This is a genomic window from Desulforhopalus sp. (assembly GCA_030247675.1).
In the GTDB taxonomy this organism is placed as follows: Bacteria; Desulfobacterota; Desulfobulbia; order Desulfobulbales; family Desulfocapsaceae; genus Desulforhopalus_A.
In genome coordinates this window covers 57,672-115,342 of record JAOTRX010000012.1, presented here as the reverse complement: position 1 = coordinate 115,342, position 57,671 = coordinate 57,672, and the positions used below count along the sequence as shown (strand labels likewise).

Genomic DNA, 57,671 nt, shown 5'->3' with positions numbered 1-57,671 from the left:
AGGATACCCGCTGCATAGTTGCCATTCATCCCCAGATACCCGCCGCTGGCAATATGGAGGCTCGCTACTGTGGATGAAGTGACCTGCTGCTTCACAACCGGGTGGGCATTGGCGACCAACACAGAGGGGATGTCGCTCTGCAGCACATCAAGGTCATTGCCGCTATCCCCTGCAAACAACACCCCCTTGAGTGAAAATCCGTATTGATGCATGACAAACCGTATAGCCGGAAGCTTCCCAGCACATTGCGGAATCAAATCGATAAGTCCGGTTTCCTTTTCTTCATCGATGCTCCATACCAGGGCAGCATTGATCTGTGCGGCACGCAATCGCGTCTCAAGCCAACAAAGCACAGGTTGGGGATCGATAGTAAGAGACAGGCAGAAACTCAGTTTGTATTTCCCTTGTTTTGCCTCTTCCTGCCGACTGAGCCCGGCAATATTCCCTACCAGTCGATCGATGTCTCGCCAGGAAAGTCCGCGCCAGTCGGCGTCAAGGAGATGATCCCAGGATTTCATTCGCCGCCACCCAGCCCTGTTGCTCCGGTAAATGGTTGTGCCCACATCGGCGACAATAATCTCCGGCAGAGGCAAGCTATAATCGGCAATTGCCTTCTTGACAAGGGCCAGATGCCTGCCAGTCACAAAGGCAACGACGACATCGTCGCGATTGGCAAGTTGGGTAAACAATTCGCGTGCCCCTGCCGATTCTGGCGCAGCTCCATTAGGAAGCAGCGTCCGGTCCAGATCGGTACAGAGCAGCAGGCGTCTCATGGAACAACCTCACTGGTATCATCAAAAAACCTGTAGTGGTCGATCGCCTCAAGGATGCCCGCAGCATGTTCCCTCGTGGAAAAATAGATATTGTCGATATTCTCCAAGCTGGACAGTTCGGCCAGATGACGGTTTTCCACCACCGTCGCCAGGGTGTTGCCGCGCAGCATATCGGCGTCGGCCCCGGTAACTCCCGCCACCAGCGTATTCTTCAAGGGAAAGCCCAGCTGCTCGGCACACCATCGAAGGGCCAGTCCCTTCGAGGCCCGCACCGGCAGCACATCGAAAAATTGACCAAACGAGAAAACGGTATTCACGACTTGCTCGTTTCGCAGCAAAGCGGAGCGAATGTCAGCGACACTTGCCATTGCTGGATTGATGAAATAGCTGATCTTAAAGTCACTCTGGTAACTTTTCGGTTGTCTTTTCAAACCCGGTATTTCATCGAGGATTTCCTTAACACGCTGGGGACTCCACAGGTGATCAATATGCCTCGCCCATCCTGACGATGGCGTTAACTCAGGAGCATAGTGGATTTCCGTCCCCTGGCCGGAGATAAGCACATCCGGTAAGGGTATGGAATAGAGCTTTAGGGTTGCCATGGCATCACCCAGCAGCCGACCGGTGGCGATGCCAAAGATGGTCGATTTATGTTGTCCTTGCATGAGCCGCAACAGCTGCGCCAATGATGCTTGATCACCAATGAGATTGAGATCAAGACTGGCGAATATGGCCCGTTGCCGGGAGACGCCTTGCCGCCTTCGCACCTTTTGCGGAAAGACCTGCTCGGTTTTGTCGATCAGGGGACGGATGACCTGCAGATATCTGTCAACGTGGGCCTGCCATGAATAGTGGGTTTTCACCCCGCGAACCCCGTTGTTTGCTAAACGGCGCCATTCCTGCTGATCTGTCAATACCATGAGCAGTGTCTTGGCCATTGTCTCTCTGTCCAGCGGGTTAATTAGATATCCGTTACGACAATTGGCAATGATATCGACTGGCCCACCGTCTTCGGTCGCCACGATGGGCAGACCACTGGCAGCGGCCTCAATCAGAGTCAGGCCAAAGGGTTCTGTCAGCGCCGGGTTGACAAAGACCCCGTGGGAGGAAGCAGCCAGGCGATAAAGAACCGCCACCTCTTCGGGACCATGCTGTTTTGGATAAGCCACCTTACCATAAAGATCATACTTATCGACTGCCAGCAGCAACTCATTGATCACCGTTCGGGTAACATCCTCCATCTCCTGAATATCATTTCGATTACCGACAATGACAAGCAGATTGGCTACCTGCTGTAGGGCGAGAGATTCGCCATAGGCCTCGACCAACGCACAGATATTTTTCCTTGGGTCGGGACGCGACAGGGCGAGAATCAAAGGTTTGTTGGGATGGCGTAGAAATCTCTTTATCTCACCAAAAATGTCGCTGTTTTTCTCATCGCCCCGCGGTGGGAAAAAGTTGTCCAGATCTGTTCCTGGGGGGACCACGCGCATTCGCTCGGGCTGATAAAAATCATAAAGGCCGTACTGCTGCTCAATCTCCTGCTGGGTGCTAGTGATGACCCGGTCGGCAACCGCCAGGGTCGTTTCTTCCGCCTCTATCCGCTGTGATATATGGTAAGTCGACTCAATCTCACTCAACCTAATACCACCGGCGAGCAACCGCATCAGCTTGTTGCGACCAAGAGAATGGCCAGTGTGAACCAATGGAACCCCCAACTGATGGGAAATCCGTGAGCCGACATAACCTGCATCAGCATAATGACTGTGGATGATATCCGGGACCCGGCCATGGCGCTTGAGAAATGCCAGGGCATTATCCGAGAAATTTTCCAGCGAGTCCCAGAGCAGTTCCTTGCGCAGATATTTCGCTTCGCCGCACTCGATCCTGACAATGGCCGCCTTATCGGACAGAGGTTCGAAGGGTACCGCATAATCGGCGCTGACCTGAGTGTCGACTACCCGGCGCGTCATCAGCACCACTTTGTCGACATCTTCACGCTCGGCAAGAGCGCGGGCGAGTTCTACCACGTACTTGGTTTGTCCCCCGGTGTCGGAATCGCGCCCCAACTCAAGGCGATTGCCTCTGATTAATCCGTGCACGCTGATCAACAGGATGAATAATCGCTTATCCATTCGGGAGGGTTTTTTTGTTATATGCACCATGCAATCTTCAGTTTTTCGTAGAGATGAAGGGTGTCGGGGATTGCCCCACGGCATCCGCAGATCGCCCCGGCAAAAGCATTGGCCCGGTTCAAGGTTAGCTCAATTGGCCAGTGGCGCAATTCACCGAGAAGACAGACGGCGCTAAACCCATCACCGGCCCCAACGGTATCAACGAAAGTGGTAATTGCCGGAGGAGGTCCCGTCTTAAACATGCCCCCCTCGTTGTCACACAACCAGGCTCCCTCAGAGCCACGGGTGAGAATAATCCGCACAAGAGAGAATCGAGTGGCAAGCTCTTTGAGTTGACTTTCCTGGTTCATCCCAGCGACATCAAATATCTTCGACAAAACCGCAAGCTCGTCGATATTGAGCTTGAGAATGTCTGCCATCATGAGTGACTGGTAAATAATTGCCTCGTCATACCAAGGGTTGCGCAAATTAATATCGAGAAACTTAACACCCGAAAATTTGTCGCAAAGAGATTGTAGGGCTCGACGGGATGACTCCTCGCGCTGCGCCAGGGTTCCAAAATACAAAACATGGGCATCAAGTGAAGCGGTTGTAGTCTTTGCGACTTCCGGATCGATATAGTCATAGGCCTGTGCCGGCAGAATAACGAAACGATGATCCCCACCAACTAAGGTCACCTCCACCCGGCCGGTTGGATAGTGGACGGTGCGCTGCACTGCCAGAGTCTCCATGCCGCTGTCCGTCATGAACCTGAAAATCTCATTCCCTAGAGCATCATTCCCAAGGCAGGTCAGCAGTACTGGTCTATGCCCAAAGGCTTGCAAGTGGTTCGCCACGTTGAATGGCGCACCCCCGAGAATGGTTTGGTCGGGAAAGACATCGGCCAAAGCCTCGCCAAAAAGCAGTACTGGCTGCATTTCTCCATGCTGCAGATGCGGCGCATGCGGCCTTGAATGTTCGGCTAGGTAAAATTGGCTCATGGAGTTATCTGGTGGCTCCCCTCAAATCATATGGCTATTGCCGGCTTCCGCACATAGTAGATCCATCTCCCCCACCGGCAATCTGGCAACAAAGTATATTGCTATTAATTATATTTATATGAATATAGTTAATGCGCTCTGAGATTGCAAACTTTATAATATGCAATCAACTGAAGCGCCCCGTTACTTTATAAAGGAGAGTCCCTTGACAGACCCGGACACCAACCACCTCGCATTGCAAGTCTTAAAAAAATTTCGTCTCATCTATGGCACGGTTCGCCAACATTTCCGAGAAGTTGAAAGAACATGTGGAATTACCGGCTCCCAACTCTGGTTGATGCAGGAAATCGCCAATGCCGCAGGGATAGGCGTATCCGAACTGGCAGGGCGATTGTCCATTCACCAATCAACCTGCAGTCAGCTTGTTGAAAAACTGGTGAGTAGTGGGTTGATCACAAAAGAACGCAGCAAAGAAGATCAACGCAGGGTAGGCTTATGGTTGACCGAGCAAGGGGCTAAGGTTATTGTCATGGCCCCCGGTCCAGCCGAGGGAGTGCTACCGATAGCTTTAAGGAAGCTTCCGCAGGAAACAATTCTCACCCTTGATGCGACTCTGGAGATAGTCATTGCTCAGCTGCAAACCCGTGATGACCATTTAGCAGGTAGACCGCTTTCTGATTTTTAACCGCCGTTTTTTATCAAGATTGAAATCTTACCCTTTACACGAGGACCTAATCTTGACTTTATGGACAGTTCTGACGCCACAGATGCACTTCTCAGATATCTCCAACAGACCTTCTTATCATCCCCGGCCAATAGCCTGGCGATCAATCGGCAAGATCTGTTCGGTGACATTTAGTTTACTGATGTTTCTGAGAAATTCCTGCTGATAGATGGGAATATTGGCATGCTTGAGATACACCGCATGCCAGGTGAGAGGAAGGCCCCGCGGGCTTATGGGCCGACAGACAAGCGGCCAGGTTTTTAAGGCCTCGGCAATCGCCCACCGCGGAAAAATACTGATGCCGAAACCGGCGGCAACCATCTCGATTATCGCCTGCGGCGCACCTACGTTCATGATCTTTTTCGGCTCTATGCCTTTTGGTTTGAGAATCTGCTGATAAAAACGGTTCCTGCCTTTCTCGGCATGGGAGATAAGATTATTGCCGTGAAAATCGTCGAACTGGATGAAGCCACAGGCAGACAGGGGGTGGTCGGCCTTCATGACGCAAACCAGCTGATCTTGAAAAAGAGGGACTGAGGTATGAAGCTCACCAGGTGAGACCGCCCCGGAAATTATCAGATCGTATTTCTTGTTCAGAAGTTCCGCCGACAAATCGGAGGAATTCCCAACCTCGATCTCCACACCTGGAAATTTCTGCTGAAAGAGGTGCATGACCTGGGGCAGCCACTTGTAACAGAAGATGCACTGCGTCCCTACCTTCAGTTCACCTCTTTCGCCGGAGATTTTCCGTGAGATATCCTGCTCCGCCTGATCGAGCGTTTCAAGAACCTGGGTCGCGGTTTCCAGAAGTTGCCGGCCGACCTCGGTGACAATCATCTTTTTTCGGGTGCGAAAAAAAAGGCCGGTTCCCAGCTTTCCTTCAATATCCTTGAGCTGCTGGCTGAGGGCCGACTGGGTGATACACAGCTTCTCCGCGGCCCTGGTCATATTGCCGCTTTCCGAGATGGCACTGAGCATCCGCAGGTGTTTGATTTCCAAGTGCTGCATAGTCTCTAAATTAACCCTCCTAATCGATTCGATTATATATATTAATTTTACTTATACACAGTCCTCCGCTATTGTGCCATATCAATTTGCCACCCCGGTCGCTACATACCGCCGAGTGGCCGCCTAAAAACCACTTTCAAGAGAGGTATCCAGCATGGCTCGCATTACAACGGTTGCACCTGAAAACGCAGAAGGAATAATCAAGGAAGGATATGAGATGTTTATGAAAAACGTTGGGGCAATTCCCCAGCCGATGCAGCTTCTCAGTGTCAGCCCCGCACTCTTTGAACTGCAGTTGAAGCGGATTCGTTATTTAAGCAAACACCCAAAGCTCAGCTTCGCCTTACTCGCCCATATCCGCTATCTGGCGGCGAAAACCCTTGACTACCCATATTGCATTGATTTCAATAAACAATTCTTAAAGAAACTGGGCAACGACGACGACACCATCCGGGCGATGGAAGCCGACCCGAGCAAATCAATGCTTGAGGAAAATGAAAGTGCCATGCTGTCCTTCGTTATCCGTTCGATGAAAAATCCCGGCTCAATCGAAGCGAGCGACATCGCCCGATTAAAGGAGCTCGGCTGGGAAGACCGGGACATGGTCGACGCCCTCGCCCAAGGTGTCGGTATGATCGATCACGCCATCATGATGCAGGTCTTTCAGCTTGATCAAAGATGCCTGCTGGATTGATTGCGCGATAAGCAGTAAAGACAGCCGCCCCCCCGGGCGGTTGTCTCCCTCACCTTTTCTGTGTCCCTTGCGAATTGGCCATGCCTTGCTCCTTCGCTCATACACGTCCAGCACTATCGATAGTCAGCAACATTGCAAAAGTTGGTGATAACGAGTAGCTTTGCAGCATTTCGTGCCTCCTATACAAGGAGAAGCAGGGCACATCATTTCAGCGGTTCAGGATGAGTTGATACTATCCATACATACCCGAAGGGGGAATCATGGCCAGAATTATTATAAGCGGTACGGGAGTGTATACTCCGCCTTTCAGCATTAGCAACGACGAGCTCGTACATTCCTTCAATACCTATGTGGCCAATTTCAACCGGGAGCACAGTGCGGAAATTGCCGCCGGGACCTGCCAGCCCCTTGCCGAATCAAGCGCCGAATTCATTGAGCGGGCCTCCGGGATAAAAAGCCGCTATGTTATGGACAAGGAGGGAATCCTCGACCCCAAGACCATGTGTCCCCGCCTGCCCTACCGTTCTGCCGATGAACGGTCTATCCAGTGCGAGATGAGCGTCGCCGCCGGCCGGGAGGCGATGGAACAGGCCGGTAAGGAGGCAGGAGATATCGATGCGGTCATCGTCTCCTGCTCCAACATGGAACGCCCCTATCCGGCGATTGCCGTCGAGGTGCAAAACGCCCTGGGCATAAAAGGCTTTGCCTTCGACATGAATATCGCTTGTTCTTCCGCCACCTTTGGCATTCAAACGGCGGTCGATTCGATCTATCGCGGCAACGCCCGGGCGATTCTCATGGTCAACCCGGAGATCTGCTCCGGCCACCTGAACTTCCGCGATCGCGACAGTCACTTTATCTTCGGCGACGTGTGCACGGCGGTGCTTATCGAACGCGAAGACTACTCCACCAAAAAAGAGGCCTTCGAGATCGTCGGGACCAAACTGGCAACCCAGTATTCCACCAATATCTATAATGGTTCCGGCTTTCTCAACCGCACCAGGCCAGACCAGGGAGCGGAAAAGGACCGGCTCTTCGTTCAGGAGGGCCGAAAGGTATTCAAGGAGGTGGTGCCCATCGCCACAGAGGTTATTCGTGAGCACCTTGCTGGCTACGGCATTGCCCCTTCCGACCTGAAAAGGGTCTGGCTCCACCAGGCCAACCTCAACATGAACCAGCTGATCTGCAAGAAGCTCCTTGGTACCGAGATCACTCCAGAGATAACCCCGACCATCCTCGATACCTATGCCAATACCGCCTCAGCCGGTTCAATCATCTGCTTCCACATGCACCATGAAGATATTAAAGATGGCGATCTCGGCGTCATCTGCTCCTTTGGTGCCGGCTATTCGGTAGGCAATATCATCGTCCGCAAGATAGCTCTTTAACGTCTCTATCGCCTGTCGAAACCCATTTCATGCATCATCACCAATGGGTTTCGGCAAAATAATTATTCCCCATCCTTTTTAAAATCCGCCATCCCCTGCCCTACGCCACCCGATCCTTACCAAAACATGCCACGCCGATTGTCTGGCAAAAGTTTAAACGCCTGACCCCGCAGCCAAATGACGGCGACAAGCCCCCCCATCGTTCTAGAAAATTCCCAAAATATTTAGGATGCTCATTGTATTTTTGTCCGATAAAATATATTCTTTTTCCTTAGAAATAACTTTCATTTCCCACTGCTTGAACCTAAATCCCCTAAGGACGTCAAGGCATGAAAGACCTCTTGTTGAGCCTCATGGTTATTCTTCTTCTCGCTCCTGGTTTGGTGCTTGGCGCACAGCCGGCCGGCGGGAAACAAACCGGTGACAAGGCCATAACCGCTGAAGGCTATGGCGCCACCAAACCGGAGGCACTCCTTCAGGCAAAAAGGGCGGCAATAGAGGAAGGGATTGGGGTTGTCCTCAGTTCTCAGACCGAGGTCGAGAACTTCATCCTGAAAAAGGACAAGGTCATCACCCAGAGCTTTGGCGCCGTTCGCAGTTTTGACACCCTCAAGGAGGAGCAAAAAGGCGACACCTGGCACGTCAAGATCTCGGCAGTGGTTTCCCTGGATTCGATTACCGCCGACCTCATGGCCCTGAAAATCCTCCTCGCCTCGATGGACAAGCCTCGCACCATGGTGCTAATCCAGGAACAGGGCGGTCACAACGCCGAAAGTGCCGTCGTCGACTTTCTCCAGGGCAAAGGTTTTGAGCTGGTTGATCCGGCCCAAACGGCAGCCCTCATGGCCAAAGATGATCCCTTTATTCGCAAAGCAATAGATGGCGACCCAGTGGCCGCTGCCAAACTCGGCGCGGAAAACGGTGCGGAATATGTGGTGGTCGGCAGCGTCAAAAAAAGTCTTCTTGAAAATGAGGTCCTCAAAGGTTCGGGGATGAAGTCAGGCCAGGCGAGCCTCACCGTGAAGGTCGTCAACTGCTCGAACGGACGGATCGTCGCCACCAAGTCCTCTACCGGAGCCGCCGCCCATATCGCCGACGACATCGCTCAATCCCAGGCGGCGACTAAAGCGGCCACCAACCTCATGGACAAGAAACTCTTTGAGGCAATCATCACCTCCTTCCAGGATACCGTCAACAACGGCGCCAATTACGAGGTTGTTATCAGCGGCGTTAAAAGCTACGGCACCCAGAAAAGTGCCGCCAAGCTGCTGGAAGACACGCAGGGCGTCGTTTCTGTCACCAAGAGAAACTTTGGAGGAGGCAAGCTCGAGCTCTCCGTACTCTTTAAAGGTACTGCCGACAGTTTTTGTGATCAGGTCGACAACAAGGCCGTTGAAGGCAGCAAACTGGTGGTGACCAATGTCTCAGGCAATCGTATTACCTTGAATTTACAATGATATACAGAAAAAAAGTTTCATCGGCCGAGGAGCTTCAAATGAGAAAGTTTACGAACACGTTGTTATTTTTACTCTTTGTATCGCTTATACCCCTGCAAGCCTTCGCCGATTTCAGCAAGACCAAGATTGCCGTCCTCGATTTCCAACTCCAGGGTGAGAACTTCGATAACAAAGACATGGGAACCATTGTCGCTGAATGGTTCATAACCGCCATGGTCCGGGAAGGCCGTTTCGATGTGGTCGAAAGGAGAATGCTGGAAAAGATTCTCGGCGAACAGAAGCTGGCCATGACCGGAATCGTTGACGCCAACAGTGCCACCCAGATCGGCAAGCTCCTCGGTGTCAAGGTCATCATCACCGGCTCGGTCATGAAACTGCGGGAGGTAACTGAGATTAACGCCCGGATTATCGATGTTGAAAGCGCTTCCATTATCGCCGCCGAAAACATTAAAAGCTCCGCCACCACCAAGCTCCAGGACATGGTCATAGAAATGTCCGACAAGATTATTAAAAATTTCCCGCTTGAAGGCTATGTCGTGAATCGAAGCGGTGATACGGTAACCCTGGATCTCGGGATTCGCACCGGTGTAAAAACCAACATGCGCTTTATCGTCTACAAGGAAGGACAGATCATCAAACATCCGAAGACCGGTGAGGTGCTGGATGTCGAACGTATTGAGACCGGCAAAATTACCATTACCTCTGTCCAGCAAAAAATATGCACCGCCAAGATCGACGAAGAAACCAGCCCCGGATCGGTCAACTACAGCCAGCTGGTGAAGAGCATGATCGATACCAGCCCAAAAAAAGCCAAGCTCACCGTCGAAACGGTGCCTGCTGGTTCCAAGATTCGTCTTCTCAATGTCAGCCAGGTATACGAACGGGGCATGATTCTTGAACCCGGACCGTACCACGTGGAAGTTACCGCGTCCGGCTACAGAATGGCCAAGGAGTGGATTACCGTTGGCGCAAATGAGGAAAAAATCGTCACGATTACGCTTACCGCAAGCAGCCCAGCGGCAGATGAACCACCAGCCAAACCTGCTGTCTCGGTGAAACGAGAGACCTATACCCCACCGCCGCCTCCACCTCAATTTGCACCGCCCCCGCAAGCGCCACAAATGCCCTCGCTTACCTCCGAACAGGCAAAGTACCTGCGCATGCTTGAGTCAAACAACACTCGGGAGCAAAAGAACGCAGCGCAGCTGATGGTCAGGTCGAATCTTCGCGATCCTGTTGTCCTCGACGTCGTGGAAAAAATCCTGCTCAACGGCTATAAGACAAGCGGCACCGATCACGACCGCAATGACACTGTCGACACCTTGTCCTGGCTTTGTAAGGCATTAGGGGCTTCCGGCAACAGCAAGTACCGGGCGACCCTCTCCAAGGTGGCAAGCGAGGCCCCCAACAGAAAGCTGAAGGGCTACGCTGAAAAGAGCCTGAACCAGCGATAAGGATGGGGGGCAACTTGTCTTTTTAAAAAATACTATGCCCATCTGGTATAAGTCGATAAATGCCAGCGGCATACTGAATCCGGGAGAATGAAAAAGTGCCGTAAAAATGTTGTGTTCAGAGAGACGTTACAAACGGACAAGCTGTCCGGAGGTGTATCTGATAGCGGAGAATCACCATGAGAAATTCTGCTTTTAGCTGTTGTCTGGCTCTTCTGCTCTGCCTCTCCTTTCCTCTGACAAGCTCCGCCGAGCAAAGGGCAATAGGCAAAGTCAAAGGCCTGCGGGGCTTAGTGTCCATCCTGAGAGACGGCAAGACCAAACCGGCCTTCCCCAACGACCGCATTTATCAGAGCGACACCATCCTCACCGGTTCGGACGGGGCAATAGGCATCCTCCTCGACGACAATACCCTCATCTCCATGGGCCCGATCAGCCGGGTTTCCATGGAAAAATACACCTTCGCTCCGGCATCCAACGAATACGCCATGCGCCTCAATATGCAACACGGCACCTTCGTCTATCAATCCGGCCTCCTCGGCAAACTAGCGCCCCACGCGGTTGAGCTTGACACCCCGGTGGGCCGGATCAGCATGTTGAAAGAAGAAACCAATTTCAAGGCGAGGTTTGCCGAGTAAGACAAGTCCCAGGGATGCATAGGCAATCTGTGAGCCCCGAACTGCCATTTTTTCAACTCCAAAAATGGAGAACACTATGAACCTCAGATGTTTTTTTCTCCTCTTGGTCGTCGCCCTCCTGACTGGCTGCGGTGGCAAGGAGTCTTTTGTTGTCCTCAGTCCAGCGAAGGACGGTTCGGTGGGCGCACTTCAGGTTGCAACCGATAAGGGCAGCGGGGTACTTCAAGAAGATGGCAAAGCCATTTTTTTGAAGGGCCGCGACAGCGCACCATCTCCTCCGACAGCTATCAAGGCCGAAGAAACCCAACAGGTATTCGAGGCTGCCCTGCAAGTCCAGCCCCTGGCGCCGGAAAGCTTTCTCCTCTATTTTCAGTTTAATTCCAACGAGTTGACCGATGATTCGAAAAAGCTCGTCGGTGACATCCTGGCGGCTATCAAAAAACGCCAATCGAGGGATATCTCCATCATCGGCCATACCGACCGAAAGGGAAGCGACGACTACAATCGCAGGCTTTCTCTGGAACGGGCCCAGCTGGTCCACGACATCCTCCGCAAGGAAAAGGTCAGTGCGGAAGATATGACCATCATCTATCATGGCGAGGGCAACCCACTCATTCCAACAGCCGACAACGTCGCCGAGCCAAAAAACCGCAGAGTTGAAGTCATGGTCCGCTGAGTGGAGACATGATGCGCTTCTTTCACCCTGCATTCCGGATTTTCAGCCTCCTTCTAACCTTCCTCTTCGCCTCTTCGGCGGCGGCGGTCGACGAGATCATCGATCTCTCCGACCCCTACCAGATCCTCCTCCGCCACTACGAGGCGGTGGGCGGCCTTGAGCGGCTCAACAACAGCATCACCAGTACCAGTGAGGGCCGGGTTCACTACGACGGCCTGCAGGGCACCTTCAAACATTGGGAAAAACGCCCCCTGCAGTACCGGACGGAAGAGGATTATTCTATCATTACCCAGATCACCGGCGATAGCGGCGACTATGCCTGGTTCTTCGACACCAACGGCCAGCAACTGGTCCTGAAAGATGAAGACACTCTGAAACGGCGGCAGATCAGCCTGCTCATCGACCGGTACGAACACCTGAATCGCCAGTCACCGTATTTTGCCCTGACCTTCGGCGGAGTCAAGGTGGTAAAGGGCCGGCCCTGCTACGAGCTCATCCTCGACAACACCATCAACACCGACCGCGGCCACTTCTTTTATGACACCCAGACCATGTTCATGACCGCGTCCCTGCACCGCCAGCCGGACATGGAGATAGAGAGCTATTACGACGACTACAAAATCGTCGACGGCCTGGTACTCTCCTTCCACCAGCACAACACCTATCACCCCTGGAACAAGACTGAAGAAACCTGGACGACCGCCTTCGAAAACAACCCGCCGGTCGACGACAAACTCTTTTCCCCGCCACAACGAGAAAAGGGCTATCACTTCAAGGACGGTGCCGACAAGGCGACAATTCCCTTCCAGTTTATTGAAAATCTCATTTACTTACCGGTAACAGTCGGCGGCGACACCCGTTACTGGGTTCTCGACAGCGGCGCCTCGATGTCGATCATCGATAAGGACTATGCCGAACAGCATGGCCTGAAGGTGGAAGGCAGTATTCGCGGCTATGGTTTTGGTGAGCTCTTTGATCTCTACTTCGTCGGGGTACCCGACCATCAGGTTGGCTCCATCCGCTTTGACAGTCAAAAGATGTACGCGGCCAAAGACCTGTCGGCAAGAAGCTACGAGCCGGTGATGGCCGGTATCCTTGGCTATGACTTTCTCTCCCGCTTCGTCGTCGAGGTCGATTACGACCAGCAGCTTGTCACCTTTCACGACCCCGCCACCTTTGTCTACCAGGGTTCCGGAGTGACACTCAGCGCCCCGCTGAAATACCGGACATTCACCCTGCCGACCGTAGTCGACGGTAAGTATGCAAGCCTGTGGAGCCTTGATCTCGGTTCCTACCACAGCTCCATCCACTACCCTTTTGCGGAAAAACACGGGCTTGAGAAAAGGGCCGGGGTGGAGATCGTCAGCCAGGGGATGGCCGGGGTGTCCCTTGAGAAGAACATCCAATTCAACTGCCTGCAAATCGACCGCTTCCGCCTGGATCGGCCCCTGATCTCCATTCCCGTCGAAAAAGGCGTCGGGGCCACCGCCCTGGGCGAGGTCGGCGGCAATCTCGGCAACTCGACACTCCGCCATTTCCACCTCTTTCTCAACTACCCAGAACAGAAAATCACCCTTGAAGAGGGTAAATCCTTCAACAAGGCCTTTCCCCAGGACAAATCCGGGATGATCATCGGCCGGGCGGAAAATAATCAGGCGATGATCTCCTACCTGGCCAGTGACTGCCCGGCAACCAAGGCCGGACTTGCCGTTGGCGATCTCATCCTGGAACTGGCAGGAGAGATTATCGGTCCGGACCACCTCATTGTCCATCTTCGCGAGCTGTTGCGCGGCCCTGCGGGCACGACCATCCCCATCAAGGTGCAAAGAGGCGAGCAGATTATCACCACTACCTTCACCCTTGAAGATCTCTACCCATCAACACCCGGCGGCTGCACCCCGTAGATTGCGGGGAATACTCGTCGATTCAGGGATCGGCCATCAACTGCAAAGATCTAGTTTTACGCCAGAAAACCACGGCGTCGTAACGCGAGCTGATTCGTGCGGTAAGATAATAACTGGGCATTTCCGCCTGGGCATTGTAGGCGACACCAATGCCCCGGTGCAACAAGGGCATCGACCATTTTTCCCTCTGCTCATCATCTTCAAACACCAGCAGCGAATTGTCCCAGCCGCCGCTGTCAAGAATCGCCTCCAGCGACCCCGGAGCGGCCGGTGGTACAACCATTTCCACCGGGTCCTGATACCACTCGATTGCGGCCAGGACGGTACCGCTATACCCGGCACTGCCGAGGATAAACACCTGATCCTTGCCCAAACGCTCCCGCAACAGGGCGCCAAAGCTGGTGAGGCCGGTACCCTGGACATCGGTGGCGGACATGTCACCGACATGGCTGTTGTGGGCCCACACGACAACGCCCTTGGCCCCTTCCGGCTCCTGCAGAATATCCTCAATATATCCGGAAAAATGCCGTGAGCGGATATTCCAGGATTCGTACTGATTGTACGACATGACCCGGTAATACTCCTCGGCAGCGATCAACATGATCAGCCGCTGCCGCCATTCCTTATCCCCCGCGGGCAGGTCGCTGAGAAGCTCGGTCGCCATAAGGTTGCCGGTGTCGCGGCCCTCTGCATAGGCGAAATTATAGCGCATGGGGTAATCCTCATATTGGCGCCACCACCGGCGAAGGTCGTCGTAGATTCGGCCATGCCTGGAGTCTGCCGGCCATACCCCGGCGAGCGATTCAAGGGCTGCGCCTATCGCGAACTGCATATCCATAGCGCGGCAGCGAACCATCTTATCGGGCGGCAGGTGACTGTTAAATTCCTTAAGCCATTCAACAAACTCGACCAGCTCTTCATTGGCCCATACCCAGACCGGCCAGTATTTGAAGGCCTGCGGCAGGAGCTGGCGGGCACAAACAGTCCCAGGTAAAAGGCCCCGGATATACTCGTCAACCATTTTACCACCGTCCCATTCTGCCTCCAGTACTACCACCCGCACCCCCAAGTCGCGGATGAGGTGCCTGGTCACCCGTTTGCGAAAGGCGTAAAATTCTTCAGTTCCGTGGGTGGCATCACCAAGGAGGAAGGCCTTCCTGCCGCGCATCAGCTCAATCATATAAGGCAGACCCTTGCCGGCATCGGTGGCATAAACCGGCAGCTGCCGCCCCGCCTGTTCCTGTCCGGTGGCAGTCTCCCCGGCGTGAGTAAATCCCGGCAAGGCAAGGATCACGATACTCTGCAGGACAAAAATACTCATAAGCCTGCCAATCAAACTTCTCATCCTTTATCCTCCTCTTGTTTTGTCCTGACCGGGAAGAATACCCGGAAACACTGTAATATTGCGTGAAGAAGTTTCATTGTATGCCTTGTCTTGCAAAGGTGTCAAATGCCTTTCTGCCGGCGTATTCATAAAAAAGGTTGAGCATTCGCGGAAATTTTCCAAGCACCTTCCTTGACAACAACAATATCAAACGTTACTTATTTTTGTAACAGATGATACTTTTACCTAAGCGCTTATCAAAAAATGGACCCTGACATGGAAGAGATTCATACCCCAAAATGGCTGCTGTTTTTTTATTCGATCCCGGCGACTCCGGTAAACAACCGTGTGAAAATATGGAGAAAGCTCAACAAGTCAGGAGCTGTACAATTAAAGGGCGGGGTATATATCCTGCCGTACCGGGAAGACAACCATGAAGCCCTACAATGGATGCTTGCTGAGCTTCCCGGCCTGAAGGGTGAAGGGCTCCTTGTCACCACCGAGAATATCGAACCTCTGCAAACTCAGGAGATTATCGCCCTCTTCAATGAACAGAGACAGCTGCAATACCAGGAAGTCGGCGTCAAAATCGACGAGCTGTCCGGCAGGATCGACAATCTGCGAAAGGGCGGCAAGGACAAGAAGACCACCTCTCTTTTCCGGCAGTTTGAAAAGATCCAGGCCGATTTCCAGGCGGTTCAACACCGCGACTTCTTTCAATCGGAATCAGGTCAAAACCTGGCACACCGTCTTGTTGCGCTCAAGGGCCAGTTAGAGGCACTCACCGCCATCGCCGGCGGCCCGAAGGGATTGGCTCTACGCCAATTGGAAAGTGGCAAACGAATTGAAATGTTCGGTGGCCGGCAGTGGCTGACCCGCAAGCGACCTTTTGTCGACAGAATGGCCTGCGCCTGGTTGATCCGCCGCTTTATTGATCCACAGGCGATCTTTGCCTTCCTGGACGAAAAGGAATTACAGGCCACGAGGGGTGAAGGCGAGGTTACCTTTGATGTTCGTAACGGCGATTTCACCCATATCGACGATTTATGCACCTTCGAGGTTCTCGTTGAAAGTTTTGGCCTGACCAGCAAGGGTATCGACACCCTTGCCGCTATTGTCCACGATATCGATATTAAAGATGGTAAATTTGCAATGCCCGAAACCCTCGGGGTCGAGATGATTTTAAAAGGAATCCGCAACAAGACCTTGTCCGACGGCGAAACCCTGGAACAGGGAATGGCCGTCTTTGAAGCGCTGTATCTTTCATTAACAGAAAAAAACTAAAACGGAGAACTCCTATGCCAAGTATTGAAAAACATGTAGAAACCAGTCTCAGAAGGACCGGCAAAAAATATCTTGAGATTCACCAGTGGATTGATGATCCCGCGACAAAAAACGAGCGACACGATATCAATGCCATCCCCGACAATTTCCAGATGTTCAAAGAAAAATATGGAGAAGAGGCGGCACGGGAATATGTCCAGCATCTCAGCGACGATATAAAGGGCCGCTTTGGCCATATCCTTGAAGATTTCGAAAAGGAAATGGCAGCGGCAATCAAATATTTCGGTTCAAAATAACAGGGTAAGAGAATGGAACCACGAACAAACTTTTATGGCCTCTGCCTTTCCGGCTTCCTGGCAAAAGCCTCTTACGCCCTGGCTAGGACCCCGGTACTGGCTCTATTTGCCGCTTCCTTTGGAGTCGGGCCTGAGGCCATAGGGTTTGCCGTGGCCATTTCCACCATAACCGGGGTTTTCTTTAAGATGCCGGCAGGCGTCATCTCCGACATCATCGGCAGACGCCGGACAATGCTGATCGGCTTGGCCTTTTTTGCCGTCATCCCCTTTCTTTATCTGTTTGTCCATTCGTACAACATCCTCCTGGCGGTGCGCTTCCTGCACGGCTTCGCCACAGCCATCTACGGGCCGGTGATCATGGCGGTGGTTATCGACATTGCCGGCGGCAAAAGGGGGGAAATGCTCTCCCTTTTTTCATCGGTGACCATTGTCGGCAACCTGATCGGCGCCCCTTTGGGCGGTTTTCTTCTCGGCCATCTGGCCGGTGACGGACCTCAGCAACTGGAGCATTTCCACATTATTTATGGTGTTGTGGCAGCCCTGGGCATGCTGGCCCTGATGACCGGACTGTGGGCAAGCAGGCCGATGGCCGGGAAACCGGCCAATGGTACCGGCAAATCAACCGTCTCAGCTATCTTATCGCATTTTTATCATAGCCTGAAAAATATCCTCACCGACCGGAGGATCGTGGTAACCAGCAATATGGAGGGTGTGCAAAACCTGTCGGTGGGTGCCCTTGAGGCCTTTATGCCCATCTACATCGTTATGGTTCTTGAATATTCCGTCTTCCAGGCCGGTCTTATTTGGGGGATACAGATTTTTATAACCATCCTTGCCAAACCACTGATGGGCAGGATATCCGATAAACATGGCCGCAGGCCTCTTCTCTTCTGGGGCATGTTTGTCTGTGCCGTACCCTTTGCCATCGTCCCCTGGGTGCAGAATTATCCGATCCTCCTGCTCCTCTCCATGGTTTTTGGCCTTGGTGAGGCCATCGTCACCTCATCTTCCGCGGCCATGGTCGCTGATTTCTGCCGGGAGGACAATATCGGTTCGGCAATGGGCGTCTTCGGTACTCTCTATGATGTCGGCCATGCCACCGGCCCGATTCTCGCGGGTCTGCTCATTGGCCTCTCCGATGGCCAGGATTTCCGCCTGGCCTTTGCGATCATAGCCACGATACTCATTATATCGGCCCTGCTTTTCCGCCGGACCGTTCCAACAGCCTCGTAAAAACGGAGAATTATGTCCCCTACAGATCCCCCAACAAATACCACGGCAACCGAGCACAGTCCGCCCTCTTTTAAAGAGGCCTTCCTCTTCTGGCTGAAACTCGGCTTGATCAGTTTTGGCGGTCCCGCCGGCCAGATAGCCATCATGCACCAGGAGTTGGTGGATAAAAAGAAGTGGATCAGCAACGACCGCTTTCTCCACGCCCTGAACTATTGCATGCTGCTGCCCGGCCCCGAGGCCCAGCAACTGGCCACCTATATCGGTTGGCTGCTCCATAAAACCCGAGGTGGAATTGCTGCCGGAGTGCTCTTTGTGCTGCCCTCGGTCTTTATTCTCTTTGCCCTCAGCTCTATCTACATCTCCTATGGCACCTTGCCCTGGGTGGCGGCAATCTTTGTCGGGCTGAAGGCGGCGGTTCTCGCCATTGTCCTTGGCGCAGTCATCAAGATCGGCAAGAAATCGCTGAAGAACAACCTGCTGATCGGCATTGCCATTCTGTCCTTCCTGGCTACTTATTTTCTCCAATTCCCTTTCCCGGCGCTGATTGTTTCAGTTGGCATCATCGGTATTATCGGCAGTCAATTCTTCCCGAGCCTCTTCTTACCAGGCAAGAAATCGATCGAAGGGTCCGGCGGTGCTGCCGACCTGGCGGCCCATTACAGCACAGCTCCCTCTCTTGCCAGGACCGCCGCGCTGCTCGCTATCTTTATCGCACTTTGGGGGCTACCCTTCTTTGCGCTTTATCTGCTTCTGCCCAATTCCATTTTTGCCACCGAGGCTATGTTCTTCACCAAGGCGGCTTTTCTGACCTTCGGTGGCGCCTATTCCCTCCTTGGCTATATTGCCCAGGCCGGAGTTGAGCAGTACGGCTGGCTGACCAGTCTACAGATGATGGATGGCTTAGGACTTGCCGAGACGACACCTGGGCCCCTCATCATGGTGGTGCAGTTCGTCGGTTTTCTGGCAGGTTGGAATCATCCCGCAACCTTGGGGCCATTTCTCGGATCGATTACCGGATCGCTGGTTGCTACCTATTTCACCTTTCTCCCGAGCTTTCTCTTTATCTTCCTTGGTGCCCCGTATATCGAACGATTGACCGGTAACAGCAAGATGTCGGCGGCTCTGGCCACCATCACCCCGGCAGTTGTCGGCGTTGTCCTCAATCTCGGCGTCTGGTTCGGGACCCAAATTCTCTTTCCGGAGGGAGGATTAGCCTGGTTTTCGGCAATCCTGGCAATTTCGTCATTTTGTTTAATGCAATTCTCCAAGGTCGGTATTATCTCTATCATCGGCGGAGCCGGAGCCGCAGGCCTTCTCCAGCATCTCCTTGGCTTTTAAAAATTTCTCCAACGATTAGATACAGGAGCACTATGACTACCACCATTACCCCAAACGAATTGAACGAAAAATTGACCCAAAAAACTGATATCCAGATCATTGATGTCAGGAGAAAGGCTGATTACGAGAAATCCCCGGATATGATTCCCGGCGCCGCCTGGCAGGATCCGGAAAAGATCGACGAATGGAGCAAGACGCTGCCCAAGGACAAGGAAGTCGTCGTCTATTGTGTCAAAGGCGGATCAGTCAGCCAATCGGTCGCCAGCTCGCTTCAGGAAATCAATCCCTCAGTGCGTTTCCTGGAAGGCGGCATCCTCGGCTGGGAGGAAAAACAAAAATAGTCCTGGTAAAATGAGCAAATCGCAGAGCATATTTATAGAAAGTCTTCTCGCGGCAAACCGTATCGATTTGCTCATGCCATACCAGTTTGTTGCAGCTATTAAGGAATAATGCCATGCCCTTCCTGAAAATGTTCCAATCCGGCAATACCTGTGAACCTCTGCCGTCAATGGATGCCAAGCAGAGGTCTCGCTATGAGCATTTCCGGGAACTCTTATTGCATAATAGGACAGCATTGTCCACCATCGCCGATCTTGAGCAGCTGTATTACAACAACAGGCCATTCACCCTCCAGTTGGTTGAACGAAAAATAGGCTCGTTGCTTACCGAAACGGAAAAATTGATATCGTCGCTGGCTGCCATGTCGGCCGAAAAATACGACGATTTACACAGTATTCTCAACAGTATCCGTCGCAGCATTCAAGACGAGCTTGCCGGGGATGAATCTTTTGCCGCCACACCCTTTACCCTGCCGCTCGAAACAATCACCAAGGCCCAGTCAAAGGTCACCGGAGCAAAGGCCGCCAACCTCGCCCATATGGGCAGTGAGCTGGCCATACCGACACCTCGTGGTTTCTCGCTGACCACCTCGGCCTATTGGTATTTCATGAAGGACACTGGCCTGATCGCCGAGATTGACGAGGCTCTCGCCACTATGATCGCCGACGATCCCAATTCTCTTGAAGAAACCGGCGACCTGATCCGCCGGCGGATATTGGCGACGCCGCTGCCCGCGGCAATACTACGGGCTATAGACACTGCTCTGCAGGGTCTGACAGCTGACACCCCATCCGACCTGCACCTTGCGGTGCGCAGCAGCGCCGTCGGTGAAGATGGCGAGGTGTCCTTTGCCGGTCAATACACCTCGGTTCTGAACGTCCCTCTGGCCGGACTTGCCGAGGCCTACAAAGAGGTGGTAGCCAGCAAGTATTCAGCCGCCGCCCTGTCCTACCGGATGCACCACGGCCTCGATGATCTTGACACCCCCATGGCGGTGCTGGTCATCGAGATGCTCAAGCCACGCCTGAGCGGGGTATTGTATACGGCGGACCCGCAAAGCGGCGATCATAGCATCATCCGAGTCAGTTGTGTGGAGGGGCTGGGGGAAGATTTGGTGGGGGGCCACGTCTCCCCCCAGCACAGTTACCGGCTGGGCAAAGAATCTTTTAAGATACTGCCCGCAACCACCGAAGATAACGCTTCACCAACCGACCTCTCCTTTCTTCGGGAGCTCTGGATCTACGCCCTGCGTCTGGAAGAACATTTCCAGCGCCCTCTCGACATGGAGTGGGCGGTCGATGGTGACGACCATCTTTTCCTTCTGCAGGTTCGCCCCTTGCTCGTCAGCGAAAATGCCGAGGAAGAACCTGCCCCGGCGGTTGACTACCCCCAGCATCCCATCCTTATTGACGGCGGCAAATGCGCCGCTTCGGGTATCGCCACCGGCCAGGTGGTTGTCTTTACGACCGGGGGCAAAGGTATGAATGAACAGTTGGGCCCGGACACCATCCTGGTGTCCCGCAGCGCTTCGACCATGCTCACCCCCTGGGTCGGCAAGGTAAAGGGCATCATCACCGATATCGGCAGCAGCGCCAGCCATCTGGCTTCGGTCGCCAGGGAGTTTGGCGTTCCGGCACTTTTTGATACCCAGACAGCCACCACCGTCCTGCAGAGTGGTGAGACGGTTACCCTCTGGGCCAGTAACAAAAAGGTCTATAAAGGAAATGTCCTGGAACTGACCGCCGGGGTGCGCCCGATAAAAAGGCCGATCTTTGCCAGCCCTGCCCACCTGCGCATGCAACACCTCCTTGATTTTATATCGCCTCTCACCCTGACCGATGCTGCCGCCCCTGACTTTCGCCAGGAAAAATGTCGGTCAATCCATGACATTATCCGCTATTGCCATGAATTTTCGGTACGCAAGATGTTCCAGTTTGGCGAGGTGGCCGACCGGGAGAGAAATGCCGTACAGCTCAAGGTATCCATCCCGATCAGGCTTTTTGCCCTCGACCTCGGCGGTGGATTTCGCCCAGGGTTGACAACCTGCAGCGAAATCAACGCCCACGAGGTTTCCAGCATACCGTTTTGCGCTCTGTGGCGTGGGCTTTCCCATCCCGGCGTCAACTGGTCAAGCTCGGTGGCGGTGGGTGCCCACAATTTCATGGCTCTTCTGGCCGGGGGCGTTCAGCCGCAGCAAAGCCAATTAGGCGGGGCAAGTTATACTCTCGTTTCAAATGATTACATGAACCTGAGCATCCGCTTCGGCTATCACTTTGCAACCGTTGACGCTCTCATCACCGATGACCCCGAAGTGAACTATGCGGCTTTGCATTTCACCGGCGGTGCAGGGGCATATTCCGGCAAGTCTCTGCGCATTCAATACATCGCTGCTGTTCTAAGCCGTCTGGGTTTTGCGGCGGTTCAAAAAGGCGACCTCATCGAGGCCTCACTGAATCGGCTGGACCGGCCGGCGATGGAAACCACCCTGGAACAGCTCGGCTGTCTGCTCGGCAGCACCAGACTTCTTGATATGGCCCTGCGCGATGAAAGTCAGGTGGAATACCTCATCGAATCCTTCTTCAAAGGACACTATAATTTCCTTGAACAACCACAAAAAGATGCGCCCGAGGACTTTTACCCGATAACCGGCATGTGGCGCCAGGACGCGCCCGGCATGGAAAATGGCATCCTTCAGGATGGATCGCATTTCGCCTCGTCACTTACAAGCGGCATCAACCAAAGCCTTGGCCGCTTCCTTGGGCAGAGACGATATATAGAGATTCTTGACAATATCGAGGCATATCATTACTTTCCGCTGGCCATCGCCAAGAAAAGCAAAGTACGCGAAGGAACAATCAGGGTTGCTGTCAAACCTTTATCCGGTGTCATCGATCAGGCCGGTGGACTGGCTTTTGCCATACGTGATTGGGCAAACTACTTTGTGCTGCGCATCAATGCCCTGGAGCATAACGCCGTCCTCTTTGAGTTCAAGAACGGCAAACGCCTGCTGCGCGCCAAGGTTGATGTGCCCATCATCAGCAATCGTTGGTATAACCTTGCCGTAGCGATAAGCGGCAGCTTCATAAAGGCCTTTCTCGAAGAACGACAAGTTCTGGGCTATGAGGCGGACAGGGACCTGCAGGGATACGTCGGCTTGTGGACCAAGGCCGATTCGGTGACCATGTTCAAGGATCTAACTGTGCAATAAACGCCTGCTTGGACAAAGACTTCGGCATATTGTGACCGCAAAAAAAGGCCGGAGCATGTCTCACCATTCCCCGGCCCGAAATCAGCCACCAGTACGACAGCGACTCAGCTGATAATCTTGTCGTAGTACATCTTCAAATCGTAGGTGAGAAAGTTGGTGATCTTGGCCAGGCTTCTTCCGTACCCGCTCCATAAATCGCCGGCCTTGAGGCCAATGAGATTCTGCCGTGCCTTAGGCTCCATCTTCCGCCACAGATTTCTCCGATAATCATTACCTAGGACGACAAGACCGGAGGTGTTGGCAAGAGCCTTGCGCAGCTTCCAACGAAAGATGATTCGGCTGTATACCAGGGAGCCAAGCAGCAGGGTGGCCATAACCAGAACTCCCGGCACTATCAGTGTGGTGGGTGCCAACTCTCCGGTTTTCAGGGATGCCAAGAGTGTTGCATCCGGATAGCCGAAGGCACCGGCAAAAAACACATCCCCAAAAAGAAACAGGATAATAGCGATCCCGGCGGTAAAATTCGCACATTTCCAAAACGCGGTGTTCGCCCGCCGGAGAAACTCCCCGACCGCCTCGGCCACCATCTGCAATTCATTGACCTGGCGGTCAATATCCTCAAGAATGTGGTTGATACGAAAGCTCGGCGCCTTCTTGATCTTTTCAACGAGCTGGTCCCGTTCCTGCGGCCAGTCCTTGGCAATCCTCTCAAGATTGGCGACAATGGGCGAATAGGTAAGATAGATATGGGGGATATCTTTGCGGCCGGTCATCTGCGACATGTTCCAGCACAGGGTACCGTAGGAACGGGTAAAATCACTGAGATTGTCGCATTCGTCGATACGGCTCATGACGAACACAATGCGATGCTCCCCGGATTTTTCCGGCAGGGTATTGCGGATGACCTCGTACGATTCCCTGATGGTACCGGCCTTGTGCGGATCGAACATCAACACTATCAGGTCGGCGATCTTGGCGAACTCGCCAAGGACCGTCCGGTAATCATAGCCCCGGTCGTTTTCGCTGGTGGCGTCGAGCATTCCCGGACTATCAATGATCGCCATGTTCTCAAGTGCCGGACTGGCAATCTGCTTCATACAGATGTGGGAGATGAGCTTTTCGCCAAATTGCTTAAAATGGCCGAAGGGCAAATTTTCGTCATTAACGAGGGTCGAACCGGGCGTTTCCGCAGACGATACACCAGGATCACTAGTGATGATGGTGAAGGAATCGTCGGTTGGAGCCTGGCCGGTCCGCTGGATATCCTGTCCGACAAATTCATTAATGAGAGTGGATTTCCCCGACGAATAGTTGCCGATAATGAGGACAATCGGCTTCCATTTCAGGGAGGCATCGATGCCGCCAAAGTCCATTTTATACTTGGCAAACAGGGGTTCGAGCTTTCTTTTCACCTTGGACTGTAATTGCTTTTGCAGTTCCTGATCGTTCATTAGCGACTCACTTTGATAGTTGGTTTAGCACATGCATCTTCCGGATAAAGCTGAGTAGAGCAGCTTGCCTGCTCAAACGAAACTTATGCCCCTGCGGTATAGATGATATATCTTACCTCACCTAAGAAAAACTCTCTAACAATAAATGCCGTATTGTAGAATGGTATGATTACCTCTCTCGTCCGAGGATAGCTCTCAGGACACCGAGGTAATCCGTTCAACCGTCGCTCCGTTCTTCCACAGCATGTCAACAAGCTCATCATTATCGCTTTCCCTGATCTGCACCGTCACCAAATGGTGGTCGGCGCTGTAGCCGTAGTGCTGGGTAAGGGCAAGGACCTCTTTATTCTGTTTTTGGAAAACCTTGACCATCTTATAAAAGGATTCGGGGCTATGATCGATTTTCAGATCAAGGCGGGTTCCAGGTTGTCCGCCGGTCATGATCTCCAAAAAGGCATCGAGGATATCGGTTATACTGAGGATGCCGACAACCTTCATGTCTTCGATCACCGGTAAGCCGTCAACCTTATTGCGGCGCATCTTCCTGATCGCCTCGACCAGGGTATCATCCGGCCCGACTGTGATCGGCGAAGATGTCATAACCGTCCGTATTTCCGTATGATCGGCAATAAAATCTTCTTCTCTTGCACCCTCGGCATCAAGAATTGATGGCATTACCTTTCTCAGATCATGGGGGCTGATAATACCCACCAAGATCCCCTCTTCAACCACCGGTAATCTCCTGATTTTATGGCCCTTGAGCAATTTCTCGGCGGCGGCGACAGTCTCATTCGGCGCCACAGTGACAACCTCGGTACCCATCCATTGTTTGACGAACATTACTGCATTCTCCTCTCTCTTTCTTGGATTTATACCTGCTCAACCGGCATCGCCAGCCGGCTATTGCTGCCCGAGTGAAATTCTAATTTTCCGGTGTCACCGTTGAGGGCAAAGTGCCCTTCGACATAAACCTTTTTTAACGTTGCCTCGATATTGCCAATCCGAATGACCGCCCCGCTCTGAATTATCCCGTTTATGGTAATTCTTTGTCGGCAGGCGTAGCGTAGACCACCCGACCGGTCGTGTTCGTTTACGCCGGGCACGAGATTGTAAGCCATCAGCGAGGCCTTGGCGTCCTCCAGGTCTTCGGTAAGTTCGTCCAAATCCTCATTGACTACGTCCGACCCGAAACGCCGGTGCCAGGCGTCGACGGCTGCCTGGGCCTGGTGATAGGTCCTTAACAACGCAAAATGCCTCGCATACCGTTCCGGCATAGTTGCCGCGGCCAGCAGTGAATTGGGACTGGTGTCGGTGTCAACGTCGTTGACGGTTATGCTCCCGCCGGCGAAAAGGTCTGAACTCACCACCTTGGCCTTCGAGGCGTATATGATATCGCGCAGGCACCTGATCTCGGCATAATACGATTCACGGGCTACCCGCACCGAACCTTTGCTGATGATCGAGCCATTGTCAATCACCGCCACATCGACATCACCAGCGGCTTCGATAGCGGCCTCATCCCCCATCACCCCGCCTCGGATAACAACATTGCCCTGGCTGATTACCCGGGCCGACTCGACACTGCCGCCGACCACCACATCACCGCCGGCAGTTACCTTGAAACCCGGCTTGACCGAGCCACTGATCTCAACGGCATCGCGCGATGCAACATTGCCGGTGTGAAAATCAATATCGCCGGAAATAACCAGCTTGGCCGTTACCTTGACACAGGTATCGGTAATCACCGACAACACCCCGCCAATAGCGGCGTGGATCTCCCCGGTTTCGGCGTTGAAGACAATATCATCCCCGGTTTTAAGTACCAGATCTTTGCCTGGTTTTTGCGGTAATTCATGGCCAAAGACGTTGATGCCGGCAAGACCGGCGGTCGCCGGAACCTTGGTAGCCAGAAGCTGGCCCTTATCGACGGGGATGAACAGGTGCCGTTCGCGAAAGTCCATATGGCCGTCACCAATCTCCTTACCGGCTTGCTCGCCTACCGCGATAGCTATTCGTAACCAGGCATCTTCGCCTTTTACCGGCAGGCGCCCACGGGCGACAACCTGATTTTTCAACGGATATTTGTCGATTGTAACTGCAGCGATGGCGGCTGCTATGTTTTTCTCTCTTATCCCCCAGCGAACGCCGGAATTTTTAAGCATCTCCAGAAGTTCATCAAGACTCGGCAGATCGCCACCCTCAAGCGGCGGATACAGATTCATCTTGGCGGTCCAGCCATCGTCGCTGATCTTAAAAAGTGGTTCTACATCGACAATTATCCTTTCCCCTTTGCCCTCCTTCATCCGCACCAGCTGTGGATATCCGGGGGCTGAAGCAAGCAAGGCCAGCTTGTCGGCGGAAAACTCGACGAAGTCACCTGGGATGAGTTCAATCTCACCATCTGCCGGGTTTCCCTGTTTAGCGGAGGTCTGGCCTCCACCTTCAAGGGCAACCAGCATGGCGCCGCGGGGCATCAATTGACTGACGGAAAAGGCCTGACGCTCCTCGCCATCACCAAGAGTCATCACCTCGGTACGGAAAAAAATTTTCAGCCTCGCCACCGGCAGATGCCTCCCCTTCTCTCTATTCTTTCCTTACTTCTCTAACCACAAATCACAATACGTACTAACTTGCTTCTATTATAACACATTTTTCAGGCAATATCTGCGCCACCTTGATTTTTCACGGTTTTTCAGCATTTTATCGTGGATAGAGCTTACCAGTATATTGCAATAATCCACCCATCTCATTGAAATATAAAATAGAATTATTTCCCGAGCCAATCGGCAAGACCACTTGCCCGCTCGATGTTTCGCGACAGGGCCAGAGAAAAAATCTCCTTTCCGGCAACCAGCCGGACTTCCTTTTTCGCCCTGGTAACGGCGGTATAGATCAATTCCCGGCTGAGAATCCGGTGGTCTTCCTCGGGCAGGACAACCAACACCTCGTCAAACTCGGAGCCTTGGCTTTTATGGATGGTCATGGCAAAAACCGTTTTGCAGTCGGCCAGGCGAGATGGCGGATAGCGGCGCAGGCCACCATCCGAGCCCTGAAACCAGACCTGCAGTTCGCCATTCTCTGGGCTGGGCAGGCAGATACCGATATCGCCGTTGTAGAGATCGAGGCCATAGTCATTGACGGTGATCAATACCGGCCTGCCGGGATACCAGGCCTCCGGTCGGCAGGGAAAGCCTCGGCGAAGAAGCGCCAGTTCCACCTGGCGATTAATGGCATCCACCCCGTGGTTACCGTAGTGCAGGGCACAGAGTACCCGAAAGCTGTGGAACTGCTTGAATATTTGGTGAATTTCCATGGATTCCAACCTGCTATTAACCAAGGCCATAAACCGTGCATAGGCGGCACTGATATAGCCGATCAGGTCTTCGGCCGGCAGGATGCGGCTCACCGGGCTTGCCGACGTCAGCAGCCCCCAGGCGGCGGTAGCATCAGCGCCATTAATGGTGGAGGCGAGCTGCTGGATATCGGTATCAAATCGATAGGTCTCCCGCAATTCCACGGTATTTTCCGGCAGCCCCCGGATGCAGTCGCCGAGCACCGCCCCCGACTCCACCGAAGCCAGCTGGTCCTTATCGCCAAGAAGAATCAGCCGTGCCCCTGGTTTGATGGCGTCCACAAGCTTGCTCATCATCGCCAGATCAACCATCGATGCCTCGTCAACCACCACCACGTCCCAGCCCAGGGGATTATCATGATTATGGCGGAACTGCGGCGAACCCCTCCGGACTCCGAGGAGGCGGTGCAGGGTGCAGGCTGAGGTCGGCAGGGCTTTCTGTATTCCTTCTGGTAGATTCAGCCGGGCGATGCTTGTGCTCATCGCCTCACTGAGGCGCATTGCCGCCTTGCCGGTGGGCGCGGCGAGGGCCATAGTCAGGTCGCGCTGACCGCCCGATTCATGTAATAAGGCGAGGATCTTAGCCACCGTTGTGGTCTTGCCGGTTCCCGGCCCGCCACAGATAATGGTTAGAGACCTTGCCAGGGCAACCTTGGCCGCCTCCCTCTGCCAGTCGGGTCCCGGACCCGGATGGTCAAAATACCTGCCGAGCATGGCATTATCGTTTGAAGATTCAATCGATATTCCTGCCATGTCGCGAATTTTTTCGGCCAGGCGGCTTTCGTACTGGAAGTAGCGGTGCAGATAGAGGCGGCGGTTATGAAGCACCAGCGGCGTCCGGCCGCCATCGGAAATCAAAGGATTCCCGGCAAGAAAGTCAATCTCCTCATCGGTCAGGGGCAGGCAGCTATGGCCATCTTCAAGGGCGGCGGAAACCCGGGCGGCCAGGTGGTAAAAGCGCTCCTTTACCGGTCCTGCAAGGCCGGATACATCGGCAAGAAATTCTGCAAAATAGCGATCCAGGAGAGAAAACATCCGGTCACTCATTATCACCCCCCCCCATCGCCTGGTCAAGCGCCATGACTTTCTCAAAGGAAGGAAGGCTGGCATAGACCCCACTGCCGGCAATGTCCGGGGTCATGCCGCGGACGAAGAGATAGAGAGCGCCGCCAAAATGGTCCTGATAGCTGTAGCCCGGCAGGTGCTGCTGGAGATGGCGGTGCAGCACCAGGGTGTACAGCCAGTATTGAAGGCCGTAATTGTGAGATTGCATGGCTGAAACCAGCTTCTCCGCCCCGTAATCGGCCAGGCTGTCACCAAGGAAATTGGTTTTATAATCAAGAACGTAAAACTTGCCACCGGACTCAAAAAACAGGTCGATAAAGCCGGTGAGATAGCCACGCATGACCCGCTGACCAAGCGGCACGAAAGTCGGCTCGCCTTCGAGAATAGCGTTGATTCTCTTGGTTTCCAGAAGGCCAAGGTGGAAATAAAAGGCCATTTCTTTGAGGCACCTTCCGGTATCGACTCCGGCAAGACGGAAATTCTCAGGCCCAGCCCCTTTCAGAAGCGGCGTCATCACCACTTGCTGGAGAAGCCTTACCACTTCGGCGGGATCGGCGGTTATCCCATAGCGGCGACATTTCTGCCGCACCAGCTGGTCATTTTCTCGGTCCATCCGGGCAATGGCGGCAAAACTCAGACCATCGAGCAGTTCATGGACAACATTACCAAAGCTGGCCCCGGCCGGCAGACCGGGCACCGGCACAATGCGGCCGGAGATGCTGGAAATATTCTCCCCTGACTCGCCGTATTCACTGAGCATGGCCATGGCCGAGTAGCTGGACATCTGCCAATCGGTATATAAAGACCGGCCGGAAGAGTAGAGGGGGCGTAGTTCGGGAAGGTTCGCCCTGGCGGCTCTGGCCACAGGTATCTCGTCGCCGGTAACAATCATCATCTGGGCCGTACCCAGTTCCGCCAGTGCCTGCAGCCGGGCTTCCTGCTCATGGTAGGGCAGAACGCCGTCCGGAAAAAGCAGATAGCCGAGGGCCGACTGGAAAGAATCGGCAACGGTACTGTGCCCTTTCACGTCCGCCCACATGGTGTAGCAGCGAATTTTTGCCCGGGTAAGGGCAACGTAGAGTAAACGCAGGTCCTCGGCCATCTGTTCGTCCATCGCTGCCTTCAGTCGAACCTGGAACTTTTCCGAGCCCAGATCAACCACTAGATGGCTATTTTCGTCATGGCCGGTCACTTGATGCTTTTCCCCGCCGAGCCGGTTGCTGCGGTACCACAAATAGGGGCAGAACACCACTGGGTACTCAAGACCCTTAGCGCCGTGCATGGTGACGATCCGTACCGCCTCTTCATCGCTTTCAAGGAGCAGTTCGGTGTTCTCGGTATTGCGATCATTTCCGTGCATCACCAGCAGCCACTGGCAAACCTGCCCCATGCCGAGATTTTCGGCGCTCTCCTCTTCCTGAACCAGTTCGAGGAGTTGATTGATATTGGCGATGGCCCTCTCAGCAAACCGGTCGCCGGCCAGGGTGACCAGCACCCCTTCGACGGTCAGCAGGCGGTTCATCATCGCCAGCAGCCCCTGCTCCCGCCAGCACTGGTGATAATCGAGAAAGCGGCCGTGGTAGAGGTTGCACCGTGCCTCATCGCCAAAGAGCTGATACAGGTCATTGCCGCTAAGGCCAAACCAGGTGAGGGTCAAGGCCGCCCCCAGCTTTGCCGTGTCACCCGGGGCGGCAATGGCCTGGAGGAGAAGAATCAGATCCCGGCATTCATCGGTGTGAAACACCGATTGGCGGCTGTTGACCACCGCCGGGATGCCCACCTCGGCCAATGCCCGCTGATACGCCTCGGCCTGTCGGTGGCTGCGCACCAGGATGGCGATATCTCGTGGGGCAAGGGGCAAGTCTTGATCGGTTCGGACAAGGCTTGGCCTGGTAGGATCAAGAAGGCTGCAGATTTCAGCAACTGTAAAACGCAGCAACCGCTCACCCGCCCTGGTGCTTGCATGTCTGCCGCCGACCGTCTTTTCATCCTCGGCAAGAAGGCAATAGACCATGCCGGCAAGCGACCTTCCATCCTGCAACAGATCAATATCGCTAGGCTTTTTGGCGGCAACCACCGGGCGATAATCAAGGACCTCTGGGGAGAAATAAAAGGCCTGTGGCCGAGAGGTGAACAGTCGGTTAACCTCGCCAATCAGGAAGGGATGGGAACGGTAATTCTTTTCTAGGGTCAAAAGCCGTTTGGCCGAACTCCTTGCCAGGAAATAGGAGTGGATATCGGCCCCACGGAATTTATAAATCGCCTGTTTCGGATCGCCGATCAGATACAGGGCATGGCCGCCCCTGCCGAAGATGCTGGAAAAGATATGCCACTGCGCCCCGTCGGTATCCTGAAATTCGTCAATCAGGGCGACCGCATACCGGCTCCCTATCTGGCTCTGCAGCGCCTGGCCTGATTCTCCCTGCAGTGCCCGGTACAACCGGGCGATAAGGTCATCAAAGCCCATATTTCCCTGTTTTTCGAGGCGGCGGGTCACCTCGGCCCGAAGCTTTTCGGCAAGCTCGACCCGCAGGGTACGCAGCAAGTCCGCAGCTGCTGCCAGCAAGTCCGCGACATCCGCTTCGGGCAGTGGCCAGTCGGCGAGGCAGGCACGTTTTTTGGCCTCGCCGCGGACCTTGTTGCCATCCAGTTGTCCGGCGAGTTCCTGCCGTGTAAGAAGACCAATCTTCTCCGGCAGCGTAGCGATTTTCCCGGTAAAAAAATCATCCAGATCAAGCCACCACCGGTCAAAATCTTCGGTGAAATCCTTTTTGAAAAGGCCACCGGCAATGGCCTTTTGATAGAACAGCAGAAGCAGGTCGCAACTGCCCTGCCACCAGGTGTAAAGTCGTGCCATGCACCCATCCAACCGTGCAAGGACTCCTTCCAAGGGGCCACAGACCGGTTCGATCCGGCAGTCTTCTCTTCTTGCCAGGCCGACACTTGCCAGCAGGTGTTCCGGCCCGGGGAAGGCCTTCGTTAAAAGTCCGCAGGCCAGCGGCGGCAGTTGATAGACCCGGCTGCGCCAGAAGTCTTCGGCAATCTGCATTCGCACACCGTCGATGTCGGTGAGCAGTTCGACATCGAAGAGCTGGCCGCTCTCCAGGGCTTGCTCGACAAGCATGCGCTGGCAAAAGCCATGAATGGTGAAGATCCCGGCCAGGTCGATATCCGCCAGGGCCAGCTGCAGCCGGTTTAGGGCAGCATCTTTGTCGCCTATTGACTCGGCCCAGGATGCCAGGGTCGGGTCGGCCCCCGCACCATTGCCGGCAAAGGCATTGCGGGCCTCAACCAGCCGCGTCCGGATGCGCAGCCGCAGCTCCTCGGTGGCGGCCTTGGTGAAGGTTACAATGAGAATCCTGTCGATCGGCACCGCTTGCTCAACCACGACGCGTAACACCAGCATAGCGATGGCGTAGGTCTTGCCGGTGCCGGCGCTCGCCTCAACCAGAGTGATACCCTTGGTTAGATGACACTTGCCGACATCAAAGATCTCAAACTCAGCGGCCATCGGTACCTCTCCATAAGGGGCAGATGGTTTCCCGGGTGAGCGCCTCGAACTCTCCCCCCAGCACCTCTTCGGCGGCGGTTTCGCCGTACAGCAGGGCCCACTCCGGCTCGTAGCGGTTTTCCATCTTCTTACGATAGCTGGCGAGCGCCTTTTCCAGTGGCCCGCTGCGGGCTTTTGGACTCGCCAGCTGCCGGGCGTAAGCGAGTGCTGGTTCAACAAAGAGGGGGAGAGGGCGATGGCAGGCTTCGGTGTAAAGACTCAGCAGCCGTTCAAGCGTCGGCCCCTCATTTTCTGCAGTAAAGCGGATAGTTTGGTCGGCGGTGACGATAAAGGTGTCGCTCTCTGGACGCAACTGCCTTGCCAGGAGGTGATATATCCAGCCGGTAAGGAGGTCTCGGCCACGCAGAGTATGCAGGGAAAGTAAAAGAATCCCGCCTTGGTACTGATTACCCAGGCTGCCGGCGAGCCTCTGGCCTGCGGTATGGATATCGACCGGCATGGCGGCTTGTTCCTTCCCCAAGCCCAGAGCGGCCAGCCTTTCTAACAATCCTTCGATTTTTTTGCGCTTATCGCGAGCAGTTAAGTCTCCCGGCGCACCAAGGGGCCAGCGTCCTTCCGCCTGGATCATCTGAAAGGCGCCGGATAACCGGCCGCCAAGGCCCATCCGCACCAGCTCTTGATCAACCAGATAGCTGTCCAGTCCAGAGGGCACGAAGACCTCCCGCTCCTCTGGCAGGTCGTCGCCAAGATCAAGACGAATCCCAAGGATATTTTTGACAAAAAACTTTTGCGGGCTGGCGGCAAAAGCCAAAAGGTCGATAAGGTGGATAGTCGCCGTTGCGACACTCTCCCTGGTAATCCGCCCCTGCCACCAAAGTCCCCTTACCTTGCCACCATCTTGCATCGCCGCCGCGGTCCTGCAAAAATAATCATTATAACTGAACAATTTGCCATTCCTAGCATCAGCAAAGTACTTGCCGCTGAAGGGATGCAGCGGGTGATTGACCACGAGATCCCCCGCGCCGTATGAGGTCGCAAGTGCCTCAAGAAATTCAGCCAGTACCGTCGAGGGCGGAATCGCTTCACCGTTTTTAATCGATTGGCCTACGTAGCTGAGATACAGGTGCGATCGCGCCGCCAGCACCGCCTCAAGGAACTGGTAGCGATCGTCGGCGCGGGGCGAGCGGTCGCCGGGACGAAAATCGCCGGCAAGCAGATCAAAGGTATCGTGGCGGTCGTTTTTCGGAAAGGCACCATCGGACAGGCCGAGAAGACACACCACCCGGAAGGGGATCGAGCGCATTGGCAACATCGAACAAAAGGTCAGCTGCCCCCGGAGAAATCCGGAACTGGAGCGGCTCTCCTTGGCTGAAAGCCTCAACCATTCATGGATGACCGGAAAGCCAACCGGACTCTCATGAAACCTGCTGAACGACTCGGCCGGTTCCGCGAGGATAGAATGCAGTTCAACGAGATCCCGGTCATCGGAATCGCCAAACAGTATTTTGCTGTAGTGCAGCAGGAAAGTCGACCACGAAGCTATACTCTTTGGCTGGCGGAAGTCGCCACGGGCCTGTTCGAGCACCTCGATAAACCGGCATAGTCCGCCAAGCGGCTGGGCCCCGCGCCCTTCAATATCAGGATAAGGGAGTACCCCGCATACCGGTTCGTCAACGGCAATGGCATAACCCATGAGGAGGCGCTGCAGGCCCGCCCGCCAGCTGGTCTCGGCAAATGCCGGCAGGCCATCTTCTTGTCGCTGCCTGCCGGACAGACCCCAGCGTATCCCCGATTTGATTATCCATTGCTGCAGGCTATCAAGGTCGGCTGGGACAAGGTGAAACTGGGGATAGACGGTGGGCTGGCGCAGTAAATCGAGCACCTCGCTCCAGCCGAAACGTCCAGTGAAGAGGTTGAGGAAACGCAGAAAGGCGGCGAGGGTACCGTTTCGCCGGCGCATACTGCGGTCGGCGATGGAGTGCTGGATATCGGCGAAGACCGCTGGAATAAGGGCGGCATACTCCTGAATATCAGGGGCCATGACGATGATCTCTCGCAACTCAAGGCCCGCATCCCGGTGCAGGCGAAGAAGCAGGTGATCCTTCAGCACCTGCAGTTCCCGCAGCCGGGAATGGCAGGAAACCACCCGGATCGAATCGTCTTCCGCCGACACGGCTGTCTGTTCGACATCGCCCCATCTGTCGTCGAGGAGGTCCGATTGCAGGCGTTGCAGAAGGGTGGCGCCGGTGTAGCCCTCTCCGGCAAGTGGCTGATCGTAGCCCTCCCATTCCTCGAAAAATTCGACCGTCTCAAGCAGCATATTTTGAAAATCCCGGCCCTGGCGACCAAGGGCGGCCAGCAAGGGGTGGTGCTCCGGCGGCGGTGCTTGATCCGCCTGCGACTGCCAGGCCATCCTCTTCAATTCTATCCGCCTGCTCTCCACATCGCCCCAGTAATGGCGGCAGGGAGACAGCAGCAGGAGATGAATATCCATATGCCCGGCAAGGCTGTTGAGATATTCGAGGAAAATCGGCGGCATGGTATGCAAACCAATGACCGAAATACGCTTTGGCAGGCGCTGCGAGAGATCGCCTTCGCCCCGAAGCGTGTCGATCACCCGGCGAAACAGCATCCCCCGGTGGGTACCGCCACCCGGTTGGGCAAGCAGCAGTCGCCAGAGCGCCGCCTGCCAGGGCTCCGCCGGATGGTCTGACACTAGCTTGCCGGCCTCCCAGCTGGTCAAGAACTCGGGACGGAGCACCTGGTATTGATCAAAGATATTGGCGAGGCGGCGGGCCAGTTGAAAGCACTTCAATTCACTGTTTTCACCGGTCAAATAGCTTGCAAGCGGTTGAAATTCGACGCTTGTATTGTGTCGTAGCAGATCATCGAGGCGCCAGCCTAAAACCTGTCTTTCGAAACCGTCGGGGCTGATGCCAAGATCAAGCCGTTCGGCGATATAACCGAGGAAATTAAGCGGCAGGAAAAATTGAAAATTACAGAAACTGCCGAATCGGTCGGCAAGGCCCTGGGCAACCATCCGTTCCATGCCCTGGCTCTGGATAAGAAACAGCTCGGGAGCAAAAAAATCCTCCTGCCGGTCCTCCTCCAGAATAAAGGCTAAACGTTGCAGCAAGGTCTCCGTGCGATTGGCAACATGCAGATAGAACATGGCAGACCGTTATGAATAATTGGCCAAAGCACTCTGCCGGTGACCGAGAAATAGTCGCCGCACCGTTTCTCCCGTTTACAGAGCAGGAAAGTCCCGTTATTATTTGCCCTCTATGCCTGTACCGGCATATTCATAAATGGCCAGAAAGAGTCCGGCCAGAATGCCGATGGCAAAAAACAGCCGCAGGCGGCGATCCCATGGGATCTTGTGGCCTTCCGCCATATATTGCAAAAGGGCGATGACAAGATAGGCAATACCGGCCACGTAGGGAGCGGTCTGAATGATCTGCCACGACGTTGCCGAGACTGTGGCCAAAGCATCGGCCCCAAGACGCAGGTTGAAAAGCAGATACAGCGCCGCTGAAAGATATAATGTAACTTTTCCTTGAAGATTACCCATATGAACTCACTCGATACCCTCTATTTCCCGGGAACGGCCATCATATCCCTGCGCCAGTACCCAATTTTTCTCTTATTTCAAAATCTTCTCATCCTTTCGCCGGTGGAAAGCGATCCAATCGAGAACGGCAAAGAATCCCCAGATAGTTTCATTAAATCCGGGTTCTGTCAAGTAGATACTCCCTGTCCTCTGGGCACCGAACGAAATCGTTTTCTTCGTTTGGTAGAGGACATAAAGACCCGCAAAGACGATTACTCGGCCCAGCTCAGTACGCTCACCATAGCCGCCATGACCGCCGGTGCCGGCCAGGACGAAGAAACGGAACGATCGATCACCCGCTCCCTTTTCCCAACCTCCGAACATTTCGGCGAAACAAGGGAAAAGCAGGCGCAGGACAAGCTCTGGCAGGCCCGGCTGATCCTAGCGATCGGCGAACTTCTTGACCACGAAGAAGAAGAAATCGCCCTCAACATGGCCATCCTTGAGGAAGAGGAGAAGGAACTTTTCAACGAGTTGCAAGGAGAGGAAGATGGTGATGAAGAAGGGAATCCCTTTGAAGAACTTGCCCGGCTAAGGACAACCTCGCGGAGCAGCTACATTGGAAATGTCAAAAAAAGGTTTGAGGCATGGAAGGCGCTGTTTCTTGCCGGAACTTCTAAAAATTGTGAGGTTTTTCTTACCAGCGGCCAGGAGCAGGGAGATCTGCTCCTTGACATGTATCAGGAAAGGACCGGACAGCCTCCTCTCTCAGTCGCCCGTTTCAACTTGCCGACCTTCATCGGCTGGAATAGCGGCGAGGCTTGCATAACCATTCGTGATTTCACAACCCGGCACCTGCTCCTGCTAAAGACCATTGAGGAACAGTTACAGGCATTGATACATCACCAGCCATACCATAGCGAAACGGCTGACCGTCTTGCCGCCCTCAGCAGCGATTGGGACAGTCAACTCGCCACCGATTTTCCCGAAGAACAATTTGGTAGGGTTCCGGTCAGCTTCTATCTCTTACCGGGCTATCCGTGCGCAACTCTTCTCGGAAAAACGGCAGACGGCAACAATACGGGGAATAACGGCCTGCTGGCAATCATCGGTTGACAAGCTAACCTGCCAGCAGGGGAAGCCAAAAACCTCTAACTATTTACCGCAGGTATAGGGATTAATGGTCAAAACCGGGCAGGTTGCCGAGCGCACCACCTTATCGGCGACGCTGCCGAACATAATCTTTTCCAGCCCTTTATAGCCATGAGTTCCCATGATAATGAGGTCGGCCTTGACCTCCCGGCTGTATTCAACGATCTTCTCCGGAACCTCCCCCATAAAGACCTTGTAATTCAGTTCCTTCACCCCTGCTGACTCACAAAATGCCACCATTTCCCCACAGAACGATGCCATCTTCGCCTCGGCGCTCTCAATCAATTCCCCCTCCAGGGTAGGCAGAGACATCTGCGGCACAAAAAATCCGGAATAGTCCTCAAAATTCTGGACGACAAAGACCAGATTCATCGAGGCCCCGAATTTACCGGCGACATACGCCGCCGACTCAGCGATCACCCGTGAATTATCTGAGAAATCTACGGGCGTTACCACTTTTTTGATCTCATTCATAATGCTCATACTTTCTCCTTTTTTAAACTGGTTAGCAATCCTGGCGCAAGATCTGCCTGCCCTTTTACCGATATTTTCTGTTCCCCCAAAAGTGCTGTAAACTTCTCTTAAAGGTATTTTTATCCAGTCGTAGTAATTCCCAAAATTCTTTATTATTAGAATTTTCTCACAGCATTACTCCAGATGCAAGCATTACATTGCCCCTTTTCCGCCAACGAATCACCAGCTAAATTGGTTTGACAAAACTGAATTTGTCGATATTTTCATAGACAGGCACATTGTGGTACATGGCCATTCACTTTAAAAAACCAATCGACCCAAACCTAAACAACTTGCCCGGCTGTAAGTCCGGCGATAGAAACGCCCAAGGCGTATCCCTTACAGACCCGCAACCAATAGCAGAAAAGAGGTTCACCAGTGACAATCATCAAGGCCATATCCATCAGTGACAGAAAGGGAACACGGAAAAACAATATCGAGGCAACCAGACTTATCGCCGATTTCGGCCTGGAAAACGATGCCCACGGCGGCAAATGGCACCGCCAGGTGAGCTTTCTCGCCGAGGAAAGCATCCGCACCATGCGAGCTAAAGGTCTTGACGTCGTCGCCGGCAATTTCGCCGAAAACATCACTACTGAAGGAATTGATCTTACCAGCCTTGAGGTCGGCAGGCATATCAGCATCGGTGGGGCGGAACTGGTGATATCACAGCTTGGCAAAATCTGCCATACCCGTTGCGCCATCTACCATCAGGCGGGAGATTGCGTCATGCCGCGCGAGGGAATTTTCGCGGTGGTTGTGCGGGGAGGCGCCATCCGGGTCGGAGAAGGTATTGAAGTAGGAGGGAAAATCTCCAGCTCGGCGGCCATAATCGGCAGCAAAGAAACGGAACAGACTCTCGGCGAGGAGCTGCTGCGGATTGTCCGGGAAAAATTTGATCCGGCCTTCGTCCGCTTCGACGCCATCACCCAAAAGGAGGGCGGCAGCCTGCCGGCCATCCTCGACGACCTCACCACCACCCAGAAAACCACCGATATTATCGTCTTTGACCCAACCGGAAACCTTGGTCTGGCCCTTGCCGGATACAGCCGCAGGGAAAACCAGCATAACTGCTATCAGCGGGAGACCTCCTCCATCTATACCTGCCGGTCGGTGGCCGAACTGGAGGGGCTCTTCTAAGTCTTAGTGCAAAAGATCGTTGATGATCTTGCGGTATTTCCTCTCGATAACGTGGCGTTTCTTCTTTAAGGTGTTGGTAAGCTCCTCGCCAAGTTTAAACTCCTTTTCAAGAAATACCACCCCCTGAAGTTTTTCGTGTGGTTTGAAGCCCTGTTTCGGTTTCAGAAAGCGGTTCATCTCGCTGCGTACCAGATCAAGCACCTTGGTGTTGGTGAGAAGCTCATCCTTTTCCCGCACCAGGCCGCTCATCTTCTTTGCCACATATTCCTTTAACTCATCGATATTCGGAACTAAAAGAGCACCAAGGGCCTTTTTATCCTGCCCGACGAGAATGGCGTCCTGAATAAACGGAAACTTGGTCATGACATTTTCAATGCGGGTCGGATCGACATTCTCGCCGCTTGACAGGACAATGATCTCTTTTGCCCGGCCGGTGATCACCAACTCACCCTTGATTGTCATGCGTCCCAGGTCACCGGTCTTGAAAAAACCGTCCTCAGTGAACGACTTGCGGTTTTCGTCGTCATTTTTATAATAGCCCTTGGTCACTTGGGCGCCACGGACCTCAATCGTCCCTTCCACGCCTGGCGGCAGCACCTTGCCATCTTCGCCAACCACACGCAGCTCGGTCCCCGATACGGCCGGGCCGACCGTTCCATAGGTCCGGCAGGTAATCCCCCGTCCGGCAATGGCCGGGGAGCACTCGGTCATGCCATAGGCATTGACGATGCGAATGCTGACCGCATCGATCCATTCCTCCAGATAGGTGGCCAGGGTTCCGCCACCACTGATTGCCAGCCGTAACCGGCCGCCGAACCGCTCGCGGACCATGGCCAGTTTTTTCTCGGCCAGATAGCTGAGCGGCAGGAGCAAGGCCATTTTTCCGGCGGCAAGGGCCTTGCCGAGAAATTTCCCGACACCCCCGCCGTTTGTATAGACCGGCAAGCGTCCGAGAACCTTTCGTCTATTGCGACGGTAGGCGGCAGAGATCCAGATCATCATATTAAAAAGGCGCTCAGCGAGCCGCCCTTTTTTTCTCACCGCCAGGTTAACCTTGGTATACAGTGATTCCCATACCCTCGGCACCGTAGCCACCAGGGTCGGACGGTACTTCTCCAGGTCCTGGGCAAAATTCTTCACCGAGGAATAGACCAGTGTCGTTCCCCTGGCCAGGGCCACATATTCGGCGGTTCGCTCGAAAATATGCCAACTCGGCAGGATGGATAGCCAAATATCACTCTCGGTCAGCTGGATAATATCGGGCAAGGCCAGCACATTGTGCATGACATTGCCATGGCTCAACTGTACTCCCTTAGGCAAACCGGTGGTACCGGATGTGTAGATGATGGTAAGAAGATCTTCGGCATCAAGCTTCTCCCCTTCCTCGACAAATTTGGCTATGTCCTTACTGCTGTAACGCCGATCGGCGAGGAGGTCGTTGTAGGAATACAAATTGCTGAAAAAGGTGTGCATCGCCGGACCAGCCATGACAAAGACTGATTTGAGCGGTCGATACCCGTGTACAAATTCCCGGTGTCTCTCCAGAAGGGCGCCTGTTTCTATTACCAGAAAACTGCATTCCGCATGCTCGATGATGAACTGCAGTTCCTGGGGCGGGGTATCCGAACCACGGGGCACCGTTACCGCACCAAAGGACATGAGGGCGAGATCGGTGACTATCCAGGCATATCTATTGTCGGCAAGGACCATGACCTTGTCGCCCCGGTTCACTCCGCGACGGCGGAAGGCCTTGGATAGCAGGACGACATCCTCAAAGAGTTTGCGATACGATACCCGGTGTTCTTCTTCGCCATCGGTATATATATAGGCGATGTTGCGGGAATACCGTCTGACCGTATTGACAAAAAAGGCGAAGAGCGACCCCTGATACGGATACTGGGGCAGCTCCATGGCCGATGCTTCGGCAGGTGACGCCTCGGTGGTGTTACCGGCAGCCAGGGTTTCTTCCTTCATGTTTTTTCTCCCCAATGCACACCAATGGTACCGAGCATGAATTTCCGGTAGCCGACGGCGACAAATCCTGCCTGTCGAAAGATCTCCGCCAGGTCCTCTGCCTTATAGAAACCCATTGTTGAACCGGTGAGATAGGCATAGGCAGCCGCATCGTCGGCCAGGATCTTGCCGAGGACCGGAATGCCGAAGCGAAAGTAGAGTTGCACAAAGGGATAGAGAAGATTCTTAGCCGGCGGGGTGGTGTCAAGGCAGACGACCTTGCCGCCCGGCTGCAATACCCGGTGCACCTCGCGAAGGACCCGTGCGGCGTCATCGACATTGCGCAGCAGATAGCCGAAGGTCACCGAGGCAAAGCTCTCATCGGAGAAAGGCAGGCAGTTGGCGTCGCAGGCATGCCAGCCAATGTCCTTGTCGGTAAAGCGCCGCTTGGCCTCCTGCAGCATATTCAGGGAAAAATCCCCACCGACTACCTTCGCCCGGGGATAGGTTTTCGCCATCAGTGCCGCAATATCACCGGTGCCTGTCGCCAGATCGAGGCTGCGGCCGCCATTGCCGGGGTCGCCGGCGGTGCCGACCACAAATTTTCGCCATTGCTGATCCTGCCCCAGGGTCATGACCCGGTTCATCAGATCATAGCGGCTGGCAATGGCATCAAACATCTTCTGTACACCCGGCCCCTTAGTCAAAACGCCCTCCATTCATCAACAAAAGACAATTGCCTGCCACCATCAGCACGGTGCAAATCCCGGTGTCCTTGGAAAAGGTATGACCTCGCGGATATTGGTCATACCGGTGACGAACTGGATCAGACGCTCAAAACCCAGACCAAATCCCGCATGGGGGGCAGATCCATAGAGGCGAAGATCAAGATACCATTGATAATCAGCAAGGGTAATCCCCGCCTCAGTCATCCGCCCGGCGAGGACCTCGTAACGCTCCTCACGCTGGCTGCCGCCGACGATCTCCCCTATCCCCGGCACCAGGATGTCCATGGCCGCCACAGTCCTGCCGTCATCACTCATCCGCATGTAAAACGGCTTGATCGCCGCCGGATAGTCGGTGACAATAAGTGGCCGTTTGAAGACCTCCTCGGTCAGGTACCGTTCGTGTTCTGACTGTAAATCAAGGCCCCAGCCAACCGGAAACTCAAAGGTTTTCTTGGCTGCCTTCAAACGGTCCACCGCCTCGGTATAGGTAATGTGCGCGAATTCCCCGTCAGTAACGCCTTGCAACTTCTGCAGCAGGCCTTTCTCTATGAAGGTATCGAACAGCTTCATGTCCTCCTGACAATTGTTCATGACATCATTGAGGAGGTACTTGAGCATCTCCTCGGCAATTTGCATGTTGCCGGCAAGATCGCAAAAGGCCATTTCCGGTTCGATCATCCAGAATTCGGCGAGGTGTCTGGAAGTATTTGATTTTTCGGCGCGAAAGGTAGGACCGAAGGTGTAAACGTCACCGAGCGCCAGGGCGTACACCTCGGCCTGCAGCTGTCCACTTACGGTAAGCCCGGCGAGCCTGCCGAAGAAATGGTCCTCCTCTCCCCCAGATTTCCCGGCCGTTATCTGAAACATCTCTCCCGCACCTTCACAATCACTAGTGGTGATTATCGGTGTATGCACCTGTATAAATCCCCGCTCTTGAAAGAATTGATGGACAGCGAAGGAAAGTCGCGATCGCACCCTTCCAACCGCCCCGAGAGCATTGGTTCTCGGCCTGAGATGACTTATTTCTCGGAGAAACTCAAAAGAATGGCGCTTTTTCTGCAGAGGATAGGACTCCGGATCCGCCTGACCGACCACCGTGATCGTGGCGGCATGCACCTCAACTTCCTGTCCCTTTGCCGGCGAGGACTGCAATTGCCCCTCGATGGTGACACTTGCCCCGGTGGTTAACAGCTTGACCGCCGATTCATAGTTGTCCAGTTGGTCATCGGCGATGATTTGCAGATTGGCAAGACAGGACCCGTCATTGATTTCAATAAAGGAAAAACTACCGGTATCGCGTCGCGTCCGTACCCATCCGCTTATGGTGACAACCTCACCCACCGGTTTATCCCGCAGGATATTCTTGATTCGTGTCTTCATGCCATTACCCCTTATGGGTTTTTGGGTGCTGTTGCCTCAGAGCCGAGGAATATAGGGCCATCTCGCCTCTTCCGGGCAGATGTTCTCCGTTGATCCCGGAGAGTTCGGCGATGTGTTTGGCAGCCACCCCACACTTGATCATGAGCAGGAAGAAAATCTCCCGGCTTTCTTCCGACAAACTCTCGAAATTACCCTGACCTTTGGAGATAACCAGGTCGGCCGCAGCAAAGAGCCGCCGGAATTCCTCGGAGCAACGTGGCAATACCGTACCAGGACATCGCGAACCATTGGAAATGATCCGGGCAAAACTGTCAAGGCCGGCGGCGCGGGCATCTTCCAGCAGGGCATCGTTGATTATCGGGCCGTCCTTAACGGCGAGGGTAATTTTAAGTCCGCGCTCAAAAAGGTACTTAATCAGGAGCCGGTCATAAACAATCTCGCCGCTATTATCGGCAAGGTATAACACTTCGGCGCCTTTGGCCAGGGATTCGATTCGTTCCTGCAGATGGGCGATGTGATCAACCGCCAATGGGTTGTTGCGGCAAGCATCCAAGGCACCGAGGATATCAACGGAGGCAAAAGCGCCGTAATCGATACAATTGCCGGCGATCGCAAAACGGACAATGGCCGCCAATTTCCCCCCGCCCCCCTCTATTTCATGAGAAATGGCCGGAATAATCTTCAGAGCCTGTTCATTGCTGGCAATTTTCAACTGCCGGTAAGGGTCGTCGTTGCCGGTAACTGCGGCAATGGCACGGTACACGTATTCGGCGTTGGCAGGCGGATCAAGCTCGCTATCAAGACCGGCAACAATTTCCGCCACTTTTTTTACAACCTCCATCTGTACTGCCGGAGAGCATCCGGCAACCTTGGCAACCTGCAGTGCTTGTCGGATAAAACAGGGTAGGCATTCGGCATCGGTCTTCACAAGAGATACTCCCGGCGAACGTTTGAAAGGGCGGCAAATACCGAACTTTTTGCCTGAGGTTCATCGTGGTAGAGCCTTTCCAGCAAGGCGCGGACCTTTTCCCGGCGAGTATCATCAGACAGGGGGCACGAATTTTTCACCGGATGGAGCTGCAATTCTTCGGCAATTTGTCGCACCTCATGTTTTTCGAGATAGGCCATCGGCCGAATGATTGACAGAGTCCCCCCAAACAGATCCTGGCGAGGAACCATAGTGGAAATATTGCCGCTATAGATGGCGTTGAGGAAAAAAGTTTCAATAAGATCGTCTTTGTGATGGCCAAGGGCAATCTTGTTACACCCCAGGGATCTGGCCAGGTCAAACAACTGGCTGCGGCGATTGCGGGCACAGAGAAAACATGTCCGCAGTTCCTCGCCAATCTCTTTTTCAGTAGTAATTTCCAGTGGAATACCAAAGGATTGCAACTGTGCACCGATAGTTGCCGAGGGTGCCTTCGGGACCACATCTTTTTGCCAGAAGCCATGATCGATATGGTGCATGATGAGGGTGAAACGAATCGGCGCCTTTTTTTGCCATAAACAGAGAACACAGGCAAGGGTAAGGCTGTCCACCCCGCCGGAAACAGCAACCAAGACCTTGTCACCAGCAGAAAACATCGAGTAATCATGCATCGCCTGGCCAATTTTTCGATTTAGCCGGGCTGGCAGCCGGTAGCTATTGCTCATTGTCGGTAAGATGGAGAAATACTCGAAAAGGGTGCTTAAGCAGTGGTAGAGACAACTTCACTGGAACGGAAACCTGCGGCGGCAAATGGCCGCAGGTTAATTTTTTTCTAATGCCGATTAATGGAGATAAGGGCATGCCGCTAAGCGCTCGGTAATACCCTGGTCAAGCATTTCTTCAACACTTATCCATTTAAACCCACGGGTCTGGGCCTTGTCGAAGGTAAGAACATTATCGAGTAGAGATTCCTGCGTTTCGCGAAAATCGGCAGCCCAGAGCACCGCACCGCTGCTTGCATGAATCAGGGCCATATGCACATCAGCGGAAGCCGGGTCATCGGAGGCAAATTCAGTTCCCTCGCGTTGTTTAAAACGCCGAACCGTCGTCACCAGCACCCCGTCACAGCCAACTTTCTTGCCGATAGCAGAAACCATTCCAAATATACCGCCGGAGACTTCCGGTGTCAGTGCTGCCGCGTGATTGGCAGTCACGACACGCACCTTGGGGTTTGTTCCCAGTTCACGAGCGAGTATTTCGGTTGCAAAAACAGCACCTTTTCCTAAGGAATTAGCCTGTTCCATACCAGGTATCTCATCTTTGTCGACAGCTGAGCCAGCCGGTAAAACGGCAATACAAGAAAGCGGCTGCAAAGGAGCTTGAGAGTGCTTACTTTCATCTATATTGGCCGAACACGACATTAACAATGCTAACCAGCAAGTGCTACCGACTAATATCTTGAATATTTTTCTCACGAAATCACCTTTAAATTAAAGCTGAGTTAAGCAGCTTGCCTGCTCAAACGAAACTTATGCCCTTGTGGTATAAACGTAACTTATGCCCTTGCGGTATAAGTAGCGGCGAACTCCTAGCCAATCCTTCTTGCCAACACTTCTTACAAACAGCCTTTTGATGAAAGCGGCCCATCGATCGATATCTTGGTGACCGCCATATGCAAGGCACGGCCAAAACCTTTAAAAATTGCCTCTATTATATGATGGCCATTTTCCCCATGCAAGAGGTCAATATGCAGAGTCAGACCAGCGTGCTGGGCCACAGCTCGAAAGAACTCCTTTGCTAATACAGTATCAAAGGCACCAATTTTTTGTTCATTGACTATAACCCCGTAATGGAGAAACGGTCGATTAGAAATATCGACAACCACCCGTACAAGTGTTTCATCCATAGGCAAGTAACAACTGCCATAACGAGCTATACCTCGTTTGTCCGATAAGACCTCGGCAATGGCCTTGCCAAGACAAATACCGATATCCTCAACAGAGTGATGATCATCCACTTCAGTATCGCCATTCGCTTTTATTACCAGGTCAAAAAAACCATGCACAGCAAAGAGGGTCAACATGTGATCGAGAAACGGCACGCCCGTTTTCACATTGTTTTCCCCGGTTCCATCGATGTTGCATTCCAACTCAATATCAGTTTCACCGGTTTTTCGTGAAATGACCGCCTTTCTAATTGTGTTCTGCCGTTGCATAATCATTTACCGGTAGAAATTGAGGAAGTTCTAATTCTTCTATTGATACGCCAAAGTACAAACGACCAATAGCCATTGCCCGACCCTTAAAAAAGGATCGCCCACCATGGTAACAGCATACCCGAAACAGCGGAAACCTTCTCTATTTTTTCGTGACAGCAGAGAAGAAAACAATTATATTGGAAAACTTAGCTCAATCGTTTTTTTAATTGACACCCAAAAGAAGAACTTGTATAAACACCCCAGTTTTGATACAGGATAACAAAACAAGCGGGAATAACTCAGTGGTAGAGTGCAACCTTGCCAAGGTTGAAGTCGCGAGTTCGAATCTCGTTTCCCGCTCCACTATAAAGTATAAAAGGTTCGACACTGTTCGGGCCTTTTTTTATTAAAAAAGATCGACCATCCGAGGGAAATAATGAAAACCTATCTTGCCCCTGTCAACGAGATCGAAAAGAAGTGGTACGTTGTCAATGCGGAGAACAAGGTTCTCGGCCGTCTGGCTTCTGAGATTGCCAATCGGCTGCGTGGTAAGCACAAGCCTACTTTTTCCAACTTTATTGACAATGGCGACTTCATTGTCGTCACCAATGCAGAAAAGATCGCCCTGACCGGTAATAAGCTTGCCGACAAAAAGTACTACCGTCACACCGGGTATATGGGTGGCCTGAAAGAAACCTCAGCCAAAGATCTCCTGGTAAAACACCCTACCGACTTGATCATGCACGCCGTGCGGGGAATGCTTCCAAAGAATAAACTTGGCCGTGCTCAGCTGAAAAAACTGAAGATTTACGCTGGAACCGATCATCCTCATGCAGCGCAGCAACCTGATGAATTAGATATTTAATCCTGGAGAAATACTTATGGCTCAAGATCGTTTTTATGCCACCGGAAAAAGAAAAAATGCCGTCGCCAGGGTTTGGCTTACCCCTGGAACCGGCAAGATGATAGTAAATGAGATGGAAGTTGATGCCTACTTTGGACAGATCTTCAAGAATCAACGAATTGTAAAGCCATTCAGGGTTACTGAAACCGCTGATCAGTATGATGTGGTCGCTACCTTGCGCGGCGGAGGGAAATCTGCTCAGGCTGATGCCTTGTGTCATGGTATCTCCAAGGCATTGCTCGAAACCAACCCGGAGAATCGCTTACCCCTGAAACAATCCGGCTTGATTACCAGAGATCCCCGTATGAAAGAGCGGAAAAAATACGGTCAAAAGGGCGCCCGGGCCAAGTTCCAGTTCTCGAAACGTTAGAATTTATCGAGACACTGCTTCGCTTTTCCGACTCGCTCAGCGGCGCGCAGAAATGTGTGCTCGCCCAAAGAGATTCATCTGGGGAATGACGGTTTTACTGTCATTCCCCTTTTTTTGTTTTCCCCTTATCGTGCACATTACCTTTTCCTAGGGAGAACTCCCATTATGATAAAAATTGGAATTATCGGGGCATCGGGATACACCGGTGCTGAACTCGCCAGGATACTCTGCAACCATCCTCATGTCACGATAAGCGTGGCAACCTCAAGGCAATATGCCGGACATCCACTTGCAGATATCTTTCACAACCTCCGAGGAAAGGTTGATGTGATCTGTGAAAACCTGTCTGTGGAAGAGGTGTGCCAAAAAGCCGATGTTTTCTTTACCGCAGTACCCCATAAAACGGCGATGGATTTGGTACCGAAATTTCTTGCCGCCGGCAAAAAAGTCATCGATCTTTCCGCCGACTTTCGCATACGTGACCTTGCTGTTTACGAACAGTGGTACCAACCGCACTCATCAAGTGAATTTTTACAGGAAGCGGTTTATGGCTTGCCAGAGCTCTATCGGCAAGACATCGCGGGTTGCCGACTCCTTGCCAACCCGGGTTGCTATCCCACCTCTATTATTCTTGGCCTTGCTCCATTGCTGAAGGCGGGAGTAATTCTACCGCAAACTATTATTGCCGACTCGAAATCCGGCACCTCGGGTGCCGGCCGAGCTGTTCAAACCGGCTCTCTCTTCTGCGAAGTCCATGATGGATTCAGGCCCTATAAAGTCGGCCGTGCGCATCGTCACACCCCGGAAATCGAGCAGGAGCTCAGCGTGCTCTCCGGACAACCGGTAAAAGTCACCTTCACCCCCCATCTCCTCCCCATATCTCGGGGGATTTTGAGCACTGTCTATGCCTCACTTGCTCGTGGTCTCACTGCCAAGGACATCACCGAAATCTATCGCAATCAATACAGCTCCGAGCCCTTTATTCGTTTATTGAAAGAAGATGATTTTCCAGCGACCCAATATGTCAGAGGCTCAAATTTCTGCGACATTTCATTTAAAATCGACCCGGCCACCGAGCGGATAATTGTAATGTCAACCATTGACAACATCGTCAAGGGTGCATCTGGCCAGGCTGTGCAGAACATGAATATCATGTGCGGATTTGCAGAAACTGACGGCCTTGGAATTGTACCATTCTTCCCGTGAGTAGCGCGGGTCCCAGTATACGTTCCGGTGATGTTTACGCACCACGGAATATAAAACTGTTGATCGCCTACGATGGCACCGACTATAGCGGTTGGCAACGTCAAAAGCATACCCGCACCATCCAGGGAGAAATAGAGCATCTTCTCGTTCGAATGACCGGTGAAGATGTGCTTTTAAATGGGGCAGGCCGTACTGATGCCGGCGTCCATGCAGATGGCATGGTCGCCCATTTCACAACCAACTCGCAAATATCCTGCGAAGAATTCCAGCGCGGCTTGAACGCAATGCTTCCCGGTGCCATCAGAATCCTGAGCACTGAAGTAGTTGCCGCCTCCTTCCATGCCCGATTTTCTGCTGTTGGCAAAGAATATCAGTACGAAATCTACACTGGCAAGATCCACCCGCCACGACTCCGTCTGCATACTCTGCACGTTACCTGCCCACTTGATCTCCCCGCCATAAAGCTTTGCCTGGCTAAGCTGCAAGGCACCCACGATTTTTCTTCCTTTGAAAACAGTGGGTCGCGTGACAAGGATGCGTCTGCCGGACGAGGAGCGGTTAGAACCATTCACATTGCCCGGCTCCTGGAAGAATCACCGGACCTCATTTTCCTGCAATTCAAAGGGGACGGTTTCCTTCGCAACATGATCCGTAATCTTGTCGGAACATTGCTTGAGGTAGGCAAAGGCAAGATAACTTCGGAGGAGTTTGCCATGGTTCTCGCGGCAAAAGACAGATCAACGGCAGGCCCCACGGCACCGGCCCATGGCCTCCATTTGAAGAAAGTACTGTATGAATAGCAGGTTTTGATTAGTGCGTCTTTTTTAGGGCTGAGTGTCTTGCTAAAAGAGACTGTAGCTTCCATGGCGAGGATAAGCATACCCTCGAATCGTCACAGATCGACATCACATCACAGAAAGCAAGAAATTCCGCAAGAGCATCGCTGATCACCAAGTCTTTTCTTTGTATAATTTTCAACTGCCGGCGCATATCCAAGCCTTCGATTTTCAATCCCTTTAACCATCCGTTTTCAGCTTCCCGACAGATGCACAAAGCAGAGAGGCACGTTATACCAGCTCCAGATTCAACCGCCCTTTTTACCGCCTCAGGGTGGCCCATTTCCATCACCACATGGACTTCATCCATATATTTTCCAAATTTTTCCCGAATAGTCGCTGCGGTACCGGAACCCTTTTCTCGCATAATCCATTTCTTCCCTTTGAGATCTTTAGTAATATCAAACATCTCATTGTGAGCAAGTGGATCAGTTGGTCCACAAAGAACGAGCAGCTCATCTTCAAACCAAGGGCGGAACAGAATCTCTTCGCGACCAGAAAGTGGACCTTCAACGAAACCAATATCCATTTCCTTATCAAAAACCATCTGCTCTGCATGTCTTGTGTTATATACCAGCATATTGACGTGAACATTCGGATGAACCCTTTTGAAGGCCCCAATAAGGTACGGTAGGATATAGTTTCCTAAGGTAGTGCTAGCCACAACCTCTATACATCCGTCAAGTTTATCATTACGTTCCGACATGACCGTTTCAATATTTCCAACCTGGCAGATAATATCTTTAGAAAGGGGCAAAAGAAATCTTCCTCTGGCATTCAGCAGCAAACTTCGGCCGTGCCTGTCAAAAAGCGAGCCTCCAAGCTGATTTTCCAACTCAGCCAAAGCCATACTTACAGCAGACTGGGTAACAAAAAGTTTCTTACTTGCTTTTGTTACTTGCGCAGTTTCAGCAACTGCGATAAATATTTCAAGCTGTCTCAAAGTGATCGACATAGCGTGACTCCAAACACCAATTAATGATTTTTTTGTCTACCTTCGTTGTGAAATAATTTTTACAACCTCTGGCACTATAGCATTTGTTAGTATATTAACAAGCTCCTTTTTTAATCAAGTATTTCGAGGCAATAGCTGGACAAGACAGTAAAATAATTACAAATTCTAATGTGTGAATTTGTTATTGACACACCTGTTACAATTATTTAAGTTATGCGCCGGATCAATAAAATTGAAGTGCATTGCTCGTCATTGTAGTAAATTCACAACATCATCACTGCCGATGTTGTCACTTAGGGGAGTTCACTATGGAAAACCAGTTCAATACTTTTCTTTACCTGGAGCATGTTCTGTGGATTGCTTCGTTCACATTAGGCGGACTTGCTTTTGCACTCGGTCCAATTGCCATTGTCTATCTGTTCATGCCCCGAAAAACCAGGCAGTTAAGTAATAAAGCCAGCCAGTTTATTGAGTGTGGCATGGATCCCATTGGCGACAGCTGGATTCGCTATGGGGTGGTTTTCTATCTGTATGCCCTGATCTTTCTAGCCTTTGATGTTGATGTGCTTTTCCTCTTTCCTGTTGCCATTGCTTTTAATGACGCACTTTTTGCGTCTTCTATCCGTGATTTTGTGGAAATAGTCCTTTTTGTCGGTATACTGTCACTCGCATTAGTTTATGCATGGATTAAGGGAGTATTTAAGTGGGAACGCAAGACATTCCTTCGTCAGTAGTACAATTTGCCCTGGCAGACAAACTTATCAACATTGGCAGGGTCAATTCTTTCTGGCCCCTAACCTTTGGTATCGCCTGCTGTGCTATCGAAATGATGGCAACCGGCTGCGCCCGTTTCGACATGTCACGGTTCGGAGCTGAGGTTTTCCGTCCTTCTGCCCGGCAAAGCGACGTTATGATCGTCGCCGGCACTATCACCAAAAAAATGATGCCGGGCATTAAGACGCTCTATGATCAAATGCCCGAACCGAAATGGGTTATGGCACTTGGCAACTGCGCCATTTCCGGCGGGCCTTTTGCTTTTGAGGGGCAATACAGCATTATCTTAGGTGCTGATCAGTTTCTGCCTGTCGACGTGTACATCCCTGGATGTCCGCCTCGCCCAGAAGCACTTTTGCAAGGAATTATAGAACTCGAGCATCTGGTTTCCGGTTGGAAAAGATGGAAAAACCCTGAAGCTGCTTAGTTTTCAAGCGGCTTGCCAACAAAACCATTACCATTGATGAGGATTTTTACGAGTCTCCCTTGGAGCATAAGAAAATGATTTGTGAAAAATTGAAATCGACTCTGCAGAGTCTCTTTCCTGCGATTGAACCGGTACCAACCCCTGCACCACCCCCCGAAGACGAACAGGGTGCCAAGACCAAAACACCAACTCCGCCTCGTGAAAATGGGTTGATGGAACGTGATTATTCCATACATGGCTATCATTTGGATGCCCAGGTATCCACCGCTCAATTAGTTGAAGCGGTTACTATTCTTGACGATGCTGAATTCTTTTTAGAAAGCATAACTGGTGTGGACTGGATTGCCGACAATCAGTTAGAGGTCGTCTACGATTTTTGCCGTTATGACTTTGACCTATGCCGTGTGGTAATTCGTACGAGAGTTGATCGCAAAGCTCCAGTTGTTCCTACCATAACAGGGGTGTATGCGGGTGCAAACTGGCATGAGCGTGAAACCCATGATTTCTTTGGAATCAAATTTTCTGGCCATCCCCATCTCATTCCTCTCCTCCTTCCGGAAGATGCAGATTTTCACCCTCTTTTAAAGGATTTCAAGGCATGAATTCTCCCATAGTGCTCCAACCGGACGAGACCTTCATTCTTAATGTTGGCCCGCAACATCCCGCGACTCACGGTGTTTTGCGAGTCAAGATGGAAATGAACGGAGAATATATTGTTAACGCCGAAACAGTCATTGGATACATCCACCGTATGCATGAGAAAATGGGCGAGCTGAAGACCTATCCGCAGTTCCTCATGAACCTCAGCCGCATGGACTACCTCGGAGCGCTTGGCTACAGCCATGGACATGTCTTGCTTATCGAAAAGGCGTCCGGAATTGTCGTTCCCGAACGGGCCGAATATATCAGGGCGATCATGGTCGAATTGAACCGCATTGCCTCACACCTTTTCTGGTTCGGTGCCTTTGTCATGGACCTTGGGGGATTTAGCCCTTTAATGTACGCATTGCAGGATCGCGAACATATCCTTGACATGCTTGAGGCAGTGACCGGATCGCGCCTGACATATTGCTATTTCCGTTTTGGTGGATTGTATAATGATGTTGATGACGATTTTATATCGGCCGCCAGGCGCTTCATTCCTCGCATGCGCAAGTCTCTTGCCAAATACCATAAGTTGGTTACGGGAAATATTATCTTCCGGAAGAGGCTTGAAGGTATTGCCCCTCTCAGTAAAGAAATGTGCAGAAAATACGGCGCATCAAGCGCTGTTGCCAGAGGATCCGGCATCAACTTTGATGTGCGCAAAAATGAGCCGTATTCTGTATACCCGGAGTTTGATTTTGATGTTCCCGTTTATCATGAGGGTGATTCTCTGGCCCGCTATATGGTGCGCATGGCTGAAATCGAACAGTCGCTGCGTATTGTCGAACAGGGCCTCGACAAACTGCCCGGCGGTCCGATTATGCCGGAGAAAAAACCAAAAATTATCAAACCGCCAGCTGGTGATTACTACCAGGCGGTAGAAACAGCTCGGGGGAGCTTCGGTGTCCGTCTGGTCAGTGATGGAGGGAAGAACCCGTATCGCTTAAAGCTGCGCTCGCCAACATACTCTAACATGCATCTGTTTGATGAGGCCTGCCGAGGTATGATGATTATGGATGCATTGGCATTTATGGGAAGTCTTGATCTGGTTATTCCGGAAATAGACAGGTAATAAGGATAGAACTATGAGCTTAACTCTACTGAATGTCATTGTGGCGGTTATTCTGGCCATTGCCTTCGCAGCCCTCAATGCAGCATACCTGGTTTGGGCCGAACGAAGAGGTGCGGCGCGCATCCAGAGGCGTCCTGGGCCAAACATCAACGGACCCTTTGGCCTGCTCCAACCGCCTCTTGATGGCATTAAATTGATGGCCAAACAGCTGACCATTCCCGGCGGTGCAGATAAAATAATGTTTATAGCTGCTCCGGTGCTGGCGATGTTTCCGGCAATCATGAGCTTTGTGACGATCCCATTCAGTGATTCAGTGGTTGCCAAGAACATGAATGTTGGCGTGCTGATGATTTTTGCTTTCGCCTCCATGGGCAGCATGTCGTTATTGTACGCCGGCTGGAGCTCACGGAATAAATATTCGATGATGTCTTCCGTTCGCGCGGTTTCCCAGGCTGTAGCTTATGAGATCCCAATGCTTATCACCACTATCACCGTGGTTATGATTGCCGGCTCGACGGATCTCATGGAAATTGTGCAACAGCAAAGCGCCTCCATCCTGCACTGGAATATTTTCCCTCTGCTCGGCAACTCTCATAATATCTTAATGCCGGCCTCTTTTCTTATCTTCTTCATATGCACACTTGCCGAAACAAATCGGGCTCCCTTTGATCTTGGCGAAGCCGAGAGCGAGCTCGTCGCCGGTTTTCATACTGAATACGGCAGCATGGGCTTTGGTCTTTTCTTCATGGGGGAATATGCCAATATCGTCGTCGGCTCCTGTATGACCACCATCCTCTTCCTCGGCGGATGGTCCTGTCCCTTTGGGCTCTTCCCGGGAATTTGGTGGTTTATCTTAAAATTGTACCTGCTGATCGCAACTTTTATTTGGATTCGCTGGACATTTCCTCGCACGACCATTTACGGCCTTTTGAATCTCAGCTGGAAAATTCTTATTCCGGTTTCCCTGTTCAACCTGCTGCTTACTGCAGGATTAATTAAGGTATTTTGAGATGGTTGCTTATTTTTCGGAGATTTTCAATGGCTTGATGAGCCTGTTCATTGGTATGGGGATCACCTTCAAGGAATTCTTCAAACCGACGGTTACCGTGTCATACCCATATGAAACGCTGACAATGTCTGCAAAGTACCGGGGACATATTGAGCTCGTCGAAGATGAGGAGGGCAATCCCCAGTGTGTGGTATGTGGTTTATGTGAGAAGGCCTGCCCTTCAGATTGCATATCTCTTGCCGGGGAGAAACCAGAAGGTGGGAAGAAGAAGGTTCTCACCAAGTATCAGCTCGATTTCACCAAGTGCTCACTCTGCGGATCCTGTGTGGAATCGTGTACTTTCGGTGCCATTGACTTTTCCAAAGATTACAACCTGGCAAGCACCAAAAAAGAAGATTTCTATTTTGATCTTCTGAAACGTCTGGAGGATAGGCATAAATGAATCCATCTGCTCTTACTTCCCCGGCTCTTTTCAGCGTCGAAGGCCTGGTTGGAATAGTTTTCTTAATAATGGTGGCAATTACCCTGATCGGTGGCCTGATTGCCTGCAACTCCGAAAGACTTGTCCGCTCGGTAGCAGGGCTGGTTGTTTGCTTCATTGGTGTTGCCGCGCTCTACTTCTTCCTCAACTCCCCTTTCGTATCAATGATGCAAATCCTCATTTATGTGGGCGCGGTGGCGGTAACCATTTCATTTGCTATCATGCTTGCAGCTCCTGAAGAAAAAAAGAAGGTTGGGCCTTCCAGTGTTCTTGCCGGACCTTTAGGCTTCTCGACCGCTGCCCTTTGTACCGGAGGATTTACCGTCCTTGCTCTTAAAACGGAATGGCCGGTACATCAGAAAATTACTGACGGATCGATGAAAAGCATCGGCTTGCAGCTTTTGACAGAATATTCAATGGTGTTTGAGCTTATCTCTATTGTTCTACTTGTGGCAATCATCGGAGCTCTTGTAATAGCCCGGCAAGGGAGGGAAAACTAATGTCTTTGTTTGGATTATACAATGACTTGAATACCTACTTGGTAATCGGTGCGATGCTTTTCGGCATGGGATTATATGGCATTGTTACTCGTCGAACCCTGATCGGCATGCTTATCGCTGCGGAATTGATCCTCGCCGGTGCCTCAGTTAACTTCATGGCATTCAACAGATTTACTGCACCGGATCCAGTTGCTGGACAAATTTTCACCTTGTTCATTATGGCAATTGCTGCTGCAGAAGCAGCCATTGGATTAAGCATTATCATTGCTGTCTACGGGCACTTCAAATCTATCGACGCGGAAGACACCGCGAAACTTAAAGGTTAGTCATGGAGCCATTGGGAATGGATTATAAATTGCTTTTAGCTCTGCTCATCCCTCTCGTCGGTACTTTGGGAGTAATGCTGAAGGGTGACAAGGAAAACATCAGAGAGGCGATTTCTTCTGTCTCGTCCATCCTGCTTTTACTGGTCGTAGGTTCGATGGTTCCAGCCGTTTGGAATGGCAAGACATTGATCTTTAAAATGTTCACCATTTTGCCGGGAGTGTCCGTTACTCTGCGTGCCGACTCGATGTCGATGATTTTTGCCCTTGTCGCGTCATCGCTTTGGACTATAGCGGTCTTTTACTCTATGGGGTATATGCGCGGCCTCAAGGAACATGCCCAGACTCGCTTTAATGCCTGTTTCGCCCTGGCTATATTCGGGGCTATTGGAGTTGCCTTTTCCGACAACCTTTTTACCATGTACCTCTTTTATGAGATCGTCTCGGTGTGCACCTACCCGCTGGTTGCCCATCATCAGGATGATGAGGGGTACAATGGTGGTCGAAAATATCTGGTGTATCTGACCGCGACCGCCAAGGCATTTCTCCTGCCGGCTATGATTTTGATTTATGTGCTGACGGGAACCCTGGATTTTGCCCCGAACATCTCAACCGGCATTTTCCCCCAAAGTGTGAACTCTACTTTGGTGATAATGCTCTATATTTTCTGTATATTCGGGTTTGCTAAGAATGGTATAATGCCCTTTCATCATTGGTTACCGGGGGCAATGGTTGCTCCAACCCCGGTTTCAGCCTTGCTTCACGCGGTGGCAGTTGTCAAGGTTGGTGTCTTCTGCACTACGAGGGTTATGCTGTACGTTTTCGGCACCGATACCATGCATGCATTAAACCTCGGAATACCGACTGCCTATTTTGTTGGTTTTACCGTAATTGCTGCTTCAGTAATCGCGCTTTCGAAAGATAACCTGAAATCGCGGCTTGCTTATTCAACGGTCAGCCAGCTGTCTTATATCGTCATGGGTGTGGCCCTCCTTACCGAGCCTGGTATTCAAGGCGGTTTGATTCATATTGTTAACCATGCCTTTTCGAAGATCACCCTGTTCTTTTGCGCCGGTGCTATCTATGTGGCAACTCACAAGAAACTTATCTCGGAAATGGAAGGGCTCGGCAAGACTATGCCTTTTACTTTCGGCGCCTTTGCCATTGCCTCTCTCAGCATGATTGGCGCACCGCCCGTTGCCGGCTTTATTACCAAATGGAATTTACTGGTTGGCTCGGTTCAGGCACATCAAATCGGCATACTTCTCATTCTTATCGCCAGCACCATGCTCAATGCCGCATATTTCGCCCCTATAACCTACAAGGCATTTTTTGGCAAACGCCCGGAAAACGAACCGTACACCGGCATTAAAGAAGCTCCTTTAGCGATGCTTATTCCAATTCTCATCGCCTGCGCTATCTCAATAATTATAGGTATTTACCCTGATTTTATGATGCATTTTGTAAAGGTGGTAACAGGATGATTACTCAATTAATAGATTACCTCAATGAAAGGCTGAAAACCGTGAAAATTCTCGGCATGATAGCTGTCGCGATCATGCTGGTCTGGACGATTCTTGGTGCCGATTCCAGCCATGCGCACACCTGGATGGAAAAATATATCCCAGGTTTCTGGGCGATTTTCACACTCATTTCCTGTTGTGTACTGATCATCTTCGCCAGGTTGTTTGGAAAATGTGGAATACAGACCCGTGAGGATTACTATGACAAGTAGTTTTATTCATCCGGCCCTGATCTTGATATTTGGCGCCATTTTGCTGCCATGCATCAAAGAGCCCTTTCGTAAGCTCTATCTCTGCTGTGTACCGATTTTGACGTTTTTGGATGTCCTGTATCTCAACTGGAATCCAGGTGTGTACGGCGTAGTCCCTTTCATGGATCATTGGACTCTCACCTTTGGGCGGGTCGATAAACTATCGATTATATTCGGTTTTATAATGTCTCTCATGGCAATCATCGGGACAGTATATGGCCTTCATGTAAGAGATAACTGGCAACACATTGCAGCGTGGTTTTATGTCGCCGGCAGTCTTGGTGTTATCTACAGCGGTGATTACCTTGTTCTCTTTCTTTTCTGGGAAATCATGGCCTTTGCCTCTACCTTCCTTATCTGGTTCAACAAGGATGAGGGGGCCTTGGCCGCAGGTTACCGCTACCTGTTAGTTCACACCTTTGGCGGTGTTCTCCTCCTGCTTGGCTTTGTCCTGCGCTACCAGGTAACCGGCGATCTTTCCTTTGTTCATCTTGAGGAACAAAACACGCAACTATATACATGGCTTATCATGGCTGGACTTATGCTCAATGCTGCCGTTCCGCCACTTCATTCATGGCTTCCAGACGCTTACAGCAAGGCAACGGTTACTGGCGCAGTTTTCATG

52 protein-coding genes and 1 tRNA gene (2 of these 53 cut by a window edge) are annotated in these 57,671 nt (G+C 52.4%); 32 read left to right on the top strand and 21 right to left on the bottom strand.

Annotation, left to right across the window (positions count from 1 at the left end):
* The 3 genes in view from OEL83_20550 to OEL83_20540 are tightly spaced (at most 17 nt apart) and all read right to left on the bottom strand, a layout consistent with a single transcriptional unit that may run on beyond the window.
* On the bottom strand, window positions 1–773 hold the 5' portion of the coding sequence (locus OEL83_20550; protein MDK9709436.1) for an HAD-IIB family hydrolase. The gene continues 73 nt to the left of window position 1, outside the view; only the first 773 of its 846 coding nucleotides appear in the window; its start codon is at window positions 771–773; the stop codon falls past the left edge of the window.
* Entirely contained in the window at window positions 770–2,908 is a 2,139-nt protein-coding gene (locus OEL83_20545) for a glycosyltransferase (GenBank protein ID MDK9709435.1), read from the bottom strand. Before OEL83_20545 ends, OEL83_20550 begins: the two co-directional genes overlap by 4 nt.
* A gap of 17 nt (window positions 2,909–2,925) precedes the next feature.
* The gene (locus OEL83_20540; protein ID MDK9709434.1) at window positions 2,926–3,888 is read right to left on the bottom strand and encodes a carbohydrate kinase; all 963 of its coding nucleotides are present in this window, start codon (window positions 3,886–3,888) and stop codon (window positions 2,926–2,928) included.
* Window positions 3,889–4,093: 205 nt separating this feature from the next.
* Here OEL83_20540 and OEL83_20535 point away from each other — a divergent pair, with 205 nt between their 5' ends.
* On the top strand, window positions 4,094–4,573 hold the full coding sequence (locus tag OEL83_20535; protein ID MDK9709433.1) for a MarR family winged helix-turn-helix transcriptional regulator: 480 nt from the start codon (window positions 4,094–4,096) through the stop codon (window positions 4,571–4,573).
* Window positions 4,574–4,690: 117 nt separating this feature from the next.
* On the opposite strand, the gene OEL83_20530 is transcribed toward OEL83_20535, so the two are convergent.
* Entirely contained in the window at window positions 4,691–5,620 is a 930-nt protein-coding gene (locus tag OEL83_20530; protein ID MDK9709432.1) for a LysR family transcriptional regulator, read from the bottom strand.
* Window positions 5,621–5,774: 154 nt separating this feature from the next.
* On the opposite strand from OEL83_20530, the gene OEL83_20525 reads away from it, so the two are divergent.
* The 7 genes from OEL83_20525 to OEL83_20495 all read left to right on the top strand — a co-directional run bounded on the left by OEL83_20525 (window position 5,775) and on the right by OEL83_20495 (window position 13,828).
* Window positions 5,775–6,314: a hypothetical protein gene (locus OEL83_20525; protein ID MDK9709431.1), complete on the top strand. Its 540-nt coding sequence runs from the start codon at window positions 5,775–5,777 to the stop codon at window positions 6,312–6,314.
* Between the two features lie 260 nt (window positions 6,315–6,574).
* On the top strand, window positions 6,575–7,702 hold the full coding sequence (locus OEL83_20520; protein ID MDK9709430.1) for a beta-ketoacyl-ACP synthase III: 1,128 nt from the start codon (window positions 6,575–6,577) through the stop codon (window positions 7,700–7,702).
* 329 nt (window positions 7,703–8,031) lie between these two features.
* Window positions 8,032–9,159, top strand: a complete 1,128-nt coding sequence (locus OEL83_20515) for a hypothetical protein (GenBank protein ID MDK9709429.1) — start codon at window positions 8,032–8,034, stop codon at window positions 9,157–9,159.
* 38 nt (window positions 9,160–9,197) lie between these two features.
* Window positions 9,198–10,613, top strand: a complete 1,416-nt coding sequence (locus OEL83_20510; protein MDK9709428.1) for a FlgO family outer membrane protein — start codon at window positions 9,198–9,200, stop codon at window positions 10,611–10,613.
* A 176-nt stretch (window positions 10,614–10,789) separates the two neighbouring features.
* Window positions 10,790–11,248, top strand: coding sequence for a FecR domain-containing protein (locus OEL83_20505; protein ID MDK9709427.1), 459 nt, complete (start codon window positions 10,790–10,792; stop codon window positions 11,246–11,248).
* Between the two features lie 76 nt (window positions 11,249–11,324).
* Window positions 11,325–11,924, top strand: coding sequence for an OmpA family protein (locus tag OEL83_20500; protein MDK9709426.1), 600 nt, complete (start codon window positions 11,325–11,327; stop codon window positions 11,922–11,924).
* An 8-nt stretch (window positions 11,925–11,932) separates the two neighbouring features.
* Window positions 11,933–13,828: an aspartyl protease family protein gene (locus OEL83_20495; protein MDK9709425.1), complete on the top strand. Its 1,896-nt coding sequence runs from the start codon at window positions 11,933–11,935 to the stop codon at window positions 13,826–13,828.
* Window positions 13,829–13,850: 22 nt separating this feature from the next.
* Here the strand turns inward: OEL83_20495 and OEL83_20490 are convergent, their stop codons facing one another.
* Entirely contained in the window at window positions 13,851–15,173 is a 1,323-nt protein-coding gene (locus OEL83_20490; protein MDK9709424.1) for an erythromycin esterase family protein, read from the bottom strand.
* Between the two features lie 255 nt (window positions 15,174–15,428).
* On the opposite strand from OEL83_20490, the gene OEL83_20485 reads away from it, so the two are divergent.
* The 6 genes from OEL83_20485 (at window position 15,429) to OEL83_20460 (ending at window position 22,850) form a co-directional block, all read left to right on the top strand.
* Window positions 15,429–16,436: a chromate resistance protein gene (locus OEL83_20485; protein ID MDK9709423.1), complete on the top strand. Its 1,008-nt coding sequence runs from the start codon at window positions 15,429–15,431 to the stop codon at window positions 16,434–16,436.
* A 14-nt stretch (window positions 16,437–16,450) separates the two neighbouring features.
* Window positions 16,451–16,732, top strand: coding sequence for a hypothetical protein (locus OEL83_20480; protein MDK9709422.1), 282 nt, complete (start codon window positions 16,451–16,453; stop codon window positions 16,730–16,732).
* Window positions 16,733–16,744: 12 nt separating this feature from the next.
* Window positions 16,745–17,965: an MFS transporter gene (locus OEL83_20475; GenBank protein MDK9709421.1), complete on the top strand. Its 1,221-nt coding sequence runs from the start codon at window positions 16,745–16,747 to the stop codon at window positions 17,963–17,965.
* 12 nt (window positions 17,966–17,977) lie between these two features.
* On the top strand, window positions 17,978–19,303 hold the full coding sequence (gene chrA / locus OEL83_20470) for a chromate efflux transporter (GenBank protein MDK9709420.1): 1,326 nt from the start codon (window positions 17,978–17,980) through the stop codon (window positions 19,301–19,303).
* Window positions 19,304–19,335: 32 nt separating this feature from the next.
* Window positions 19,336–19,644 (top strand): rhodanese-like domain-containing protein, encoded by a 309-nt coding sequence (locus OEL83_20465; GenBank protein ID MDK9709419.1) that lies wholly within the window; start codon window positions 19,336–19,338, stop codon window positions 19,642–19,644.
* 113 nt (window positions 19,645–19,757) lie between these two features.
* Complete coding sequence (locus tag OEL83_20460; GenBank protein MDK9709418.1) at window positions 19,758–22,850, top strand: PEP-utilizing enzyme; 3,093 nt, start codon at window positions 19,758–19,760, stop codon at window positions 22,848–22,850.
* A 104-nt stretch (window positions 22,851–22,954) separates the two neighbouring features.
* Here the strand turns inward: OEL83_20460 and OEL83_20455 are convergent, their stop codons facing one another.
* The 7 genes from OEL83_20455 to OEL83_20425 form a co-directional block, all read right to left on the bottom strand.
* Window positions 22,955–24,301, bottom strand: a complete 1,347-nt coding sequence (locus OEL83_20455) for a dynamin family protein (protein ID MDK9709417.1) — start codon at window positions 24,299–24,301, stop codon at window positions 22,955–22,957.
* A 195-nt stretch (window positions 24,302–24,496) separates the two neighbouring features.
* Window positions 24,497–25,141, bottom strand: coding sequence for a CBS domain-containing protein (locus OEL83_20450; protein ID MDK9709416.1), 645 nt, complete (start codon window positions 25,139–25,141; stop codon window positions 24,497–24,499).
* 29 nt (window positions 25,142–25,170) lie between these two features.
* Window positions 25,171–26,862 carry a FapA family protein gene (locus OEL83_20445; protein MDK9709415.1) on the bottom strand — a complete coding sequence of 564 codons (1,692 nt, stop codon included), beginning with the start codon at window positions 26,860–26,862 and terminating at the stop codon, window positions 25,171–25,173.
* Between the two features lie 206 nt (window positions 26,863–27,068).
* On the bottom strand, window positions 27,069–28,700 hold the full coding sequence (recD, locus tag OEL83_20440; GenBank protein ID MDK9709414.1) for an exodeoxyribonuclease V subunit alpha: 1,632 nt from the start codon (window positions 28,698–28,700) through the stop codon (window positions 27,069–27,071).
* Window positions 28,693–32,229, bottom strand: coding sequence for an exodeoxyribonuclease V subunit beta (gene recB, locus OEL83_20435; protein MDK9709413.1), 3,537 nt, complete (start codon window positions 32,227–32,229; stop codon window positions 28,693–28,695). The genes recD and recB overlap by 8 nt, the downstream gene beginning before the upstream one ends.
* Entirely contained in the window at window positions 32,219–35,401 is a 3,183-nt protein-coding gene (recC, locus tag OEL83_20430; GenBank protein MDK9709412.1) for an exodeoxyribonuclease V subunit gamma, read from the bottom strand. Before recC ends, recB begins: the two co-directional genes overlap by 11 nt.
* 99 nt (window positions 35,402–35,500) lie before the next feature.
* Window positions 35,501–35,800 (bottom strand): hypothetical protein, encoded by a 300-nt coding sequence (locus OEL83_20425; GenBank protein ID MDK9709411.1) that lies wholly within the window; start codon window positions 35,798–35,800, stop codon window positions 35,501–35,503.
* On the opposite strand from OEL83_20425, the gene OEL83_20420 reads away from it, so the two are divergent.
* Window positions 35,801–36,895, top strand: coding sequence for a hypothetical protein (locus OEL83_20420; protein ID MDK9709410.1), 1,095 nt, complete (start codon window positions 35,801–35,803; stop codon window positions 36,893–36,895).
* 39 nt (window positions 36,896–36,934) lie between these two features.
* Here OEL83_20420 and OEL83_20415 read toward each other — a convergent pair whose 3' ends face one another.
* Window positions 36,935–37,414, bottom strand: coding sequence for a universal stress protein (locus OEL83_20415; GenBank protein MDK9709409.1), 480 nt, complete (start codon window positions 37,412–37,414; stop codon window positions 36,935–36,937).
* A 408-nt stretch (window positions 37,415–37,822) separates the two neighbouring features.
* On the opposite strand from OEL83_20415, the gene OEL83_20410 reads away from it, so the two are divergent.
* The gene (locus tag OEL83_20410; protein MDK9709408.1) at window positions 37,823–38,584 is read left to right on the top strand and encodes an MOSC domain-containing protein; all 762 of its coding nucleotides are present in this window, start codon (window positions 37,823–37,825) and stop codon (window positions 38,582–38,584) included.
* Window positions 38,585–38,587: 3 nt separating this feature from the next.
* Here OEL83_20410 and OEL83_20405 read toward each other — a convergent pair whose 3' ends face one another.
* From OEL83_20405 to hisB, 7 genes are all read right to left on the bottom strand, one after another.
* Window positions 38,588–40,558 carry an AMP-binding protein gene (locus OEL83_20405; GenBank protein MDK9709407.1) on the bottom strand — a complete coding sequence of 657 codons (1,971 nt, stop codon included), beginning with the start codon at window positions 40,556–40,558 and terminating at the stop codon, window positions 38,588–38,590.
* A complete protein-coding gene (gene ubiE, locus OEL83_20400; protein ID MDK9709406.1) occupies window positions 40,555–41,244 on the bottom strand; it encodes a bifunctional demethylmenaquinone methyltransferase/2-methoxy-6-polyprenyl-1,4-benzoquinol methylase UbiE in 690 nt (229 codons plus the stop codon). The genes OEL83_20405 and ubiE overlap by 4 nt, the downstream gene beginning before the upstream one ends.
* A 42-nt stretch (window positions 41,245–41,286) precedes the next feature.
* Entirely contained in the window at window positions 41,287–42,645 is a 1,359-nt protein-coding gene (asnS, locus tag OEL83_20395; GenBank protein MDK9709405.1) for an asparagine--tRNA ligase, read from the bottom strand.
* A 4-nt stretch (window positions 42,646–42,649) separates the two neighbouring features.
* On the bottom strand, window positions 42,650–43,573 hold the full coding sequence (locus tag OEL83_20390; protein ID MDK9709404.1) for an ARMT1-like domain-containing protein: 924 nt from the start codon (window positions 43,571–43,573) through the stop codon (window positions 42,650–42,652).
* The gene (locus OEL83_20385) at window positions 43,570–44,298 is read right to left on the bottom strand and encodes a tRNA 2-thiocytidine biosynthesis protein TtcA (protein MDK9709403.1); all 729 of its coding nucleotides are present in this window, start codon (window positions 44,296–44,298) and stop codon (window positions 43,570–43,572) included. The genes OEL83_20390 and OEL83_20385 overlap by 4 nt, the downstream gene beginning before the upstream one ends.
* A 117-nt stretch (window positions 44,299–44,415) precedes the next feature.
* The gene (locus tag OEL83_20380) at window positions 44,416–45,048 is read right to left on the bottom strand and encodes a hypothetical protein (GenBank protein ID MDK9709402.1); all 633 of its coding nucleotides are present in this window, start codon (window positions 45,046–45,048) and stop codon (window positions 44,416–44,418) included.
* Between the two features lie 140 nt (window positions 45,049–45,188).
* Entirely contained in the window at window positions 45,189–45,770 is a 582-nt protein-coding gene (gene hisB / locus OEL83_20375) for an imidazoleglycerol-phosphate dehydratase HisB (protein ID MDK9709401.1), read from the bottom strand.
* Between the two features lie 288 nt (window positions 45,771–46,058).
* Between hisB and OEL83_20370 the strand changes: the two genes are divergently transcribed.
* The 5 genes from OEL83_20370 to truA all read left to right on the top strand — a co-directional run bounded on the left by OEL83_20370 (window position 46,059) and on the right by truA (window position 49,050).
* A tRNA-Gly gene (locus OEL83_20370) sits at window positions 46,059–46,133 on the top strand.
* 70 nt (window positions 46,134–46,203) lie between these two features.
* Entirely contained in the window at window positions 46,204–46,635 is a 432-nt protein-coding gene (rplM, locus tag OEL83_20365; protein MDK9709400.1) for a 50S ribosomal protein L13, read from the top strand.
* A 16-nt stretch (window positions 46,636–46,651) separates the two neighbouring features.
* Window positions 46,652–47,044 carry a 30S ribosomal protein S9 gene (gene rpsI / locus OEL83_20360; GenBank protein MDK9709399.1) on the top strand — a complete coding sequence of 131 codons (393 nt, stop codon included), beginning with the start codon at window positions 46,652–46,654 and terminating at the stop codon, window positions 47,042–47,044.
* Between the two features lie 165 nt (window positions 47,045–47,209).
* The gene (argC, locus tag OEL83_20355) at window positions 47,210–48,250 is read left to right on the top strand and encodes an N-acetyl-gamma-glutamyl-phosphate reductase (protein ID MDK9709398.1); all 1,041 of its coding nucleotides are present in this window, start codon (window positions 47,210–47,212) and stop codon (window positions 48,248–48,250) included.
* Complete coding sequence (gene truA / locus OEL83_20350; GenBank protein MDK9709397.1) at window positions 48,247–49,050, top strand: tRNA pseudouridine(38-40) synthase TruA; 804 nt, start codon at window positions 48,247–48,249, stop codon at window positions 49,048–49,050. The genes argC and truA overlap by 4 nt, the downstream gene beginning before the upstream one ends.
* 10 nt (window positions 49,051–49,060) lie before the next feature.
* On the opposite strand, the gene OEL83_20345 is transcribed toward truA, so the two are convergent.
* Window positions 49,061–50,041: a LysR substrate-binding domain-containing protein gene (locus OEL83_20345; GenBank protein MDK9709396.1), complete on the bottom strand. Its 981-nt coding sequence runs from the start codon at window positions 50,039–50,041 to the stop codon at window positions 49,061–49,063.
* 308 nt (window positions 50,042–50,349) lie between these two features.
* Here OEL83_20345 and OEL83_20340 point away from each other — a divergent pair, with 308 nt between their 5' ends.
* From OEL83_20340 to OEL83_20290, 11 genes are all read left to right on the top strand, one after another.
* A complete protein-coding gene (locus tag OEL83_20340; GenBank protein ID MDK9709395.1) occupies window positions 50,350–50,775 on the top strand; it encodes an NADH-quinone oxidoreductase subunit A in 426 nt (141 codons plus the stop codon).
* On the top strand, window positions 50,760–51,242 hold the full coding sequence (gene nuoB / locus OEL83_20335; protein MDK9709394.1) for an NADH-quinone oxidoreductase subunit NuoB: 483 nt from the start codon (window positions 50,760–50,762) through the stop codon (window positions 51,240–51,242). Before OEL83_20340 ends, nuoB begins: the two co-directional genes overlap by 16 nt.
* Before the next feature lie 74 nt (window positions 51,243–51,316).
* Window positions 51,317–51,844: an NADH-quinone oxidoreductase subunit C gene (locus OEL83_20330; GenBank protein ID MDK9709393.1), complete on the top strand. Its 528-nt coding sequence runs from the start codon at window positions 51,317–51,319 to the stop codon at window positions 51,842–51,844.
* On the top strand, window positions 51,841–52,959 hold the full coding sequence (locus OEL83_20325) for an NADH-quinone oxidoreductase subunit D (GenBank protein ID MDK9709392.1): 1,119 nt from the start codon (window positions 51,841–51,843) through the stop codon (window positions 52,957–52,959). Before OEL83_20330 ends, OEL83_20325 begins: the two co-directional genes overlap by 4 nt.
* Window positions 52,960–52,972: 13 nt before the next feature.
* The gene (gene nuoH, locus OEL83_20320; GenBank protein MDK9709391.1) at window positions 52,973–53,968 is read left to right on the top strand and encodes an NADH-quinone oxidoreductase subunit NuoH; all 996 of its coding nucleotides are present in this window, start codon (window positions 52,973–52,975) and stop codon (window positions 53,966–53,968) included.
* 37 nt (window positions 53,969–54,005) lie between these two features.
* The gene (locus tag OEL83_20315) at window positions 54,006–54,410 is read left to right on the top strand and encodes an NADH-quinone oxidoreductase subunit I (protein MDK9709390.1); all 405 of its coding nucleotides are present in this window, start codon (window positions 54,006–54,008) and stop codon (window positions 54,408–54,410) included.
* Between the two features lie 68 nt (window positions 54,411–54,478).
* Complete coding sequence (locus OEL83_20310; GenBank protein MDK9709389.1) at window positions 54,479–54,949, top strand: NADH-quinone oxidoreductase subunit J; 471 nt, start codon at window positions 54,479–54,481, stop codon at window positions 54,947–54,949.
* On the top strand, window positions 54,949–55,275 hold the full coding sequence (nuoK, locus tag OEL83_20305; GenBank protein ID MDK9709388.1) for an NADH-quinone oxidoreductase subunit NuoK: 327 nt from the start codon (window positions 54,949–54,951) through the stop codon (window positions 55,273–55,275). The genes OEL83_20310 and nuoK overlap by 1 nt, the downstream gene beginning before the upstream one ends.
* A gap of 17 nt (window positions 55,276–55,292) precedes the next feature.
* Complete coding sequence (locus OEL83_20300; GenBank protein ID MDK9709387.1) at window positions 55,293–56,756, top strand: monovalent cation/H+ antiporter subunit D family protein; 1,464 nt, start codon at window positions 55,293–55,295, stop codon at window positions 56,754–56,756.
* Window positions 56,753–57,007 (top strand): hypothetical protein, encoded by a 255-nt coding sequence (locus tag OEL83_20295; protein MDK9709386.1) that lies wholly within the window; start codon window positions 56,753–56,755, stop codon window positions 57,005–57,007. The genes OEL83_20300 and OEL83_20295 overlap by 4 nt, the downstream gene beginning before the upstream one ends.
* Window positions 56,970–57,671, top strand: the start of a protein-coding gene (locus OEL83_20290) for a Na(+)/H(+) antiporter subunit D (GenBank protein ID MDK9709385.1). Its footprint extends 1,116 nt past the window's final position; only the first 702 of its 1,818 coding nucleotides appear in the window; its start codon is at window positions 56,970–56,972; its stop codon lies off the right edge, out of view. The genes OEL83_20295 and OEL83_20290 overlap by 38 nt, the downstream gene beginning before the upstream one ends.

Coding starts and splice junctions, on each gene's coding strand:
- OEL83_20545 (MDK9709435.1), bottom strand. CDS start 2,908: ATGGATAAGCGATTATTCATCCTGTTGATCAGCGTGCACGGATTAATC.
- OEL83_20540 (MDK9709434.1), bottom strand. CDS start 3,888: ATGAGCCAATTTTACCTAGCCGAACATTCAAGGCCGCATGCGCCGCAT.
- OEL83_20530 (MDK9709432.1), bottom strand. CDS start 5,620: ATGCAGCACTTGGAAATCAAACACCTGCGGATGCTCAGTGCCATCTCG.
- OEL83_20525 (MDK9709431.1), top strand. CDS start 5,775: ATGGCTCGCATTACAACGGTTGCACCTGAAAACGCAGAAGGAATAATC.
- OEL83_20520 (MDK9709430.1), top strand. CDS start 6,575: ATGGCCAGAATTATTATAAGCGGTACGGGAGTGTATACTCCGCCTTTC.
- OEL83_20515 (MDK9709429.1), top strand. CDS start 8,032: ATGAAAGACCTCTTGTTGAGCCTCATGGTTATTCTTCTTCTCGCTCCT.
- OEL83_20510 (MDK9709428.1), top strand. CDS start 9,198: ATGAGAAAGTTTACGAACACGTTGTTATTTTTACTCTTTGTATCGCTT.
- OEL83_20505 (MDK9709427.1), top strand. CDS start 10,790: ATGAGAAATTCTGCTTTTAGCTGTTGTCTGGCTCTTCTGCTCTGCCTC.
- OEL83_20500 (MDK9709426.1), top strand. CDS start 11,325: ATGAACCTCAGATGTTTTTTTCTCCTCTTGGTCGTCGCCCTCCTGACT.
- OEL83_20495 (MDK9709425.1), top strand. CDS start 11,933: ATGATGCGCTTCTTTCACCCTGCATTCCGGATTTTCAGCCTCCTTCTA.
- OEL83_20490 (MDK9709424.1), bottom strand. CDS start 15,173: ATGAGAAGTTTGATTGGCAGGCTTATGAGTATTTTTGTCCTGCAGAGT.
- OEL83_20485 (MDK9709423.1), top strand. CDS start 15,429: ATGGAAGAGATTCATACCCCAAAATGGCTGCTGTTTTTTTATTCGATC.
- OEL83_20480 (MDK9709422.1), top strand. CDS start 16,451: ATGCCAAGTATTGAAAAACATGTAGAAACCAGTCTCAGAAGGACCGGC.
- OEL83_20475 (MDK9709421.1), top strand. CDS start 16,745: ATGGAACCACGAACAAACTTTTATGGCCTCTGCCTTTCCGGCTTCCTG.
- chrA (MDK9709420.1), top strand. CDS start 17,978: ATGTCCCCTACAGATCCCCCAACAAATACCACGGCAACCGAGCACAGT.
- OEL83_20465 (MDK9709419.1), top strand. CDS start 19,336: ATGACTACCACCATTACCCCAAACGAATTGAACGAAAAATTGACCCAA.
- OEL83_20460 (MDK9709418.1), top strand. CDS start 19,758: ATGCCCTTCCTGAAAATGTTCCAATCCGGCAATACCTGTGAACCTCTG.
- OEL83_20455 (MDK9709417.1), bottom strand. CDS start 24,301: ATGAACGATCAGGAACTGCAAAAGCAATTACAGTCCAAGGTGAAAAGA.
- OEL83_20450 (MDK9709416.1), bottom strand. CDS start 25,141: ATGTTCGTCAAACAATGGATGGGTACCGAGGTTGTCACTGTGGCGCCG.
- recD (MDK9709414.1), bottom strand. CDS start 28,700: ATGAGTGACCGGATGTTTTCTCTCCTGGATCGCTATTTTGCAGAATTT.
- recB (MDK9709413.1), bottom strand. CDS start 32,229: ATGGCCGCTGAGTTTGAGATCTTTGATGTCGGCAAGTGTCATCTAACC.
- recC (MDK9709412.1), bottom strand. CDS start 35,401: ATGTTCTATCTGCATGTTGCCAATCGCACGGAGACCTTGCTGCAACGT.
- OEL83_20425 (MDK9709411.1), bottom strand. CDS start 35,800: ATGGGTAATCTTCAAGGAAAAGTTACATTATATCTTTCAGCGGCGCTG.
- OEL83_20420 (MDK9709410.1), top strand. CDS start 35,801: ATGAACTCACTCGATACCCTCTATTTCCCGGGAACGGCCATCATATCC.
- OEL83_20415 (MDK9709409.1), bottom strand. CDS start 37,414: ATGAGCATTATGAATGAGATCAAAAAAGTGGTAACGCCCGTAGATTTC.
- OEL83_20405 (MDK9709407.1), bottom strand. CDS start 40,558: ATGAAGGAAGAAACCCTGGCTGCCGGTAACACCACCGAGGCGTCACCT.
- asnS (MDK9709405.1), bottom strand. CDS start 42,645: ATGAAGACACGAATCAAGAATATCCTGCGGGATAAACCGGTGGGTGAG.
- OEL83_20385 (MDK9709403.1), bottom strand. CDS start 44,298: ATGAGCAATAGCTACCGGCTGCCAGCCCGGCTAAATCGAAAAATTGGC.
- rpsI (MDK9709399.1), top strand. CDS start 46,652: ATGGCTCAAGATCGTTTTTATGCCACCGGAAAAAGAAAAAATGCCGTC.
- argC (MDK9709398.1), top strand. CDS start 47,210: ATGATAAAAATTGGAATTATCGGGGCATCGGGATACACCGGTGCTGAA.
- OEL83_20345 (MDK9709396.1), bottom strand. CDS start 50,041: ATGTCGATCACTTTGAGACAGCTTGAAATATTTATCGCAGTTGCTGAA.
- OEL83_20340 (MDK9709395.1), top strand. CDS start 50,350: ATGGAAAACCAGTTCAATACTTTTCTTTACCTGGAGCATGTTCTGTGG.
- OEL83_20330 (MDK9709393.1), top strand. CDS start 51,317: ATGATTTGTGAAAAATTGAAATCGACTCTGCAGAGTCTCTTTCCTGCG.
- OEL83_20325 (MDK9709392.1), top strand. CDS start 51,841: ATGAATTCTCCCATAGTGCTCCAACCGGACGAGACCTTCATTCTTAAT.
- nuoH (MDK9709391.1), top strand. CDS start 52,973: ATGAGCTTAACTCTACTGAATGTCATTGTGGCGGTTATTCTGGCCATT.
- OEL83_20315 (MDK9709390.1), top strand. CDS start 54,006: ATGAGCCTGTTCATTGGTATGGGGATCACCTTCAAGGAATTCTTCAAA.
- OEL83_20310 (MDK9709389.1), top strand. CDS start 54,479: ATGGTGGCAATTACCCTGATCGGTGGCCTGATTGCCTGCAACTCCGAA.
- nuoK (MDK9709388.1), top strand. CDS start 54,949: ATGTCTTTGTTTGGATTATACAATGACTTGAATACCTACTTGGTAATC.
- OEL83_20300 (MDK9709387.1), top strand. CDS start 55,293: ATGGATTATAAATTGCTTTTAGCTCTGCTCATCCCTCTCGTCGGTACT.
- OEL83_20295 (MDK9709386.1), top strand. CDS start 56,753: ATGATTACTCAATTAATAGATTACCTCAATGAAAGGCTGAAAACCGTG.